Source organism: Achromobacter ruhlandii (assembly GCF_902859695.1).
Lineage (GTDB): Bacteria > Pseudomonadota > Gammaproteobacteria > Burkholderiales > Burkholderiaceae_B > Achromobacter > Achromobacter ruhlandii.
In genome coordinates this window covers 56935-112468 of the sequence record NZ_CADIJL010000008.1, presented here as the reverse complement: position 1 = coordinate 112468, position 55534 = coordinate 56935, and the positions used below count along the sequence as shown (strand labels likewise).

At 65.1% G+C, this 55534-nt stretch carries 55 protein-coding genes and 6 pseudogenes (2 of these 61 running past the window's edge); 18 read left to right on the top strand and 43 right to left on the bottom strand.

Going from position 1 to position 55534, the window contains the following annotated elements; translation table 11 throughout:
* The 5 genes in view from HV742_RS12520 to HV742_RS12500 are tightly spaced (at most 39 nt apart) and all read right to left on the bottom strand, a layout consistent with a single transcriptional unit that may run on beyond the window.
* Positions 1 to 920: the 5' portion of a hypothetical protein gene (locus HV742_RS12520; RefSeq protein ID WP_175145335.1), read on the bottom strand. Its footprint begins 445 nt before the window's first position; the window shows 920 of its 1365 coding nt (coding positions 1-920); its start codon is at positions 918 to 920; its stop codon lies off the left edge, out of view.
* On the bottom strand, positions 898 to 1566 hold the full coding sequence (locus HV742_RS12515) for a DUF6084 family protein (protein ID WP_175145333.1): 669 nt from the start codon (positions 1564 to 1566) through the stop codon (positions 898 to 900). The genes HV742_RS12520 and HV742_RS12515 overlap by 23 nt, the downstream gene beginning before the upstream one ends.
* Entirely contained in the window at positions 1559 to 2002 is a 444-nt protein-coding gene (locus HV742_RS12510; RefSeq protein WP_175145331.1) for a NifU-related iron-sulfur-binding protein, read from the bottom strand. The genes HV742_RS12515 and HV742_RS12510 overlap by 8 nt, the downstream gene beginning before the upstream one ends.
* Before the next feature lie 9 nt (positions 2003 to 2011).
* On the bottom strand, positions 2012 to 3814 hold the full coding sequence (locus HV742_RS12505; protein ID WP_175145329.1) for a nickel-dependent hydrogenase large subunit: 1803 nt from the start codon (positions 3812 to 3814) through the stop codon (positions 2012 to 2014).
* Positions 3815 to 3853: 39 nt separating this feature from the next.
* The gene (locus HV742_RS12500; RefSeq protein WP_175145327.1) at positions 3854 to 4915 is read right to left on the bottom strand and encodes an NADH-quinone oxidoreductase subunit B family protein; all 1062 of its coding nucleotides are present in this window, start codon (positions 4913 to 4915) and stop codon (positions 3854 to 3856) included.
* A gap of 257 nt (positions 4916 to 5172) precedes the next feature.
* Here HV742_RS12500 and HV742_RS12495 point away from each other — a divergent pair, with 257 nt between their 5' ends.
* Together HV742_RS12495 and HV742_RS12490 are read left to right on the top strand one after the other, a co-directional pair.
* A complete protein-coding gene (locus HV742_RS12495) occupies positions 5173 to 5613 on the top strand; it encodes a transposase (protein ID WP_175145503.1) in 441 nt (146 codons plus the stop codon).
* Positions 5546 to 5785: pseudogene (locus HV742_RS12490) on the top strand (transposase); the annotation flags it as partial. The gene HV742_RS12495 and the pseudogene HV742_RS12490, both read left to right, overlap by 68 nt.
* Here HV742_RS12490 and HV742_RS12485 read toward each other — a convergent pair.
* Positions 5781 to 6410, bottom strand: a pseudogene (locus tag HV742_RS12485) (IS110 family RNA-guided transposase); the annotation flags it as partial. The pseudogenes HV742_RS12490 and HV742_RS12485 overlap by 5 nt on opposite strands.
* A gap of 14 nt (positions 6411 to 6424) precedes the next feature.
* On the opposite strand from HV742_RS12485, the pseudogene HV742_RS12480 reads away from it, so the two are divergent.
* Positions 6425 to 7488, top strand: a pseudogene (locus HV742_RS12480) (IS1595 family transposase).
* Between the two features lie 48 nt (positions 7489 to 7536).
* On the opposite strand, the gene HV742_RS12475 reads toward HV742_RS12480, so the two are convergent.
* The gene (locus tag HV742_RS12475; protein WP_011516248.1) at positions 7537 to 8418 is read right to left on the bottom strand and encodes a LysR family transcriptional regulator; all 882 of its coding nucleotides are present in this window, start codon (positions 8416 to 8418) and stop codon (positions 7537 to 7539) included.
* A gap of 124 nt (positions 8419 to 8542) precedes the next feature.
* Here HV742_RS12475 and HV742_RS12470 point away from each other — a divergent pair, with 124 nt between their 5' ends.
* From HV742_RS12470 to HV742_RS12430, 10 genes are all read left to right on the top strand, one after another.
* Complete coding sequence (locus tag HV742_RS12470) at positions 8543 to 9964, top strand: form I ribulose bisphosphate carboxylase large subunit (protein WP_011516247.1); 1422 nt, start codon at positions 8543 to 8545, stop codon at positions 9962 to 9964.
* Between the two features lie 77 nt (positions 9965 to 10041).
* Positions 10042 to 10398: a ribulose bisphosphate carboxylase small subunit gene (locus HV742_RS12465; protein ID WP_011516246.1), complete on the top strand. Its 357-nt coding sequence runs from the start codon at positions 10042 to 10044 to the stop codon at positions 10396 to 10398.
* A 149-nt stretch (positions 10399 to 10547) separates the two neighbouring features.
* The gene (locus HV742_RS12460) at positions 10548 to 11351 is read left to right on the top strand and encodes a CbbQ/NirQ/NorQ/GpvN family protein (protein WP_011516245.1); all 804 of its coding nucleotides are present in this window, start codon (positions 10548 to 10550) and stop codon (positions 11349 to 11351) included.
* Between the two features lie 12 nt (positions 11352 to 11363).
* Positions 11364 to 13721 (top strand): nitric oxide reductase activation protein NorD, encoded by a 2358-nt coding sequence (locus HV742_RS12455; RefSeq protein WP_011516244.1) that lies wholly within the window; start codon positions 11364 to 11366, stop codon positions 13719 to 13721.
* A gap of 8 nt (positions 13722 to 13729) precedes the next feature.
* Positions 13730 to 14026 carry a hypothetical protein gene (locus HV742_RS12450; RefSeq protein ID WP_011516243.1) on the top strand — a complete coding sequence of 99 codons (297 nt, stop codon included), beginning with the start codon at positions 13730 to 13732 and terminating at the stop codon, positions 14024 to 14026.
* A gap of 15 nt (positions 14027 to 14041) precedes the next feature.
* Positions 14042 to 14416, top strand: coding sequence for a hypothetical protein (locus HV742_RS12445; protein WP_011516242.1), 375 nt, complete (start codon positions 14042 to 14044; stop codon positions 14414 to 14416).
* Positions 14417 to 14461: 45 nt separating this feature from the next.
* Positions 14462 to 14665, top strand: a complete 204-nt coding sequence (locus tag HV742_RS32080; protein WP_049799704.1) for an HAD hydrolase-like protein — start codon at positions 14462 to 14464, stop codon at positions 14663 to 14665.
* A gap of 12 nt (positions 14666 to 14677) precedes the next feature.
* Positions 14678 to 14881, top strand: coding sequence for an HAD family hydrolase (locus HV742_RS32075; RefSeq protein WP_049799700.1), 204 nt, complete (start codon positions 14678 to 14680; stop codon positions 14879 to 14881).
* A 178-nt stretch (positions 14882 to 15059) separates the two neighbouring features.
* Positions 15060 to 15233 (top strand): hypothetical protein, encoded by a 174-nt coding sequence (locus tag HV742_RS12435; protein WP_156358871.1) that lies wholly within the window; start codon positions 15060 to 15062, stop codon positions 15231 to 15233.
* A 93-nt stretch (positions 15234 to 15326) separates the two neighbouring features.
* Entirely contained in the window at positions 15327 to 16565 is a 1239-nt protein-coding gene (locus tag HV742_RS12430) for a ketose-bisphosphate aldolase (protein WP_175145325.1), read from the top strand.
* Here HV742_RS12430 and HV742_RS32515 read toward each other — a convergent pair.
* The 36 genes and pseudogenes from HV742_RS32515 to HV742_RS12250 form a co-directional block, all read right to left on the bottom strand.
* Positions 16555 to 17484, bottom strand: a complete 930-nt coding sequence (locus HV742_RS32515; RefSeq protein ID WP_011516282.1) for a response regulator — start codon at positions 17482 to 17484, stop codon at positions 16555 to 16557. The two genes, HV742_RS12430 and HV742_RS32515, sit on opposite strands and share 11 nt — an antisense overlap.
* Complete coding sequence (locus HV742_RS12420; protein ID WP_011516281.1) at positions 17481 to 19220, bottom strand: hydrogenase maturation protein; 1740 nt, start codon at positions 19218 to 19220, stop codon at positions 17481 to 17483. The genes HV742_RS32515 and HV742_RS12420 overlap by 4 nt, the downstream gene beginning before the upstream one ends.
* Positions 19221 to 19318: 98 nt before the next feature.
* The gene (hypE, locus tag HV742_RS12415) at positions 19319 to 20368 is read right to left on the bottom strand and encodes a hydrogenase expression/formation protein HypE (RefSeq protein WP_011516280.1); all 1050 of its coding nucleotides are present in this window, start codon (positions 20366 to 20368) and stop codon (positions 19319 to 19321) included.
* A 73-nt stretch (positions 20369 to 20441) separates the two neighbouring features.
* Complete coding sequence (gene hypD / locus HV742_RS12410) at positions 20442 to 21584, bottom strand: hydrogenase formation protein HypD (RefSeq protein WP_055401277.1); 1143 nt, start codon at positions 21582 to 21584, stop codon at positions 20442 to 20444.
* Positions 21581 to 21817: a HypC/HybG/HupF family hydrogenase formation chaperone gene (locus tag HV742_RS12405; RefSeq protein WP_041240127.1), complete on the bottom strand. Its 237-nt coding sequence runs from the start codon at positions 21815 to 21817 to the stop codon at positions 21581 to 21583. The genes hypD and HV742_RS12405 overlap by 4 nt, the downstream gene beginning before the upstream one ends.
* 4 nt (positions 21818 to 21821) lie before the next feature.
* Positions 21822 to 24179 (bottom strand): carbamoyltransferase HypF, encoded by a 2358-nt coding sequence (gene hypF, locus HV742_RS12400; RefSeq protein ID WP_011516277.1) that lies wholly within the window; start codon positions 24177 to 24179, stop codon positions 21822 to 21824.
* A 13-nt stretch (positions 24180 to 24192) separates the two neighbouring features.
* The gene (hypB, locus tag HV742_RS12395; protein ID WP_011516276.1) at positions 24193 to 25173 is read right to left on the bottom strand and encodes a hydrogenase nickel incorporation protein HypB; all 981 of its coding nucleotides are present in this window, start codon (positions 25171 to 25173) and stop codon (positions 24193 to 24195) included.
* A gap of 33 nt (positions 25174 to 25206) precedes the next feature.
* The gene (gene hypA, locus HV742_RS12390; RefSeq protein ID WP_011516275.1) at positions 25207 to 25548 is read right to left on the bottom strand and encodes a hydrogenase maturation nickel metallochaperone HypA; all 342 of its coding nucleotides are present in this window, start codon (positions 25546 to 25548) and stop codon (positions 25207 to 25209) included.
* The gene (locus HV742_RS12385) at positions 25541 to 25909 is read right to left on the bottom strand and encodes a hypothetical protein (RefSeq protein ID WP_146209070.1); all 369 of its coding nucleotides are present in this window, start codon (positions 25907 to 25909) and stop codon (positions 25541 to 25543) included. Before HV742_RS12385 ends, hypA begins: the two co-directional genes overlap by 8 nt.
* A complete protein-coding gene (locus HV742_RS12380; protein ID WP_175145324.1) occupies positions 25900 to 26052 on the bottom strand; it encodes a hypothetical protein in 153 nt (50 codons plus the stop codon). Before HV742_RS12380 ends, HV742_RS12385 begins: the two co-directional genes overlap by 10 nt.
* A 187-nt stretch (positions 26053 to 26239) precedes the next feature.
* A complete protein-coding gene (locus HV742_RS12375) occupies positions 26240 to 27562 on the bottom strand; it encodes an IS110 family RNA-guided transposase (RefSeq protein WP_175145323.1) in 1323 nt (440 codons plus the stop codon).
* Positions 27563 to 27917: 355 nt separating this feature from the next.
* Positions 27918 to 28754 (bottom strand): HoxN/HupN/NixA family nickel/cobalt transporter, encoded by an 837-nt coding sequence (locus tag HV742_RS12370; RefSeq protein ID WP_011516273.1) that lies wholly within the window; start codon positions 28752 to 28754, stop codon positions 27918 to 27920.
* A 61-nt stretch (positions 28755 to 28815) separates the two neighbouring features.
* Positions 28816 to 30189 (bottom strand): NAD(P)(+) transhydrogenase (Re/Si-specific) subunit beta, encoded by a 1374-nt coding sequence (locus tag HV742_RS12365; RefSeq protein ID WP_175145321.1) that lies wholly within the window; start codon positions 30187 to 30189, stop codon positions 28816 to 28818.
* The gene (locus HV742_RS12360; protein WP_041240119.1) at positions 30186 to 30491 is read right to left on the bottom strand and encodes an NAD(P) transhydrogenase subunit alpha part 2; all 306 of its coding nucleotides are present in this window, start codon (positions 30489 to 30491) and stop codon (positions 30186 to 30188) included. Before HV742_RS12360 ends, HV742_RS12365 begins: the two co-directional genes overlap by 4 nt.
* Complete coding sequence (locus HV742_RS12355) at positions 30492 to 31637, bottom strand: NAD(P) transhydrogenase subunit alpha (protein ID WP_055399957.1); 1146 nt, start codon at positions 31635 to 31637, stop codon at positions 30492 to 30494.
* 195 nt (positions 31638 to 31832) lie between these two features.
* Positions 31833 to 31964, bottom strand: a pseudogene (locus HV742_RS12350) (3-oxoadipyl-CoA thiolase); the annotation flags it as partial.
* Between the two features lie 9 nt (positions 31965 to 31973).
* Positions 31974 to 32477: a Crp/Fnr family transcriptional regulator gene (locus HV742_RS12345; protein WP_175145319.1), complete on the bottom strand. Its 504-nt coding sequence runs from the start codon at positions 32475 to 32477 to the stop codon at positions 31974 to 31976.
* A gap of 12 nt (positions 32478 to 32489) precedes the next feature.
* The gene (locus tag HV742_RS12340; RefSeq protein WP_011516269.1) at positions 32490 to 32996 is read right to left on the bottom strand and encodes a hydrogenase maturation protease; all 507 of its coding nucleotides are present in this window, start codon (positions 32994 to 32996) and stop codon (positions 32490 to 32492) included.
* Entirely contained in the window at positions 32980 to 34446 is a 1467-nt protein-coding gene (locus HV742_RS12335) for a Ni/Fe hydrogenase subunit alpha (protein WP_011516268.1), read from the bottom strand. The genes HV742_RS12340 and HV742_RS12335 overlap by 17 nt, the downstream gene beginning before the upstream one ends.
* Positions 34447 to 34463: 17 nt before the next feature.
* Entirely contained in the window at positions 34464 to 35093 is a 630-nt protein-coding gene (locus tag HV742_RS12330) for an NADH-quinone oxidoreductase subunit B family protein (RefSeq protein ID WP_011516267.1), read from the bottom strand.
* Positions 35090 to 35800, bottom strand: coding sequence for a 2Fe-2S iron-sulfur cluster-binding protein (locus HV742_RS12325; protein ID WP_011516266.1), 711 nt, complete (start codon positions 35798 to 35800; stop codon positions 35090 to 35092). Before HV742_RS12325 ends, HV742_RS12330 begins: the two co-directional genes overlap by 4 nt.
* Positions 35797 to 37605 carry an NAD(P)H-dependent oxidoreductase subunit E gene (locus HV742_RS12320; protein WP_175145317.1) on the bottom strand — a complete coding sequence of 603 codons (1809 nt, stop codon included), beginning with the start codon at positions 37603 to 37605 and terminating at the stop codon, positions 35797 to 35799. Before HV742_RS12320 ends, HV742_RS12325 begins: the two co-directional genes overlap by 4 nt.
* A gap of 125 nt (positions 37606 to 37730) precedes the next feature.
* The gene (rpiA, locus tag HV742_RS12315) at positions 37731 to 38390 is read right to left on the bottom strand and encodes a ribose-5-phosphate isomerase RpiA (protein ID WP_011516264.1); all 660 of its coding nucleotides are present in this window, start codon (positions 38388 to 38390) and stop codon (positions 37731 to 37733) included.
* Positions 38390 to 39208 carry a triose-phosphate isomerase gene (gene tpiA, locus HV742_RS12310; protein WP_011516263.1) on the bottom strand — a complete coding sequence of 273 codons (819 nt, stop codon included), beginning with the start codon at positions 39206 to 39208 and terminating at the stop codon, positions 38390 to 38392. The genes rpiA and tpiA overlap by 1 nt, the downstream gene beginning before the upstream one ends.
* Positions 39209 to 39243: 35 nt before the next feature.
* Positions 39244 to 40662 (bottom strand): pyruvate kinase, encoded by a 1419-nt coding sequence (gene pyk / locus HV742_RS12305; RefSeq protein ID WP_011516262.1) that lies wholly within the window; start codon positions 40660 to 40662, stop codon positions 39244 to 39246.
* Positions 40663 to 40676: 14 nt separating this feature from the next.
* Positions 40677 to 41714, bottom strand: coding sequence for a class II fructose-bisphosphate aldolase (gene fba / locus HV742_RS12300; protein WP_011516261.1), 1038 nt, complete (start codon positions 41712 to 41714; stop codon positions 40677 to 40679).
* A 59-nt stretch (positions 41715 to 41773) separates the two neighbouring features.
* Positions 41774 to 42592 (bottom strand): HAD-IA family hydrolase, encoded by an 819-nt coding sequence (locus tag HV742_RS12295; protein ID WP_011516260.1) that lies wholly within the window; start codon positions 42590 to 42592, stop codon positions 41774 to 41776.
* Positions 42589 to 43779 carry a phosphoglycerate kinase gene (locus HV742_RS12290; RefSeq protein ID WP_011516259.1) on the bottom strand — a complete coding sequence of 397 codons (1191 nt, stop codon included), beginning with the start codon at positions 43777 to 43779 and terminating at the stop codon, positions 42589 to 42591. The genes HV742_RS12295 and HV742_RS12290 overlap by 4 nt, the downstream gene beginning before the upstream one ends.
* Positions 43776 to 44783 carry a type I glyceraldehyde-3-phosphate dehydrogenase gene (gap, locus tag HV742_RS12285; protein ID WP_011516258.1) on the bottom strand — a complete coding sequence of 336 codons (1008 nt, stop codon included), beginning with the start codon at positions 44781 to 44783 and terminating at the stop codon, positions 43776 to 43778. Before gap ends, HV742_RS12290 begins: the two co-directional genes overlap by 4 nt.
* The gene (locus tag HV742_RS12280) at positions 44780 to 45511 is read right to left on the bottom strand and encodes an HAD-IA family hydrolase (protein ID WP_011516257.1); all 732 of its coding nucleotides are present in this window, start codon (positions 45509 to 45511) and stop codon (positions 44780 to 44782) included. The genes gap and HV742_RS12280 overlap by 4 nt, the downstream gene beginning before the upstream one ends.
* A 1-nt stretch (position 45512) precedes the next feature.
* Positions 45513 to 47567: a transketolase gene (gene tkt, locus HV742_RS12275; protein ID WP_011516256.1), complete on the bottom strand. Its 2055-nt coding sequence runs from the start codon at positions 47565 to 47567 to the stop codon at positions 45513 to 45515.
* Complete coding sequence (locus HV742_RS12270) at positions 47567 to 48451, bottom strand: phosphoribulokinase (RefSeq protein ID WP_011516255.1); 885 nt, start codon at positions 48449 to 48451, stop codon at positions 47567 to 47569. Before HV742_RS12270 ends, tkt begins: the two co-directional genes overlap by 1 nt.
* Before the next feature lie 32 nt (positions 48452 to 48483).
* Positions 48484 to 49581, bottom strand: a complete 1098-nt coding sequence (locus HV742_RS12265) for a class 1 fructose-bisphosphatase (RefSeq protein WP_011516254.1) — start codon at positions 49579 to 49581, stop codon at positions 48484 to 48486.
* A 26-nt stretch (positions 49582 to 49607) separates the two neighbouring features.
* Positions 49608 to 49751, bottom strand: a complete 144-nt coding sequence (locus tag HV742_RS12260) for a hypothetical protein (RefSeq protein WP_155877856.1) — start codon at positions 49749 to 49751, stop codon at positions 49608 to 49610.
* A gap of 9 nt (positions 49752 to 49760) precedes the next feature.
* Positions 49761 to 50459 (bottom strand): ribulose-phosphate 3-epimerase, encoded by a 699-nt coding sequence (rpe, locus tag HV742_RS12255; protein ID WP_011516253.1) that lies wholly within the window; start codon positions 50457 to 50459, stop codon positions 49761 to 49763.
* Positions 50460 to 50476: 17 nt separating this feature from the next.
* Positions 50477 to 50641, bottom strand: coding sequence for a hypothetical protein (locus HV742_RS12250; protein ID WP_155877857.1), 165 nt, complete (start codon positions 50639 to 50641; stop codon positions 50477 to 50479).
* A gap of 105 nt (positions 50642 to 50746) precedes the next feature.
* On the opposite strand from HV742_RS12250, the gene HV742_RS12245 reads away from it, so the two are divergent.
* The 5 genes and pseudogenes from HV742_RS12245 to ppc form a co-directional block, all read left to right on the top strand.
* Positions 50747 to 51670, top strand: coding sequence for a LysR family transcriptional regulator (locus HV742_RS12245; RefSeq protein ID WP_175145314.1), 924 nt, complete (start codon positions 50747 to 50749; stop codon positions 51668 to 51670).
* A gap of 143 nt (positions 51671 to 51813) precedes the next feature.
* Positions 51814 to 51948 (top strand): annotated as a pseudogene (locus HV742_RS12240) (IS5/IS1182 family transposase); the annotation flags it as partial.
* Between the two features lie 365 nt (positions 51949 to 52313).
* Positions 52314 to 53413: pseudogene (locus HV742_RS12235) on the top strand (class 1 fructose-bisphosphatase).
* Positions 53414 to 53437: 24 nt separating this feature from the next.
* Positions 53438 to 54313 (top strand): phosphoribulokinase, encoded by an 876-nt coding sequence (locus HV742_RS12230; protein WP_175145312.1) that lies wholly within the window; start codon positions 53438 to 53440, stop codon positions 54311 to 54313.
* Positions 54310 to 55534, top strand: the start of a protein-coding gene (gene ppc / locus HV742_RS12225; RefSeq protein ID WP_217482378.1) for a phosphoenolpyruvate carboxylase. 3782 nt of this gene lie beyond the right edge of the window; the window shows 1225 of its 5007 coding nt (coding positions 1-1225); the start codon lies at positions 54310 to 54312; the stop codon falls past the right edge of the window. Before HV742_RS12230 ends, ppc begins: the two co-directional genes overlap by 4 nt.

Sequence of the window (55534 nt, the reverse complement as noted above, 5' to 3'; positions counted from 1 at the left end):
TGTTCAGTCAGGGTCAGGATGCGCAGTGTAAGCAGTTCGTCGATCTCCGTGCCGTCGAAGAGGCTGCCCGGGCTCTCGGAGGCGATCCGGGGATAGTCATAGAGGATGATAGGGGAGGAGAGCAGGGTGTCGGTCTCCCCTGGCTCGCCGACCAATACTGGCCAGGTGCCAATATTGTCGCAGCGGGCCGCCGCCTCGCGCAGCGAGGCTGGAGGATCCAACAAGGAGATGAACGCGCCTTGCTCCAGACCAAGAATGGTATGGGTCGACACCAGGGCATGCCGCAAGGCCTGCTCCCGGACAGGAGCCCCGCCCACCTGGGTGAGGTTGGCAACCCGCACCGTGATCCGGAACACAGCGTCTACGACCGGCTCCGCCGTCAGCTCGACATGACCGGCCAGCGCCTGCCAGGTTCGCACCAGCAGAGCCGTCACCGCGCCCGTGGCATCGCGTACGGGCTCTACCTCGCGCCCACCGGCAACGGCGAAGGGAAGCCGCCGAGGGGCGTCGAGCAGTTCATCAAGGCCCAGCTTGGCCACATCCAGAGGCTGCTCCCGGGCTTCCTGCCAGCGATAGTAGCGTCGGTCACCGATCTCGAGCAGGTCGACCCTGCGCATCGGGGGCTCGACTCCTGCCGACAGCTCCGGCAGCGGCTGCGCTAGAGCACCGACCTCGCGATTGATGAGGTGCAGGAAGCGCACCAGCACGTGCAGCACCGTCTGCGGTGTTCCCTGCAGCAGGCACTGGGTCTGCAGACTCCAAGGCTCGGTATCGCCCTGGGCTTGGCTGTAGGCTCGGGGGTAGACTCCGCCGAAGCTCCAGCGCTGTTGGTTCTTCACCGCCGACGGCCGATAAGGGTAGAGGATATAGCCCTCATAGAGGACGGCCTCCACGATTTTATTCACCTCGGTGAGATCCATGATCAGGCAGCTCCTCCGCAGGGCCCAGCAGGCGTTCCAAGGTCTGCTCCCAGGTGGCGAGCCCTTGGTGTCGCTTGTACTGGTAGAGTCGGTCGAACACATCCTGGCGCAGCACCAGCCAGACGCTGTTGGGGTAATAATGCGCCATCATCGCCCGCCACACTCCCACGGGAAGGCGAAAGGAGACCTCCTTGTCCCAGGGGATACGGTCGATCTGCAGCCCGTCCTCCGGATCCTGGTAGAAGATCGAGCCGCTGAACAGGAGGCCCAGCGGGATTTCATCCGTCTCCAGGGCATAGAAGTACTTGGTCGCCGCCACGTTGAAGTCGTAGCTGCAGGAAACTGGTAGATCGACCATGCAGTTACCCTGAAACCGCGGTACCAGCGCGCTGATCGAGGTCCAGGGCAGGCTGTGCAGGGTCTGGCTCCAACGCTCGGGAGCACCAAACAGCTCGAGCAGCCGCTCCTGCTCCCGGGGCTGGTAACGCCGCTGCATGGCCTCGATCCGGACCTGGCACTGGAGCATGACATGGTGGATGGGCGTCTCGGTATCGGCTGCGGTTAGCTGCAGCTTGAAAACAAGCTGCGGTGATGCCGCGTAACGGGCCACCTCTGCGCCCAGCACCTGGAAGTCGAGCTCAGGCATCGGAGCGCACCTCCACCACCGGATGCGCACCCGCCTTGAGTCGGGTGAAGAAATCACGAATGACCGCCTCGAACTCTGGTCCTCCGGACAGGCCCTGCATCAGCGCTACGCCGATACCTTGGATACGCAGATGGGACGCCACGCTGTCCAGTGCCTGCCGGACCCGAACCTCTGCATCGTCCGGGGGTAGCCCGTGCAAGAGCAGCAGGCCTCGAACCTGATCGTCCTTGGCCATGGCATCGAGGAGCGTCTGGCCTGCTGTCCCGGTTTCGGAGACCAGCTTCAAGATCCTGGCGAGCCCTTTACCGTGCAGGTCCAGCACGACCTGCAGCAGTTCCTTCGCTGCCTCCCGGGCCGTCGGGTCGGGCAGGCCCTCCAACACCTGGATCAGCGCCTCGATCCGCCGCACCTCCTGCTCGAACGCCGCGCTTTCCATCGTGCCGCCTCAGGATCCGAATGCCCGGCCGAAGGTGGGCGAGTGGATAGTCTCGAGCGTCCTCCCCTTGCCCAGGTACATATGGACCCCACAGGGCAAACAGGGATCAAAACTGCGCACGGTGCGCATGATGTCGATGCCTTTGAATTTGCCCGGTTCGTTTTCTTCGAAGATCGGTGTGTTCTGCACCGCATCCTCATAGGGGCCCGGTGTGCCATAGATATCCCGCGGGCTGGCGTTCCAACAGGTAGGTGGGTAGGGATGGTAGTTGGCGATCTTCCCATCGCGGATCACCATGTGGTGGGACAGCACGCCGCGCACCGCCTCGTGAAAGCCACAGCCAATGGCCTCCTGCGGGACCTTGAACGCGGTCCAGGTCTCGGTCCGGCCTGCGCGGACCTCCTCCAAGGCCTGCTCGACGAAATAAAGTGCCGCCGCCGCCGCATATGCCTGAAAATAGGTGCGCGCGCGATCGCGCTCGAGGGCGTTGCTCCACTGTGGGATCTTCCACTCGAGTTCGACCTCTGGCAGCAACGCGGTCTTCGGCAGATAGATCTTTACGCTTTGGCCGGTCGCTTTGATGTACCCGATATCCACCAGCCCGGCCAGGGCCGTCACCCACAGCCGGGCGATGGCCCCCCCGCCGGTATCCAGCGCCAGGTGATCACCGCTGCGCTTGTCGAGCCAGCGCGGCGACATGACCCAGGTGTACTTGTCGTTGAAATCGCGCTTCTGTGGTCGTGGAAGGGTAGTCTGATTCCAGGGATGGAGCTGATCCACCGGGTTACCCAGAGGGTCGGTCTTAACGAAGACCTTCCCGCCATCCCAATCGTCATAGAAGGAGCTGCCCAGCAGGATGCGAATCTGCAGGTTGATCTCCACCAGGTCGGTGCTGATCAGTTCGCCGTCGACCACCACCCCCGGGGTGACGAACATGGAGCGCCCCCATTGGCTCATCGTCTTGTAGTCGTAGTCACAGACCACAGGGTTCTGGAACGCCCCCCAGCAACCGAGCAGTATCCGCCGCTTACCCACCTCTTCGTAGCCTGGCAGGGCTTGGTAGAAAAAGTCGAACAAGTCATCGTGTAGGGGCACCACCTTCTTCATGAACTCCACGTACTTCATCAGCCGCGTCAGATAATCAGTGAACACTTGGACCGTGGCCACCGTCCCCACGCCACCAGGATAGAGCGTCGAGGGGTGGACGTGGCGCCCTTCCATCAGGCAGAACATCTCCCGGGTCAGACGACTCATCTGCAGGGATTCGCGGTAGAAGTCGCCGCTGAAGGGATTGAGGGCCTGCATGATGTCGGCGATGGTACGATAGCCGTGCAGATGCGCATGGGGTGCCTCGGTCTGCTCGGCTTGGATCAGCAGGCCCGGGTTGGTTTCCTTGACCATCTGCGCGCAGAAGTCGACTCCCACCAGGTTGTCCTGATAGAGGCAGTGATCGAACATGTACTCGGCGGCCTCGCCGAGGTTGATGATCCACTCGGCCAGAGGCGGCGGCTTCACCCCGAAGGCCATGTTCTGGGTATACACCGCGCAGGTGGCGTGATTGTCGCCGCAGATGCCGCAGATGCGGCTGGTGATGAAGTGGGCATCCCGCGGGTCCTTGTTGCGCATGAAGACGCTGTAGCCGCGAAAGATGGATGAGGTGCTGTGGCACTCCGCAACGCGGCGATTCTGGAAGTCGATCTTGGTGTAGATGCCCAGGCTCCCCACGATCCGTGTGATCGGATCCCAGCTCATCTCCACCAGCTTGTTCGGGGTGATGGTCCTGGTCGGTCCGGTTTGCGGCTCAGTGGACATGGTCTTTCTCCCAGGCTTGGCCAAGGCTGCTGCAGCTCGTTATTTCGTCTTGTACCCGGTGGTCAGCTCCGGACGCTTGTGGCGCCACTTGGGCTCCTTGTTGAGGGTGGAGTTGGTGAGCCTGCGCAGCGCCCGGATCAGCCGGCCGTAAGGTTGGATCAGGTTCGAGGACAGGGCGGCCCCGGGGGGCGGGTCCATGAAGGGCATGAACTTGTCCGGAAACCCGGGCATCGTACAACCAATGCAGATGCCGCCCACGTTGGGGCAGCCGCCGATGCCATCCATCCAGCCTCGCCTCGGGACGTTGCACTGCACCACGGGCCCCCAGCACCCCAGTTTGACAATGCACTTGGGCGAGCCGTACTCCCTGGCGAAGTTCGCCTCCTCGTAGTAGCCACCTCGAGGGCAGTTGTCGTGCACGCTCCTGCCGAACAACCACTTGGGCCTCAGGGCTTGGTCCAGCGGGATCATGGGGGCGCGCCCGGCGAGCTGATAGAGCAGATACAGGAGCGTTTCCATGAAGTTGTCCGGCTGGACCGGGCAGCCGGGGACATTGACGATGGGGATACCGATCTTCGACTTCCAGTCCCAACCCAGGTAATCGGCCAGGCCCATGCAGCCAGTGGGATTACCGGCCATGGCGTGAATCCCACCGTAGGTGGCACAGGTGCCAGCACCCACTACGGCCAGGGCCTTGGGGGCCAGACGATCCAGCCACTCTGCGGTGGTGATGGGCTGCCCGGTCTTTTCGTCCACGCCCATGGCGGCCCAGTAACCCTCGGACTTGATCCGTTCATTGGGGATGGAGCCTTCGACCACCAGGATGAAGTTCTCGATCTCGCCCCGGTCGGCCTTGTGCCAGTAGGCCATCAACTCGTCGCCGTTCTCATAGGCGAGGACCGGGTTATGCAAGTGGACCTTCGGGAGTCCGGGGATCGCTCCCAGGACAATGTCCTCGATACTGGGCTGGGTGGCAGCGGTGATGGAGATGGTATCGCCGTCGCAGCCGAGCCCCGCCGTGATCCACAGGATGTGGACTTCTGCCACGGCGGGTGGGGGTTGGGTTTTGCGCCCACAGGGGCTGGAGGATACCTCTGCCATGGCGCGCCCTCCTCTGAGATCATGTGGCGTCGGGGCCTACCGCCACGGCGGTGCGGCTGAGCAATGTTTAGGCAAAACTCCAACGCTTAGATCAAGACTAGTGTAACAATGAAAAAATACAAGATCCCGTTGGGAGAGGATGTGCTTGAAGGTAATGGCGCCGGCGGTTGAGCAATTGCCGGGCCTGGTGGAGGTGACCCTGGCCGGGATGCCGCCGGTGGGGTTGACGTCAACAGAATGGACGCCGGAACCGGGCGATACGCTTCGCCTACACCGTCTTTGACGCCGGCTACGGCCATCTGCCCTGGATGCTGCGCGCCCTTGCTGAGGAACGGGAAACCTTTCTGGCAGAAGTGCATTCCGATCAGACCGTCTATCTCGCCGACCCGGCGCCGGCCGTGCCGGAACGCCGCTCGTTGCGGGGCAAGGCGCCGAGCCGCCCGCAGGCACGGACGGCGCCCCTGACAGTGGCCGCGTGGGCGGCAGCCCAGCCCGCCTCCCGCTGGCGCCGCCTTTCGGTGCGCGAAGGTGAGCAGGGCGAGGTCGTCGCCGGCTATCTCAAGCAGCGGGTGTGGCTCTGGGATGGCGAGGAATCGCGGGCGCATTGCTGGCATCTCCCGATGCGCCGGGAAAGTCCCCGAGCCGAGCGCCGCGATCACCACCCGCAGCACGCCCCAAAGCGGGCAAACGGGTTTTGATGCGGGCAAGAAGGTCAAGGGACGCAAGCGCCACCTCGTGGTCGATACGCTGGGGCTGTTGCTGGCCGTCACGATCACCGCCGCCAGCGTGCAGGACCGAGATGCCGCTGCGCCGGTCGTGGCGCAGGCCTGCGCCAAGATTCCTGGCCTGAAGAAGCTCTATGCCGAAGCGCGCGCACGATGTCATGCTCGCTGGCCTTGACCCGACCGTGACGGTGCCGTGCCAAGAGCGCGGGGTCGCGCTGCCCGGCAACGATGTCGCGGATGATGGCCTGGCCCGTCATCCCCATTACATCGGTCAGGACTTCGCCGAGTTGGATGTTCATCTGCACCAGGGCCTTTTGCATGCGAAGCACCCACGAGGCTTGCTCGGCGAGCAGCACTTCGCGCTGACGCACCACCGCACGCGCCACGCACACCTCATTGCCCGGCCGGAACGCCGCGCGCAGCAGCCCCAGGCTCATCAACTTCTGCAGCTACTGGCAGTCCTGCACGTCGCTCTTGCGCCCCGGCACGTACTTCATCTGCCGGGCGTCGACCAGCCACACCTTCAGACCGCGCTGCTCCAGGACCTCGTACAGTGGAATCCAGTACACGCCAGTGGATTCCAGCGCCACCGTGTCGACGCCGCACGCCAGCAGCCAGTCGGCCAGTGCGCTCAGATCGTCGGTCATCGTGCCGAACTCCCGCACAGGCTCGCTCGCCGAATGCCGCGGCACGGCCACCCAATGACTCGACGCGCCCACATCGATACCCGCCGCATTGGGGAAGCGGGGTATCCGGATGAGTGCGGCGATGCTAGCACGCCCCGATGGCGACGACTGGATCGCGGCCGAGGCCGCAAGCGGGAAAGGACTACCCAAAGGACTACGCTGATTTTCTCGGCTGGTTCCCTGATGATGCTGCCTGCCTCGATTATCTGGACTGGTTGCGTTGGCCGGACGGTTTTTCCTGCCCGGGCTGTTCTGGAGATGCGGGATGGCGCATGAGTGATGGCCGTTGGTGGTGTAAAGCGTGCCGTCGCAGGATTTCGGCAACGGCGGGCACAATCTTCCATCGCACGAAAACGCCCCTCACCATATGGTTCGCCGCCGCTTGGCACATGACAGCAGCGAAAAACGGGGGTTCGGCCAAAACGCTCCATCGCCTTATGGGGTTTGGATCCTACGAAACTGCTTGGGCGATGCTGCACCGATTTCGTGGTGCCATTGGGCACGCTGAACGCACGCGACTTTCCGGCGATGTGGAGGTGGATGAAACGATGATTGGCGGTGCTCGCCCCCAAAAACGCGGGAGAGGCGCTGCCGGCAAGGTTCTCGTTGCTGTGGCCGTGGAGCAGATCCCGCCAAAAGGATTCGGTCGCTGTCGCATTCAAGTCATTCCCAACGCGGAGGCTGATACGCTGCGATCCTTTCTCCTTACTCATATCATATAGAGCCCGGCGCCAAGATTCTCACCGACGGACTGGCCTCCTACCCGCTGGCAGCGGGGAGTGACTATGTTCATCGAAGCACATCCATCAAGGGCTCTGGCATGGACGCGCACGAAATTCTCCCCGGAGTCCACCGCGTGGCGTCTCTCGTGAAAAGGTGGCTGCTCGGCACCCACCAAGGTTCTTTCAGTGCGGATCATATGCAAGCCTACTTGGACGAGTTTACCTTCCGATTTAACCCCAGAGGTTCGCGCGCCAGGGGAATGCTCTTCTACCGACTCCTTGAGCAGTCGGTCGCTATGCATCCCATCTCCTGTCGAGACCTCGTGGCAAACCCGGGACCCAGAAAAGCAGGGGAAGATAGTCCTGCGCCTCCGTGCTCCGCAAAAAGCGCACCATCATCTCTCCACCTGGAAATTCCTCGCAGCCCATGGCGCCGCTAAGCAACCGCACTCATCCGGATACCCCGCTTTCAGAAAGGCTCCTGACCTCTACTTGCCCAGCAAATGGCCAAGAAACGCCTCGGCCACCGCCGATAAGTGCTTGCCCTTCGGATAGGCGACGTACCATTTGCGCATCAAAGGAAACCCCTGCACGTCGAGAGGTTGCACCAAGCCGCTGAGTCCTTCCAGCGCCAACGTGTAGCCGGAGAGCACGGACACGCCCAAGCCGCCGGCGATGGCCTGCTTGATCGCCTCGTTGCTGCCCAGTTCCAGGCGGACCTTGAGCTTGTGGCCGTGCTCGGCAAAATGCCGTTCAGTGGCGAGACGTGTCCCGGACCCGGGTTCGCGAAAAACGAACGGTTCCTCGGCGATACGTGCCATTGGAATTGCCTTCTCCCCGGCCAGGGGGTGATCGTTTCTCGCGATGACGACCAAGGGATTGTCGGCGATGGGAATGGCCGCCACGTCCATGCCCTCGGGCGGAGCACCGAGGATGGTCAGGTCATCCTCGTTGTTGGCGATGCGGGCCAGCAATTGCTCCCGGTTGCTGACGATCAGTTTCGCCTCGATTCCGGGGTAGTGGGCGCAGAACTCCCCGAGGAGACGTGGCAGCAGGTATTCGGCGGTGGTTACCATGGCGAGGCGAAGCCGCCCGCGCTTCAGCCCTTGCATGTCAGCCAGGCGCATCTCCAGGCAATCCAGCCCCTTGATCGTTTCCCGGCAGGTGGCGAGCACCTCGCGGCCAGCATCGGTGAGGTAAATCTGCTTGCCGATGCGCTCCAGAAGGGGGTGCCCGACGCCTTCCTCAAGTTGCTTGGCCTGGGTAAATACCGCCGGCTGGGTCAGGCGCAACTCTTCCGCCGCCCGCGTGTAGGAGCGGTGCCGAGCGACGGCTTCGAAGATACGGATCTGTCTCAGACTCAAGTGCATTAATTCATAATAGTGAATGATAAAGATAAAATCAATTAAGTTTTAATTAGTGCGCAACTTGCTCATACTTGCACCAGCCCGAATTTCATCGGGCGAGATTTCCGACAACATAGAGGAGAAACGAATGGCCGCAAAGACATACAACGCTGGCGTGAAGGAGTATCGCCAAACCTACTGGACCCCGGAATACACTCCGAAGGACACTGACCTTCTCGCCTGCTTCAAGGTCACCCCGCAGCCGGGCGTGGCCCGCGAGGAAGTCGCCGCCGCCGTGGCCGCCGAGTCGTCGACCGGCACCTGGACCACGGTGTGGACCGACCTGCTGACCGACCTCGACTACTACAAGGGCCGTGCCTACCGGATCGAGGACGTGCCGGGAGATGACACCTGCTTCTACGCCTTCGTGGCCTATCCGATCGACCTGTTCGAAGAGGGTTCCATCGTCAACGTGCTGACCTCCCTGGTTGGCAACGTCTTCGGCTTCAAGGCCCTGCGTGCCCTGCGCCTCGAGGACGTGCGCTTCCCCATCGCCTACGTCATGACCTGCGGCGGCCCGCCGCACGGTATCCAGGTCGAGCGCGACATCATGAACAAATACGGCCGGCCGCTGCTGGGCTGCACCATCAAGCCGAAGCTCGGCCTGTCGGCCAAGAACTACGGCCGCGCCGTCTATGAGTGCCTGCGTGGCGGCCTCGACTTCACCAAGGACGACGAGAACGTCAACAGCCAGCCCTTCATGCGCTGGAAGCAGCGTTTCGACTTCGTCCAGGAAGCGACCGAGAAGGCGCAGCGCGAAACCGGCGAACGCAAGGGCCACTACCTGAACGTCACCGCGCCGACGCCGGAAGAGATGTACAAGCGCGCCGAGTACGCCAAGGAAATCGGCGCGCCGATCATCATGCACGACTACCTGACCGGCGGCTTCTGCGCCAATACCGGCCTGGCCAACTGGTGCCGCGACAACGGCATGCTGCTGCACATCCACCGCGCCATGCACGCCGTGCTCGACCGCAACCCGCACCACGGCATTCACTTCCGCGTGCTGACCAAGTGCCTGCGCCTGTCCGGCGGCGACCACCTGCACTCGGGCACCGTCGTCGGCAAGCTGGAAGGCGACCGCGACGCGACGCTCGGCTGGATCGACATCATGCGCGACGACTTCATCAAGGAAGACCGCAGCCGCGGCATCATGTTCGACCAGGACTTCGGCTCCATGCCCGGCGTCATGCCGGTCGCCTCCGGCGGCATCCACGTCTGGCACATGCCTGCCTTGGTCACCATCTTCGGCGACGACTCGGTGCTGCAGTTCGGTGGCGGTACGCTCGGCCACCCCTGGGGCAACGCCGCCGGCGCCGCCGCCAACCGCGTCGCGCTGGAAGCCTGCGTCGAGGCGCGCAACAAGGGCGTCGCCGTCGAGAAGGAGGGCAAGAGCATCCTGACCGAGGCTGCCACGCACTCGCCCGAACTGAAGATCGCCATGGAAACGTGGAAAGAGATCAAGTTCGAGTTCGACACCGTCGACAAGCTGGACGTCGCCCACAAGTAATTCTTGCGCCGAGCGCATGACACCCCGGAGCCGCAATTGGCGACCCGGGATCAGGACCCAATTTGAAAGGAAATGAAATGTCTGACGTAATGGATTACAACTCCCGCCTTTCCGACCCCGCCAGCCGGAAGTTCGAAACTTTTTCCTACCTGCCCGCGATGGACGCGGCCAGCATCAAGAGGCAGGTCGAGTATCTGGTGAAGAAGGGCTGGAACCCGGCTATCGAGCATATCGAGCCTGAGTACCTGATGGACTCCTACTGGTACATGTGGAAGTTGCCGATGTTCGGTGAAACCGACGTCGATCGCGTTCTGGCCGAGGCCAAAGCCTGCCACAAGGCCAACCCCAACAACCACGTGCGCCTGGTCGGCTACGACAACTTCAAGCAGTCGCAAGGCGCGGCCATGGTGGTTTACCGCGGCAAGACGGTTTAAGTCGCTCGGCGGTTGGCAGTATCTGGCCCCCGCTGCGCGGCAAGCGCAATCGGGGGCTTTTTGTTTTCCAGGAGTTTGCCAACGAATGGTGCGCCGTCGAGTTCGCGTCATTCGTGGATAAATCCGCGTTCTCATCAAGGAGCCCCCGCATGAGCAATATCGTCGATCAATACCGCATCACCAAGGAACCCTACTATCGCGCCGTCGCCGACGAGGTCGAGTTGTTCGAAGCCGCCTACTCCGTGCGCATGCCGATGATGCTCAAGGGACCGACCGGCTGCGGCAAGACGCGCTTTGTCGAATACATGGCACACAAGCTGAACAAGCCGCTGATTACCGTCGCCTGCAACGAGGACATGACCGCCTCTGACCTGGTCGGCCGCTTCCTGCTCTCAGCCCAGGGCACCGAGTGGCAGGATGGCCCGCTGGCCATCGCCGCACGGCATGGTGCGATCTGCTACCTCGACGAAGTGGTCGAGGCGCGCCAGGACACCACCGTGGTGATCCACCCGCTGACCGACAACCGTCGAGTGCTGCCGCTGGAAAAGAAGGGCGAACTGGTCAATGCCCATCCCGATTTCCAGATCGTGATTTCCTACAACCCTGGCTACCAGTCCCTGATGAAGGATCTGAAGCAGTCGACCAAGCAGCGTTTCGGCGGTCTCGACTTCACCTATCCCGAGCACGCCATCGAAACCGAGGTCGTGGCGCATGAATCGGGGGCCAACGCCGACATCGCCGGCAAGCTGGTTTCGATTGCCGAACGCTCGCGCAACCTCAAGGGGCACGGCCTCGACGAAGGCCTGTCCACCCGCATGCTGATCTACGCCGGCTCGCTTATTGCCAAGGGTGTCAACCCGCAGGCCGCCTGCCGCGTCGCGCTGGTCCGCCCGATCACCGACGATCCCGACATGCGCGATGCGCTCGATGCTGCGGTAACCACCTTCTTCTAAAGGCAGCCTGCCATGTCATTCAATCTTGCTGATTATGCCGAATTGCTGGAGGACTTGTCGCCGCACAGCCAGAATGCGTTGCAGGCCAATTGGCACGAAGCGACCAAGGTGTTCTCGCCGCGTGGTCTGGACAACTACCTGAAGGGTGCGGCCGCCATTCGCGGACTCGGCAAGGGTGATTCGCTGGTGGAAACCTGGATCGAGAAAGCGCCGATGGTCGCCAAGGAGGTCGGCGAGGACGTTGTCGGCGACCTGGCTACTGCCTCCCTCGAACTGGCCTCGCGAACCTCGGGGACGGTGATCGAGCTGCTGCTCGCCACTTCGGCCATCGCCGCCAATCGGCTGGGTGATGCCGAACTTTTCATCAAGTACCTGCAGTTCATCAATACCCTGATCGCGCAAGCGCCGCGTGGCGTGCGGCCGATGCTGGACAAGCTGGAAGTCCTGTTCCAGCACCTCACCCTCGGTGGCCTGCGCCGTTGGGCGCTCTGGGGCGCCCATGCACACCGCACCAACTACGAAGAACAGATCCGCTATTTCAGCCTTGATTCCAAGGAGTCGATGGCGATGCTGCAGAAGGAGCGCAAGGGCACCCTGCTGGTAGATGTGCAGCGCCGCATCAACATGTATCTGCGCGCACTGTGGGCCCGCGACTTCTTCATGCGCCCCACGTCAGGCGACTTCGAGACCCGCGAAGGCTACCGCCCTTACATCGAGGACTACCTGCTGCACGTGCCGGATGCGTTCGACGATTTCACGGTCGAAGGTCAGGAGCCAGTGTCCGGTCTGGAGCTATATCGCGCCACGGCCGCCCATTGCGCCGCCCACGTGGTCGAGACGAAGCTGCCTATTTCCGCCGAGGCGCTCAATCCCATGCAGATCGCGGTGATCAGCGTCATCGAGGATGCGCGCGTGGAGACTCTCTCCATCCGGCGCTTTCCCGGCCTCAAGCAACTCTGGAGCAAGCTGCACACGGCCACGCCCGAGATGAATGGCAGCATGGGCGATTATCTCAACCGTCTTGCACGCGCCCTGCTTGATGAGTCATACAAGGACAAGGACCCGTGGATCGTCGAGGCCCGTGCGCTGTTCGCGCTCGCGCAGGAGAAGCTCGATAGCAACCTGACTTCATGGGATATTGGCGTCCAGCTTGCGCACAGCTTCGGCCAGAAACGGATTCCGTTCAATCCACGTACCGATTTGCTCACCGCCCCCTACCGCGACGACAACCGCTACTTCTGGGAGTTCGAGGAATTCGATTTCAACAAGGCAGCCAGTGCCGGCTACGAGTCCATCAAACAGGTGCGCAAGTACGTCAGCGTGATGGAAATGGCCAACGAGATCGATGTCGAGACGGCCGGCGACGATGCCGAGGAAATCTGGGTGCTCGGCACCGAGTTGTTCCCGTATGAAAACATCGGTGACGAGAGTGGCGGCAAGAGCTTCAACGAACTTGAAGGCAAGGAGCCGGTCTCCGACCCCTTCCATTATTCCGAATGGGATTACCAGATCCAGTTGGAGCGCCCGGCCTGGGCAACCGTGCTGGAAAAGCGTGCCAAGGCCGGCGACCTGCAGATCATCGAGGCGATTACCGCACAGTACAAGCGCGAAATCCATCGCATGAAATTCCTGCTCGACGCCATGCAGCCGCAGGGTGTGCAGCGCATCCGCCGCCTCGAGGACGGCGACGAGATCGACATCAACGCAGCGATCTCCAGCCTTACCGACATCCGCCTCGGCAACCAGCCCGATCCACGCATCATGATGCGTAGTGTGCGCAAGACCCGCGACTTTTCGATCCTGGTGTTGCTCGATCTGTCGGAATCGACCAACGAAAAAGTGCAGGACCAGGAATATTCGGTGCGCGAGCTCACCCAGCAGGCCTGCGTGCTGCTGGCCGACGCCATAAACAAGGTCGGCGACCCCTTTGCCATCCACGGCTTTTGTTCGGACGGACGCCACGATGTCGAGTACTACCGGTTCAAGGACTTCGACCAGCATTGGGACGAGACACCCAAGTCCCGGCTCGCCGGGATGACCGGGCAGCTGTCTACCCGGATGGGTGCAGCGATTCGACATGCCGGCCATCATTTGCAACTGCAGCGTTCGGCCAAGAAACTCCTGATCGTCATTACCGACGGCGAACCCGCCGACGTGGATGTGCGCGACCCGCAATACTTGCGCTACGACACCAAGAAGGCTGTGGAGGAGGTGGCAAAACTTGGTGTCACCACCTACTGCATGAGCCTGGACCCACGCGCTGATAATTACGTCTCACGAATTTTTGGCCAGAAGAACTACATGGTGGTGGATCATGTCCAGCGCCTGCCCGAGAAACTGCCGCTGCTGTATGCCGGCCTTACCCGATAGGAAAGACCATGGAAAACACATACCCCGGTTTATACAGCGACAAGCACGGCCTCACCCAACTCGGCCGCATCGTCCTCGACGGCTGGTTGTTCGGCCTGATACCGGAGACGGAGGATTGCTCCGGCTGGCAGGGCGGCCGCATGCAGGCCCTGATGGAACAGGTGCAGGTGGAATGGGACAAGTACAGCAACCTGCCCAGCCGCCTGCCGCCGGAGTTGCTCAAGCGGCATGTCGAAATTTATGACCGGGCCATTCAGACTGCCCGCGCCAAGGGCTGGGACCCGGAACTGGGCGAGGATGAGTGAGGAGAGCGGCCGACAATGTACGAGCGTCTGCGCGACTGTCCCGCTCTGAATGAATACTCCTCAAGCATCCCGGCACCAGTATGGAACGTTTGGCGGCGCTACTGGATGCGCGAGCCGGTGAAGACCTGCTTCGGTCTGGAAGATTTTCCGCCCATGTCCATGCTGCTCGACGACGGGGAGTGGGTGCTGGTTGATTCCAGCCTGTACGACATGCCTGTCATCTCCTGGACGGATTTTCAGGACAAAGGCCGTACCGCCTTGCATGAGCCGGTGGTTTGCACCGTGCGTGATTACCACCAAGGCGCAGCCAAGGTTCGCAACAAGGCACTGCTGCTGATGGCCGAGGAACTGGAAGCACGGTTGCGCAATGCGGTGCGCAAGACCCTGTGACGAGGGCTCTGGACACCTGCCGCAGATTGACGCCGGACTGACGCGATGACGCTCCAGGCGGTGATCTTCGATGTCGATGGCACGCTCGCGGATACCGAGGAGGTCCATCGTCAGGCGTTCAACGCGACGTTTCGCGAATTTGTCTTGCTTTCCACCACGCTGGCCGATTTGCCGCCTGACACCTTCGAGGTCATCGGCGCCGGCGAACAGGCGCTCGAAAAAAAACCCGCCCCGGACATCTACACTTGAGGAATGACGCAAATGCAACTGCCTGCGGCAAGCTGCCTCGCCGTCGAGGATTCGAAGAACGGCGTGCGTGCGGCACGTGGTGCCGGACTGCCAGTGCTGGTAACCGTCAATGCCTGGACGCGCGGGGAGGACTTCACCGGTGCAGTAGCCGTGCTGGAAGATCTCCGCGCGACCAACGTGTCTGCCTTGCGCTTGTGGCATGGAGGCGGCGCCTGATGCCGCTCGTGCGCATCAAGGACGGGCGTGATGCGAGTCCCGAACGGACCGTCCGCCGATCAGGGTCGAACTTGATTTCCGGAAACTGCCAGTCTGGCCAGATCATCCAGCGACGTATTGCCGAGGTCTTCGAGTACCGCACAGGCGCCGGAGAGCGAAACCTGCGCCGGCTCGGGGCTTGGCCGCTTGCAAAACCCTGGCCGAGCGGGTCAGTGCCCGCTGGGACGCCTCGGGCGGCTTGCCCAGCCAGCTGCCGGACGACCTGCGCGCCCGCCACCAACGCATCTACGCCGAAGCCTTGGCGCGTGCCCGTGCCGCCGGCTGGTGGCCCCCCGAGGACGAGGACGGTTAAGAGCGCCCCCAGGAAACGGCTTGGCCGTTTCCGCCCCCCGAGGGGGACAAAAAAACTCGGGGCGGCCCTTCGTTTTTTTGGGAGGAAAACGCCATGCCCCTGGTCAACATGAAGGACATGCTCGACCATGCCCATGCCCACGGTTACGCGGTGGGGGCCTTCGATCTGGTTGGCCTGGATTTCCTGGAGGCCATCGTCGTCGGCGCGGAACGCGCCCGCGCACCGGTGATCCTGAGCCTGGCCGAATCGCATTTCAGCCACTTCGATCTCGAGCTGGCCATGCCCGCCGTGGAAGCGGCGGCGCGGCGCGCCCAGGTGCCGGTGGCCATCCATCTCGACCACGGCGCGAGCCTCGATTCGGCCATCCGGGCCATTCGTCTCGGGGCCAACGGAGTGATGGTGGATGCCTCGCACCTGGATATCGGCGACAACATCGACGCGACCCGGGCCGTGACCGCGATGGCCCACGCCTGCGGCGTCTGCGTCGAGGGCGAGCTGGGCTACGTGCCGGGTGTCGAGGGCGAAGATGCCGAGCGCCATCCCGGCCCGGTCCAATACACCACCGTGGCGGAAGCCAAGGCCTTCGTGGAACGCACCGGCGTTGATTGCCTGGCCGTCTCCGTCGGCACCGTGCATGGCCGCATGAAGGACAAACCCGGGCTGGACTGGGGCCGGCTCAAGGACATCCACGCCGCGCTGGGGCTGCCCCTCGTCATCCATGGCGGCACCGGCCTGTCCGATGACCAGTTCCGCAAGCTCATCACCTTCGGCGTGGCCAAGATCAATTACTACACCGCGCTGGCCGACGCCGCCGGGGACGCCATCCGCGCCGCCGCTCGCGCCGGGGCGAGGAGCTACACGGCCCTGCTCGCCGGGGTGCGCGAGCCCATCGCCGCCGAGGTAGAACGCTGCCTGCGGGTCTTCGGCGCCGCCGGACGGGCGGCGGAGGTGCTGGATCGTTGCCGCCCCTGGATCAACGTGGAGCACGTGGTGCTCTACAACGCCCCCAACCACGACGAGGTCCGGCTGCGCGCCCTGATGGCGGAAGGGCAGCGGGTGTTGTCGGAAATCCCCGGGGTGCGCGAAGTCACCGTCGGCAGCGTCGCCGACCAGAGCGCGCGGTACCGTCACTGCTGGCTGATCCGCTTCGCCGCGCCAGAGGTCATCGAGAGCTACAAGCAACACCCTACCCACGTCGCCTTCGCCGACCATCTGTTCCGCCCGGCGGCGGCGGACCGCCTGACCAGCGATTTCCGCGTCGCCGACCGGGTCACCGGCGCCTCGACGCTGCCGCTGTCGTGCGCTCCGGTCACCGAAGGCGTCACGTCATGACGCTCAAGGCGCTGCTTTTTGACGTGGACGGCACCCTCGCCGAAACCGAGCAGCTACACCGCCAGGCGTTCAATGCCACCTTCGCCGCGATGGGCCCGGCAAGTCGTTCGCCGGACCGTCCCAAGAACGACCTGGCCCCCTCGTGGAACGGCTCGGGTGGGATTCCCGAGCCGGGGGCTGTGCAAACCTGGGGCACTGGAGCCTGGAGCGTTATCGCGTTCTGCTCAAGGTCTCCGGCGGCAAGGAGCGCATCCGGCGTTTCCTGGCCGAGGACCACCCGGACCTGCTCGCCGCACGCGACGTGGACGGGTTCGTCGCTGCCCTGCACAAGGACAAGACGCGCCGCTACACCGAGGCCGTGATCGCCGGCCTCGTGGAGATTCGTCCCGGCGTGGCGCGCCAGCTGGGCGAAGCGAAGGCCGCCGGCCTGAAAACGGCCATTGTCACCACCACCAGCCGCGCCAACGTGGACGCGCTTCTTCAGCACCGGCTCGCTGGTGCGCAGCTCCAGCGCCAGGCGCTGGTTCTCGCTCTGCAGCCGGTAAAGCTCGGCGGCGTTGTGCAGGGTGAGCAGTAGCTGCTCCGGCTGCCACGGCTTGAGGATGTACTGGTAGATGCCAGCGTCATTGATGCCGGCAATGATGTCTTTGGAGTCCGTGTAGCCGGAGATGATCATCCGCACCACGTCCGGCCACTGGCTGCGCACCTGCTTGAGGAACTCCACGCCGGACATGCCGGGCATGCGCTGGTCGCAGAGCAGCAGCTGCACGAAGTCGCGCTCCATGATGCCTCGCGCCTCCCCCGCGCCGGAGGCGGTGAGCACCTCGAATTCCTCCTCCAGCGTGCGGCGCAGCGCCTCTTGGGAGCGCACCTCGTCATCCACCACCAGCACGGTGGGCAACCTGGTTTTTGTCGTCATGGCTTCACGGCCTTCAGGCGGCCTGTCCCCCAATCGATGTCGCGGTGTGCGGCCAGATGCCGCGGCGTCCACGAGTGCGGCGTGCGGCGCACGAAATGATAGCGCGCCACGTGATAGCTGGGATCGAAGCCGTAGAAGTTGCGCCGCATGTGTTCCAGCTCTTCGTCGCGATAGGCGGCCAGCGGCTTCACGGCCTCGTCGCGCACGCGCCGCGCGCGCTTCTCCTCGAGCCGCTGTGCCAGGTCCACCGCAGCGGCCAGCGCTTCGGCACGGGCCACCACCTGCACGGTGAAGGCCGCCACGTCGCCGGACAGGCAGGCATCCACCACGCCTTCCCGCGCCGCTTCCGCGGCGCCGAGGGGCAGGCGGTTCTGCATGATGGCGCGGGCGCGCGCCATGCCCACCCGCCTGGGCAGCAGGTAGGTCCAGTACTCGGAGCCGTAGAGGTTACCCATGTTCTTGTAGTGGGGGTTGAGGATCGCCGCCTCGCGCGCCCACACTTCGTCCGCCGCCAGCGCCAGGAAGGCGCCGCCGGCGCCGGCGTTGCCGCGCAGCGCGGCGACGGTGAGCTGGCCGCCGGTCTCGATGACGGCGCGGGCCACGTCGTCGATGGCGTTGATGTTGCGCCAGGACTCATCGGCGGCGCTGTCCGCCGCCTCGATGAGATTGAGGTGGATCCCGTTGGACCAGAAGTCCGCACCGCCCAGGAGCACGATGACCTTCGTGGACCGGCTGCGCGCGAACTCGTAGGCGGCGAGCAGGCGCTGGCATTGCGTCGTGCCCATGGCGCCGTTGTAGAAATCGAAATGCAGGTAGCCGACGCCGCCGGCCTCATGGTAGCGCAGCGGGCTCCAGTCTCCCTCCTCTTCGCGCCACAGGGGCACGGTGTACTCGGGCAGATCCTTCGTCTCCTCGGCGAAGGCCAGGGTGGCAGGCAGCTTCAGCGCATCATCGCGGTCGGCGCGCTTCGCATGGCCGATCCACACCGCGCCATCCACCGTGGCGCGCAGCACTGCACCCTCACGCCGCCCCAGCAGCGCGCCCGGCTCGCCCCGCAGGCGGTACTCCGCATGGGCGTCGAAGAGATGACAGGGCACGCCGAACAGTTCGTCGCGCACGCCGGGGAAACCGTCCGCCGCGTGGAGCTTGCGCAACACCTGCTCGGTGCTCTCGCGCTGCCAGTCGATGCTACGGTCTTCCTGCTTCATGAGCGGACGCAGCCGGCCGCGCACGTTTGGATCCGCATAGTCCAGCGGCCGCGGGCGGAATGCGCCGGAACGATACACGGCGTAGCGCCCGACCGCCGCCAGCACCGCGCGGGTCGCCGCCGCCGTCACCTCGTTGCGGTAGAGGCTGCTCTTCTTCGCCAGGCACATGGGAAAGGTCTCGGTGGCCCAGATGTCGCCGGCATCCATCTCGCCGTTGGCCTGCAGCACCGTGACGCCCCACTCATCCACACCCTCCTGGATCGTCCAGTCCAGCGCCGAGGGACCGCGATCGCCGACGATGCCCGGATGCACCACCAGGCAAACGTGCTGGCGCCAGATGGACTCGGGTATCGCCCGGCGCAGATAGGGCGCCACGATGAGATCCGGCCGGAACAGCGCGACGGCCTCCTCGGCCACGCTGTCGGCGATGTCGAACTCGATGGACACCTCGTGCCCGCGCCCGGTGAGTTCCACGTAGAGGCGCTGGGTGAGGTTGTTGAAGCTGTGGGTGAGGAAGAGTATTCGCATGAATCACGCTGCATTAAACGCCGAGGCGCCGAGGCGCCGAGAAAACCTGTTCTGAATTCCTCCGCGTCTCGGCGTCTCTGCGTTTCAAAATCAACCTCTCAACATATTCTCGGCAACTGCTCACCGGAGAGCCAATCGACGATGCGCCGTCCGCCGAAGGCGGTCTTCATCTGCACGAAGTGATGAGGATCTTCGGTGACTTCGCCGATGACGGCGGCGCGGGCCCCCAGGGGATGGGCACGCATCACTTCCAGCAGTCGATCTGCATCGCCCGCCGCGCAGATGGCGACGAGCTTGCCCTCGTTGGCGACGTAAAGCGGATCCAGGCCAAGGAATTCGCAGGCGGCCGCCACCTGCGGATTCACCGGAATCGCCGCCTCGTCCAGCATCATGCCCACGCCGGCCTGCCGGGCGATCTCGTTCAGCGTGGTGGCGACGCCGCCGCGGGTGGGATCGCGCAGCACGTGGATGTCGGGCACCGCCATCACCATCGCCGTCACCAGGCCGTGCAGGGCCGCGGTGTCGGAGACGATCTCGGTGTCGAAGCGCAGGTTCTCCCGCTGCGACATGATGGCCATGCCGTGGTCGCCGATGGCACCGGAGACGATGATGCGGTCGCCCGGCCGGGCCCGCTCGCCGCTGATACTCACGCCCTCGGGCACGACGCCGACGCCGGTCGTAGTGATGAAAACACCGTCGCCCTTGCCCTGCTCGACGACCTTGGTATCACCGGTGATGATGGGCACCCGCGCTTCCTGCGACGCCTGGGCCATGGAGTCCACGATGCGCCGCAGGTCCGCCAGCGGAAAACCCTCCTCGATGACGAAGCTGGCGGCGAGGTAGAGCGGCCGGGCGCCGGCCATGGCCACGTCGTTGATGGTGCCATGCACCGACAGGCCGCCGATGTCGCCGCCGGGGAAGAACAGCGGCGACACCACGTGGGCATCAGTGGCCATCACCATGCGCCCCGTGGTGACGGCGAAACAGGCCTGATCGTTCAACTGGCGCAGCCACTCATTGTCGAAAGCGCGCAGGAACAGCTCGTCGATCAACTGCGCCATGGCGCGCCCGCCGCCGCCGTGGCTCATGTCAATGCGGCCGTGCTTGAAATCCAGCGGCCGGATATAGCCTTTCTTCACTTCGCTCATCGTCGATCCTCACCGCAGAGGCGCCGAGACACGGAGAAAACTCTGCGCCTCTGCGTCTCTGCGGTTAAATTCATCAAGCTGCCACCACCACTTCGATGTCCTTGAACCGCCCGTAGCTGTAATGCGCCGCGCACGCCCCTTCGCTCGACACCATGCAGGAGCCCATCGGATTCTCCGGCGTGCACACGGTGGCGAAGAGCTTGCAGTCGGTGGGCTTCTTCACGCCGCGCAGGATGGCGCCGCATTCGCAGGCCTTGTTGTCGGGCACCGGCCGGTAGGCGAGGCCGAAGCGGGCCTCGGCGTCGAACAGGCGGTAGCTGGCGCGGATGCGCAGGGCGCTGTAGGGCACCTCGCCCAGGCCGCGCCATTCGAAGGAGCAGCGCAGCTCGAAGACTTCCGACACCAAGGCCTGGGCCTTCTGGTTGCCGTCTCGGGTGACGGCGCGAGTGAATTCATTCTCCACCTCGGCTCTGCCCTCGTTGACCTGCGTCACCAGCATGAGGATGGCCTGCATCACGTCCAGCGGCTCGAAGCCGGCGATCACCACCGGCTTGCGGTACTCCTCGGCGAAGAATTCGTAGGGCCGACTGCCGATCACGGTGCTGACATGGGCGGGGCCGACGAAGCCGTCCAGCGGCACGGTACCCAGCTTGCGCACCTCCGGCGACTCGAGGATGGTGATGATGGCCGAAGGCGTCAGCACGTGGTTGCACAGCACACTGAAGTTGGTGACGCGGGCCGCCTCGGCCTGCTTGATCACCAGCGCGGTGGGCGGCGTGGTGGTCTCGAAGCCGATGGCGAAAAACACCACTTCGCGCTGGGGATTCTGCTGGGCGATGGCCAGCGCGTCGGCCGCCGAGTAGACCATGCGGATGTCCGCACCGCGGGCCTTGGCCTTGAGCAGCGACAGGCTCTCGGAGGCGGGGATGCGCAGCGTGTCGCCATAGGAGCAGAGGATCACACCACGCTCCAACGCGAGCTTGATGGCGAGATCGATGCGGCCGATGGGCAGCACGCACACCGGGCAGCCGGGGCCGTGGATCATGCGCACGTTGGCGGGCAACAGATCGCTGACACCGTAGCGGGAGATGGCGTGGGTGTGGCCGCCGCAGAACTCCATGAAACTGTAGCTGCGCCCGGAGTCGGCGTCGCGGGCGATCTTCGCCGCCAGGGTACGGGCCAGCTCGCCGTCCCGGAATTCGTCCACGTATTTCATGACGCACCCTCCGTCTGCACCATGCCGGCTTCGGCGAACAGCTTCAGGGTGCGTTCCGCCTCTTCGGGATCCAGCTTCGTCAGTGCGTAGCCCACGTGCACGATGACGTAGTCGCCCACGGCGACGTCATCCACCAGCGCCAGCGAGATCTCCTTGCGCACGCCGCCCAGGTCGATGAGGGCCATGTCGTTGTCGAGTTTCTCCGCGATGCGTGCGGGTATAGCAAGGCACATGTTTCTACTCTTCCATAAGTTGAGGCGCCCACCGCAGCGCCACCCAGGCCTGACCGAGGGCGATGCCGCCGTCATTGGACGGCAGCTGCTGCGCCGTCAGCACGGTCAGGCCGCGTGCCGCCAGGCGTCGACCCAGGTTGCGGACGAGGATGTGGTTGAGGAAGCAGCCGCCGCCGAAGGCGACGGTGCGCACGCCGGTGTCCTGGACCGCCGCGACGGCCCAAGCTTCCAGCGCCGCCACCAGCGTAGCATGGAATTGCGCCGCACCGCGCGCCGGGTTTGCTTCGGCGGACAGCGCCTCCAGCAGCGGCAGCAGATCCAGGACGTTGTCCGCGCCGATGCGCCAGGCATCGCGCAGCGCCAGCCCCTCGCCCCAGCGCTCGGCCAGCCCTTCCAGCAGCATCGCCGCCTGGCCCTCGTAGGCCATGGTCTCGCGCGTGCCCAGCAGGCCGGCGGCGGCGTCGAACCAGCGGCCCATGCTGGAAGTGAGCGGCGCGTTCAACCGCTGGGCCAGCATGCGGTTCACCATCTTCGCCCCCGGCTGCTGCGGAAAGCGCTCTGCGATCTCCTCGCCACGCCCCATCAGGTGCAGCGCGGCGGCAGCCATGCGCCAAGGCTCGCGCGCCGCGCGGTCGCCGCCGGGCAGCGGCAGCCGGCGCAAGTGACCGAGGCGTTTGCAGGAGCCGCCGTCCACCAGCAGCAGTTCGCCACCCCACGCTTGGCCATCATTGCCCAGGCCGACGCCGTCCAGCGCCAAGCCGATGGCGGGCCCGTCCGAGCGGTGCTCGGCCAGCACCGCAGCGATGTGGGCGTGATGGTGCTGCACGGCGACGGCGGGCACGGCCCATTCCGCCGCCAGTTCCGCCCCGTGGCGCGTGCTGAAGAATTCCGGATGCAGGTCGTGGGCGACGAGCCGCGGCTGGATGTCCAGCACCTGCCGCAGATGGGCCACCGCCTCGATCATCGCCTCACAGGTGGCGGCGTTGTCGAGATCGCCCACATGCTGGGAAACGAAGGCTTCGTCACCGCGGGTCAGGCACACGGTGTTCTTGAAGTAGCCGCCCAGCGCCAGCACCGACGGACCGCTGCGGGCGAGCTTGATGGCACGCGGTATGTAACCCCGAGCACGACGAATGAATTGCTGCGATGGGTGATCGGTGGGTTCGGCTCTCACCACAGAATCATCACAGCGCACCAGGATCTCGCGGTCGTGAAGGAGGAAGGCATCGGCGATGCCGGCGAGGCGTTGCAGCGCCACATGGTTTCGGATGACCAGCGGCTCGCCGCCGGGGTTGGCGCTGGTCATCACCAGCACCAGCGGCTGCGGCTGCGTGAGCCAGGCGAGCCCGTCGGGCCGGCCGGCCGCCTCGTGGAACAGCAGGTACTGCAGCGGCGTATGGGGCAACATCACGCCCAGCCAGGCGAGTCCCGGCGCCACGCCGTGCAGCTGCTCGTCGACGATGCGCTGCTTGCGCAGCAGCACGATGGGGCGCTCCGGCGCCGCGAGCAGGATCTCTGCGCCGCTGCAGACATCGCCCCACTGCGCCGCCGTCACCGGGTTGGCGACCATCACCGCGAAGGGCTTCTCCTCGCGCTGCTTGCGGTCGCGCAGCCGCGCCACCGCCTCGGCATTACGCGCGTCACAGGCGAGATGGAAGCCGCCCAGGCCCTTGATGGCGACGATCTCGCCGCGCAGCACGCGCGCCACCGTTCCGGCAATCGGGTCTACGCCCGGCACCGGCATGCCCTGCGCATCGAGCAGCATCAAGCTGGGGCCGCAATCCGGACAGGCGTTGGGCTCGGCGTGGAAGCGGCGATGCTCCGGCGCTTGGTACTCGCCCAGACAGGGCGGGCACTGCGGGAACGGCGCCATGCTGGTGGTGGCGCGGTCGTAGGGCAGCGCGCGCGTCAGCGTGTAGCGCGGGCCGCACTGGGTGCAGTTGATGAAGGCGTAACGGTAGCGCCGGTCCGCGGGGTCGAAAAGCTCCGCCAGGCAGTCGGCGCACACCGCCGTGTCGTGGCCGATGGCGGTGTGCACGGCGGCATCGGAACGGTTGCTCTCGAGGATGGCAAAGCCGTCGGCGTCGGCTTGTACCGCGCAGCGTTCCTCGCCGATCTCATCCACTCGCGCCAGGGGCGGCGCGTCGCGGCGCAGCCGCTCGCGCAGCTCGGCGATGGCCGCGGCGCTCCCCTGGACCTCGATGTCCACGCCGGCGCCGTCGTTGCGCACCCAGCCGGCGACGCCCAGTTCCTGCGCCAGGCGATAAACGAAGGGCCGGAAGCCCACGCCCTGCACCACGCCGCGCACGCGGATGCGGATGCGGACGGGCCGGGGCTGGCGCTGGGTTCGCGGCATCAGCATGCGGGCTCGGCGATCAGCGCTTGAGCACCGCCAGCTCCGCTTCCAGCTCGGCGACGCGGGCGCGCAGCAGGTCCACGTTCTGGCTGCGCTTGGCGCGCTGGCCGACCAGTCCTTCAGTGATCCACGCCAGCCACTCGGCGAAGCCTTCACCGGTGGTGGACGAGGTGCGGATCACGTGCAGCGCGGGATTCACGCGCCGGGCATACTCGATGGTCCGCTCCACGTCGAAGGACAGGTGCGGCAGCAAATCGCACTTGTTGAGCAACATCAGGCTGGCAGCCCGGAACATGTCCGGATACTTGAGGGGCTTGTCTTCCCCCTCGGTGACGGAGAGGATCACCACCTTGTGGGCTTCGCCCAGGTCGAAGGCGGAAGGACACACCAGGTTGCCCACGTTCTCGATCAGCAGCACGCTCTCGTCCTGCGGCCGCAGCTGCTCCAGGGCGTGACCTACCATGTAGGCGTCCAGGTGGCAGCCCTTGCCGGTGTTGATCTGCAGGGCGCGCACGCCGGTGGCGCGGATGCGCTCGGCGTCGAAGGAGGTCTGCTGGTCGCCCTCGATGACGGCCAGCCCGCAGGTGGATTGCAGCGCCTCGATGGTGCGCACCAGCAGCGTGGTCTTGCCGGAGCCGGGGCTGGAGACGAAGTTCAGCGCGAACACGCCGTGCTCATCGAACCAGCGGCGGTTCTGCGCCGCGTAGGCGTTGTTCTTGCCGAGGATGTCCTGCTCGATTTTCACCATCCGCGCCTGGCTCATGCCTGGGGCATGGGCACCAGCGGGTCCGTGACCGTAGTGCAGATGGTCGGTGCCGCGCACGGCGCGGTGGGCATGAGCGTGGTCGTGGTCATGATCCGCGTAATGGTGATCCTGTTCGTGAGGAGGGTGGGCATGGGCATGGACGGTGCCGTCGGCATGCACGTGCTCGTGCGTATGCTCCAGTTCCTGGCCTTCGATGCGGGTTTCGCCGGCGCCGCAGCCGCAGATGGTACACATGATTCGATTCTGTCTCCTTGTCCTGACGTGAGGTCACGCCACTTCCAGATCCCTGACGCGCATTTCCGTGCCGCCAGTGGGCTGCACCTGGCTGCTGCCGCAGCGCGGGCAGGAGTCGTACAGCGCATTGACCGGCACCGTCTCACTGCACTGCAGGCACCAGCCCGTGCCGGGGATATCCACGATCTCCAGACGCGCCCCTTCCGCCAGGCTGCCGCGCACCACCACGTCGAAGCAGAAGCGCAGCGCCTCCGGCTCGACGCTGGACAGCCGGCCGATCTCCAGCCTCACCGCGGTCACTTGGGAGAAGCCTTGGCTCCGTGCCGCGTCCTCGACGATCTGCAGCACGCCCTCGGCCAGCGACATCTCATGCATCGTGCAGCCTGACCTCGTCAGCGACGCAGGGATCGAGCGTCAGCGCCAAGGCGTCCAGATAGGTTTTCAATGTCTCGTCGTCGGTCGCGCGCTTGCCGAGGGCCTCGATGCGAAAGGCACCCTGCGGATGAAAATCCCACTCAGTGGAGGCAACGATCGCGGAGCGCCGGACGTGCGCACCGCTCGCCTGCAGGCAGTGTAGCAACATGTCACGCGCCGTGTCCACCCGCGAGCAGCCTGTCGGAGTGCGCCGTGCAAAGGCGCTGTCTTTCAGCGGGTGCGAATCCCGCCCAGCCACTTTCGCTCCGGCCGGTAGCAATCGGGGCAGACGTGGAGCAACCGTGTTCAAAATCAAGCGCATTTCGCTATCCACGGCGTCTGGGTTTTGAGGATGGCATTCATGATAGTCAGCAGTTTGCGCAGCAGGCAACGACCACGACCTTGTCCGGCTTGCCGGGGGGTGACCAGCGCCTCGGCGACGGTATCCATTTGCTGGGCGATCATCAGTAGTCCACGGGCGATCCGAAGCGAGGTACCGTGCGCCATTCGTTGGTCGGCGCAGTGCTGCCGAAATTGCTCTCGGGCGTCCGCCAACGGCCCTTGACGATGGCGCGCCGAGGCAGAGGGATATTTGAACAATCGCTCAAACATGATCGGATCTCTCAAGAAACAGAACTGACGGCAGCGGTTTTCATGCGGCCACCGCGGTCGGTTGAAGTTGAAACCCGAGGGCAGCGGCGCGGCGTTTGAGGGCGGTGATGCTACGTTGCCGCTGCTGTTCCTCGTAACGTTGTTGCCCCTGATCGACGAATTGTTCGCCGCGCGTGAGCATGAAGTAGACCAGGCGGGCCAGTTTGTGGGCGACAGCGGTATTGGCGCGGGGTTTGTCCATGCGTGCGCACAGCCGGTGGTAGAAGGCGCCGAGGGCTGAGTTGCTGTGCGAGAGCGTCATGGCCGCCATCTTCAGCGCATGCCGCGCCCGATTGGCTGAGCGCTTGGTGCTGGACGCGAGCACCTTGCCGCCGCTGATCTTGGTGCCCGGACAAAGCCCGAGCCAGGAGCAGAAGTGCTTGACGCTGGCAAAGCGACTCAGATCCGGCCCGATCTCCGACAGGAGCTTCATGACAACGGTGACGCCCAGGCCATTGATGCGCGTCAGATCGACGCCGGCCCAGTTAGCCAAGGCTTGACGAAGGCCGAATGCCGTCGCCAGTTTGCTGCCGCTGCGCGGCGCTTGGCCGAGATCAAGCTGGGTTTGACCGCGTTCGGCCAGCAGCGTCTGCAGCTTGGCATCGCACTCGGTGAGGCGACGCGCAATGTCGTCGTACATCGCCAGCGCTTGGCCGAGCACGAACAGATGTTCCTCGCGCCAGTTGCCGGTCAGTGCCTTGACCACGTCCTCGGAGCTGGCCTTGACCCGACGATGGCGAAGCCGAGCCAGCACCTGCGGATCGCGCTCGCCGGCGACAATGGCGCGGATGATCGCCTCCCCGGTCATGCCCATGATGTCGCTGAGCACTTCAGTCAGCTGGAGGTTCATCTGCACGAGCGCCTTCTGCATGCGCTGCACCCAGCGCGCCTGCTCGGTCAGGAGGACCTCGCGTTGGCGCACGATCGCGCGCACGACGCATACCTCGCCCGCCGGACGCCAGGCGGCGCGCAGCAACCCGAGGCTCATGAGTTTCTGCAGCCACTGGCAATCCTGCACGTCGCTCTTGCGGCCGGGCACGTATTTCAACTGCCGCGCATCGACCAGCCAGACCTTCAGCCCGCGCTGTTCCAGCACCTCATGCACCGGAATCCAGTACACCCCGGTCGATTCCAGCGCCACGGTATCGACACCACAGGCCAGCAGCCAGTCGGCCATCCCGTTCAAGTCGTCGGTCATCGCCCCGAATTCGCGCACCGAATCCTCGGCCACATGCGGCGGCACCGCCACCCAGTGACTCGATGCGCCGACATCAATCCCCGCCGCATTGGGAAAGACTTCCTCGTTTCGCTTGCGCATCGCCATGGTCTGCCTCACGATTGTTGATGAACGGCAGCGCCAGGGGAAGCGTCGAATTCGACTCGATCTCTCAAACGGGATGCGGCTCTCACCGCTCACCACTGTCACCGACGATTCCCGGACCATGCTCAGTAACGGGCTCGCACAACGGCGTCGGCTAACGCCGTGTACTCGCACCAGTGACGGGTCGGTCATCTCGGCGCTGCCGTTCACTTTGTAGCCCATCGTCGTTTCTTCGCGAACACCGGGCACGGTCACGGGCTTGGGATGCTCAGTAGTGTCCGGTTAAAAATCTGCGCAGCTTAAACGCTACGTTGCCAGCCGGGTAGACGAATGCGGCGCGTGGCCGGATGCGGCCCGGCTATTCGACGAACCGCATGGGCCGCGCCGCTGCCACCGCCGGCACCCGGGTCAGGCGCAGCGCAAGAAAAAAGCTACCAGCGATGACGCACACCACGGACAGCCCGAAGGCCAGCTCCTTGCCGTCGCTCCAGGCGTCCACGGCGGGCAGCAGTTGCCTCATGACGCCGAAGGCCGCCACCAGCAGGCTGGTGCCTGACACCGCCAGGCTCATGACGCGGGAGGCGACGAGGGCCATCTGGTCGGTGCGGCGGATGAGGCGGGAGATCCACAGCCCGTTGATGCCATCCATCACCAGCATGCCGAGGGTGAACAGCAGCCCGAGCGCCAGGGCGTGGCCCCATCCGCCATACTGCGCGCCGGCGGCGGCGAACAGGGCGGCCTGGCTGACGGTGTCGAAGGACAGGGCGAACAGCGCGCCGACGGCGGCGACGGCCAGGGGATGGGAGGCATGCTGCAGCCGACCGAGCCAGCGGCCCTTCAGACCCACGGGCTGCACCACCTCGTCGTGCCGCGTGGTGAGCACGGCGCGCAGGTTGATGACGCCGAGCGCGACGAGGAAGCCGATGGAAATCCAGGCACCGCTGGCCTCCAGCCAGCCGGGCACCTGCCAGCGGCGGGCCAGGGTGCTGACGGCCAGGGCGATGGCGATGACCACCGTGCCGTGCCCCAGCGAGAACAGGATGCCGCAGGCACGGGCGACGGGGGCGCCATGGCGCAGGTTGAAACGGGTCAGGCCATCGATGGTGGCGAGATGATCGGCATCGAAGCCGTGCTTGACGCCCAGCATGAAGACCAGCGCGGCCAGGGCCACCCAATCGTTCGGCAGTGCTTCCATTCCGCTCCCCTGGACTAGGTTATGAAGAAATTCTACTTCCTCTTAATTTGACTGTATCAAATTAGACCTCCAGCGCCTTCACATGGGTGATGACTTCGCCGATGATCTGCTGCGCACTGCCGTACAGCATGCGGCAGTTGTCCTTGAAGAACAGCGCATTCTCGATGCCCGAGTAGCCCGCGCCCTGCCCGCGTTTCACGACGATGACGTTCTGCGCCATGTCGACGTTGAGGATCGGCATGCCGTAGATCGGGCTCGACTTGTCGGTGCGCGCGACCGGGTTCACGACGTCATTCGCGCCGATCACGAGCGCCACATCCGCCTGCGGGAAGTCGGCGTTGATCTCCTCGAGGTCGAAGATCTTGTCGTAGGGCACGCCGGCCTCCGCGAGCAGCACGTTCATGTGACCCGGCATGCGGCCCGCGACCGGATGGATCGCGAACACGACCTCGACGCCACCTTCTTCCAGCAACTGCGCCATCTCCCACACCTTGTGCTGCGCACCGGCGACCGCCATGCCGTAGCCCGGCACGATGATGACCTTGGACGCGTAGCGCATCACCGAAGCGCCGTCCAGTGCGGAGAGCTCCTTCATCGAGCCCCCGATCGCCTCGCCACCACCCGCCGCCGCGCCGGTGATCGGCGTGAAGATGATGTTCTTGATCGGGCGGTTCATCGCCTTCGCCATCAACTGCGTCAGCAGCGTACCGGACGCACCGACGACGATGCCCGCGACGATCAGCGCCGGGTTGCCGAGCACGTAACCCTCGAAACCGACCGCGAGGCCTGTGAATGCGTTCAGGAGCGAAATCACAACCGGCATGTCGGCGCCGCCGATCGGGCTGGTGAGGATTGCGCCGAGGGCAAGCGCAACCACGAAAAATGCGATCACCATTTCTGACGCCGGAGTGCTGCCAAAGATGATCGCGCCGCCGAGCACCAGGGCAATCCCGGCGAGCGCAACATTCACCACGTTCTGCGCCGGCAGCCGCCACGCCTTGGTCATGATGCCCTGCAGCTTTGCGAAGGCGATGCATGACCCCGAGAACGCCACCGAGCCGATCAGCGCACCAAGCACCGCAAGCGTCGCAGCGAAGCCGCCATGCATGCTGCCGCGCGCGAACTCGAGCGCTGCGATCGCCGCTGCCGCGCCGCCGCCCATGCCGTTGTAGATCGCGACCATCTGCGGCATGTCAGTCATCTTGACGACCTTGCCGGACCACCACGCGACGGCACCGCCGAGCACAATGGCGGTGATCATCAGGCCGTAATTTTCCATGCCCGGTTTAAGCAGTGTGATAAGGGTGGCCGCGACCATCGCGTAGCCGGCCCACACGATGCCCTTGCGGGCGGAGACCGGCGAGCTCATCGCCTTCAGGCCGAGAATGAAGACCACGGCCACTGCGAAGTACGCCAACTGGATGACGTCGCTCATTGCGCACCTCCCGCCTTGTTGGCGCCCGGCTTGAACATCGCGAGCATGCGCTCGGTCACGACGTAACCGCCGGCAGCGTTCGCCGCGCCGAGGAACACTGCGACGAAGCCGATCGCGAGTTGCACCGAATCGGCCGGATCGGCGTCGCCGAGCACCACCATCGCACCGACGAGCACGACGCCGTGCACGAAGTTCGAGCCCGACATCAGCGGGGTATGCAGGATCACCGGCACGCGCGCGATCACCTCGTAACCGGTGAACGCGGCCAGCATGAAGATATACAACGCGGCAATGCCTTCCATTCAAGCCACCTCCATTTCGGCCATGAGTCCCAGCGCCTTCCGCACGCCCACGTGTTTGAGCACCCCCGCGTGGGTGAGGCAGGTACCGGCGATCACTTCGTCTTCCCAGTCGAGCGCGAGTGTGCCCTCCTTGATGAATGGCGAGAGGAAGTTGAAGAGGTTCCTGGCGTACATCTCGGACGCGTGCACGGGCATGCGGCTGGCGATGTGGGCCGGGCCGATGACGAGGACGTCGTTGATCCAGGTCTTCTTGCCCGCAACCGTGCCCTCGACATTGCCGCCGGATTCGGCCGCCATATCGACGACGACCGCACCCGGCTTCATCCGCGCGATCATGTCGGCGGTGATGATGCGCGGGGCGCGCTTACCGGGGACGGCGGCGGTCGTGATCAACGCGTCGCACTGCGCAACGGCCTTCGCGAGGCGCTCCGCCTGCTTCGCCTTTTCCTCGTCCGTGAGCTCGCGCGCGTAGCCGCCCGTGCCCTCTGCCGACACGCCGGTGTCGACGAATTTCGCGCCGAGCGACTCGATCTGCTCGCGCGTCTCGGCACGCACGTCATAGGCTTCCACCATCGCGCCGATCCGCCGCGCCGTGGCGATCGCCTGCAGCCCCGCGACGCCCGCCCCGATCACGAGCACCTTCGCCGGACGGATCGTGCCCGCGGCGTAGGTCAGCATAGGGAAAAACTTTGGGCAGTGATCGGCCGCGATCAGCGCGCACTCGTAGCCCGCAACCGCGGCCTGGCTCGACAGCGCGTCCATGCTCTGCGAGCGGGTGATCCGCGGCAGCAGCTCCAGCGCAAACGAAGTGATCTGCTTGTCCATCAGCTGCTGCGCGCGTGTCGCATCCGACCACGGCTGCAGCATGCCGAGCAGCACGCTGCCCGGCTTCATCGTTGCGATCAGTTCTACCGACGGCGGTTGCACGCACAGTACGACATCTGCGGTTGAATACACTTCTTCCGACTTTGCGGCAAAGCGAACGTCCCCGAACATCTCGTCGCGCAGATGCGCGGGCTGGCCGGCACCGGACTGTATCAGCAGTTGCGCGCCGAGCCCGAGATATCTTTTGACCACGTCCGGCACGACACACAGGCGACGCTCGCCATGCACAGTTTCAGTCGGCACTCCAATTGTCAAAGGCATGGTTTTCATCCTCTTGTGCTGATCGCTGCGCGCCCGGCTACAGACGGGACCGAGCAAGTTCAAGGGGGTCATATCGCTAGCGAACATTAGGAAGACTCAGCCGGATCACCGAGCCGTTCAATGATCCGGCCAAAGCCCGGCGGCGGGGAGGAAGCAAACGCCACCAGGAGACGACGCATACAAATCAGGACGATTTCAGACACGCTCCAACACGGCTGCGATGCCTTGGCCGATCCCGATGCACATGGTGCAGATCACATCCAGGCCACCGGCGACGTGCAGTTGATTCACCGCCGTGGTAACGAGGCATGCGCCGGATGCGCCCAGCGTTGGCGTTTAACTCCGTCCCTTGCCCCCCGTCGAGATGTACTGTTGCAACTCCATCTCGTGCTCTCCGACGGTGGCAACCACGTGGTGGACGCGCTTGATGATGGCGCGCATGAAATTGTAGATGAGCAACGGCTGTTCCGTGATCAGCGGCTCGATGCCGTCCGCGTTGAAGCAGAGAAGAGATGCTTCGCCCAGCGCGCGAACCGATAACGTATGCGGGGTTTGGTCGACAAAGCTCAACTCACCGACCAGATCGCCCTCTTCGTACACGTGCACGATGCGCTCCTTGCCCACGGCGCTTCGCGCCTTGACAAGGGCCAAACGCCCTTCGGTCACGATATAGAAGCTGCTCGCGCTCTCTCCTTGTCGGTAGAGAAACTCACCATCCTTGAGGCGGCACTCACTGGCGGCATGTTCTGCAAGGATGCCGGCGCCATCTCGGCCGATATACTCGCCCAATGGGGCTTCATAGATCATCGTGGCGATCCTGTCGATTTCCAGTTCTTTCATTACGTTCTCCGTCTAACTAAATTCACGAGACTCGACACTCCGCCGCATCGCGAGATAAGCGGTCGCATCGTCCAGGTTTTGCCTTGCCCTCTGGGTCAACCCCATTTTGAGTTCCCATTCATACCCCCTGATCGCGAGCACATACACTTCGGGCAAGCGCTGAAAACACTGTTGACAGGTCGCCATGATCGATGGAATCGAGATCGCGTGCGAGGTAAAGCTGAAGTCCATTTTCGGTTCTGCGCGCTCCAACGTGAATGATTCCACCGAGGCGTCCTTCGTGGCATCGATAAACAACACCCGCCTCTTGCGGCTGATGAGGTCGGCATCCTCGAGATGCAGTTGATAGTGCCTCTGGATTTCCGCTTTCGGGCACAGCGACTCCGCTTCCAGCCAGTCGATCAAGGCCCAGCCCAGTCCGTCGTCCTGCCGACCGACGTTGCCGATGCCATAAATCAGGCTCGACGGATCGTCGAAATCCTCAAGGGTCACGAGGGGAAACTCAGCGGGTGCGTTCATCGATCAGCCCCCCCGCCGCGTCATAGACCGAAACCACCAGCGGCATCTGCCCCAGGGCGTGGGTGGCGCAGCTCAGGCAAGGATCGTATGCGCGTATGCCCACCTCGATGGCGTTCATCATGCCCTCGGTAATCTCGCCGTGCCCGCCCAGGTAGTCCTCGGCGACGCTGCGCACCGTGCGATTCATGACCTGGTTGTTTTGAGTGGTGGCGACGACCAGGTTGGCGAAGGTGATATTGCCGCGCTCGTCGGCACGGTAATGGTGGAGCAAGGTTCCACGTGGCGCTTCGACCACACCGACCCCTTCGCCGGTCCACGCGCCGGCGGGCGGCGTCAACACCAGCTGATCCTTCTGCAGGTCCGGGTCGTGCAGCAATTCCCTGATGACCTCCGCGGCGTGGAGGATTTCTATGGCCCGTGCCCAGTTGGTGTGCAGGGTCATGTTGTTCGCCCGCCCCTTCGTGTAGGCATGGAAGCGTTCCAGCGCCTCCTGGGCGAGCGGCGTCGAGAGCGTCTTCGTCACGTTCATGCGGCCCAGCGGCCCGACGCGCACCGAACCCTTTTCCCTTCCCAGGTCTTTGAGGTAAGGGAACTTCATGTAGCTCCACTCCTCGACCGCTTCGCTGAAGTGATCCAGGTAGTCGTGATAATCGAGTTCGCGGACGATGTTCTTGTCGTCGTCGACGATACGCAGCTTGCCGTGGTAGTAGTCCACATTGCCGTCGGCATCGACCAGGGACATGTTGAGTGCGGGTACGTCGGCGAAACTGTCCACCTGCGCCCGGTGCTTTTCATGGAAGTCGTAGAACAGGCGCAGTCCATCCTGTGCGAAGTCGATGACCTGATCCATCGCCAGAAGGCCTTCTTCCCCGTTCAGCAAACGGTCGCGCTCGGCAATGCTCAGATTCTTGTTGACGCCACCGGGCACCGAGTTGATGCCGTGCATTTTTTTGCCGAACACCACCTTGATGACTTCCTGGCCCCATTTGCGCAGCATCACGACTCTTTTCACCAGCTCGGGATCGGCCTCAATCAGGCCGAGCACGTTGCGCTGCTCAGGCGGCGCGTCCATCCCGAACAGCATCTCCGGCACGATCAGATAGAAATAGGCCGTCGTATGGGATTGGAGCATCTGCGCGTAGTGGCCGAGGCGGCGCATTTTCTCCGCGGCCGGTGTGACATCGATGCCGGATTTCAGGCCGACACCGACCATGTCGTCCAGCGCCTTGGCCCCGCACAGGTGGTGGCTGACAAAGCAGATGCCGCAGATACGCTGCAGAAACATCGGCGCCTCCCAGTAGGGATGGCCCTGGATGAACTTTTCGAAACCCCGGAATTCCACGACGTGCAGCTTGGCGTCGATGACGTTATTGTCGTCATCCAGGTGCACCGTGACCTTGCCGTGACCCTCGATACGGGTCACGGGATCGATAACCAGTTTTCTGCTCATGACATTACCTCCGTTTATCAATCGTAGCGATTGATCGAGCTCGGCAAATCGAATGGACGCCCGTTGACCAGATCGTCCAGGACCTTGAAGATGGCGTCTCCATCCGGAGGACACCCCGGGATGAAATAATCCATCTTGACCACCTCATGACAGGGGTAAACCTTGGTGGTGATCCTGGGAATATCCGGATGGAACGGGATGACGGCCTTGGCGCCCGCCACGGCGGTCGCCGAGTTGACGTAGGCCTCCGCCAGGCAGTCCTTCAGCTCGACGACGTTGCGCATCGCGGGCACACCGCCCCACACCGCGCACGCCCCGACCGAGATCAGGATGTCGCAGTTCTCGCGGAAGTGCTCCAGCGTTTCGATGTTCTCCTCGTTCGCAACGCCGCCTTCGACGAATCCGATCGCACAGCGCTCGGGGATTCGTTTGATATCGGTCAGCGACGAGCGCAGGATGGTGATTTTCTCCAACAGCGGCAGGAGCCGCTCGTCCATGTCGAGAAAGGACAAGGTGCAGCCCCAGCAACCGCACAGACCGATCATGGACACCTTGATCTTGCCCTCGCGGTTTGCGGCCAGCGCCGGATCCATCGGCGTCGCAGGCAACTCGTGCGACGCAAGCTCGTTCTTTGCGGCGGTGCTCATTTGTCCACTCCTTCCAGGCCCAGCGCGCGTGCGCGCACCGACTGGATTTCGTACTTGCGTTGTCCGATGGGGTCGTCGTAGCCGACCCGTTTCTCGAGAATGGTGCCAACCGGGCAGATCGCAACCGCTTCCTTGACTTGCTCCGGCGGCATGGCGTTCGCGAGTTCGACATCGATTTCGATGCGCGACTCGGAACCGCGCTGGCTGATGCTGAAGATCTTCCTGCCGGTCGCCTTGTCGCGGATGAACTCGACACAGCGCTGGCAGAAGATGCAGCGATCCCGCTCCAGCCAGATCTTCTCCGAAGCCTGGTCCTGTACGCGAACCGGGAAACGGTACGGGAAGCGCGAGACCATCATGTCCACCTCGTAGCCGACCGCCTGCAGCTGGCAACGGCCACTCTTTTCGCAGCTCGGGCAGTTGTGGTTTCCCTCCGCGAACAGGAATTCGACCAGCGCCTTGCGCATATCGACCATTTCAGGGCTATTGACCTCGACATTCAAGCCCTTGGAGACCCGCACCGTACACGCCGCGTTCACGTTGCCATTCACTTTTACCGAACACACCCGGCAGGTGCCAAGACAGGGCTTGTCCTTGAGGTAGCACAGCGTCGGGATATACACGCCGTTTTCTGCGGCGACGTCCACCAGCGTTCGCCCTTCCTCCGTCGTGACCGTGATGCCGTCGATCGTGATCTGAATGCTCATTTTTTTGCCTCCTCCAGTTCCTTCAGCGCCTTCTCATGCCCGCCCAAGGCGGTATCGAGGTCGAACGACGGCAGCAGCGGGCCCTCGTGCCTCACCAGCTTGTCCTGATAGATCTCGGGAAACTTCTCCAGCGTCGTCAGGATGGGTTTGGGAGAGGTGGCGCCAAGACCACATCGACTGGTCTTGCGCACCAGCGCTCCCCAACTGACCATGTCGTCCAGATCCTTCTGGCACGCCTTGCCGGCGATCACCCATTCGACCTTCCTGTGCAGGTCGACGTTGCCGGCCCGGCACGGCACGCAAATGCCGCAGGACTCATCGACGAAGAACTGCATGTAGTCCTTGACGATGTCCAGCAGGTCACGGTTCCGGTTGAAGATCGTGAACGCACCATTGCAGGAAAGATCCTCGTACGCGAGCCTGCGTTCGCCATCCTTCTCCACCGACACGCACTCACCCGAGGGCCCGCTGATCTGAACGGCCCGCGCCTCCTTCGCTCCGACCATCGCCAGTACCTCGTTGAGCGTCACGCCCCATTCCACCTCGTAGATCCCCGGCTTGCTGCAATCGCCGGCAACACTCAGCAGTCGGGTGCCGGCGGAGTCCGGCGTTCCCATCGCACTGAACCAGTCGGCGCCTTCCTCCATGATTCGGGAGACGGCGGCAAAGGTCTCGACGTTGTTGACGCAGGTGGGTTTTCCCAGATACCCCTGCTGCACCGGAAAGGGAGGTTTCACCCGTGGCGTGCCGCGTTTTCCCTCGCAGGACTCGATGAGGGCCGACTCGTCACCGCAGATATAAGCGCCGGCCCCCATCTGAATACGGATATCGAAATCAAAGTCCCGCCGGACGCCAATAGCGCGTCCCAGCAACCCGTCATCCCTGAGCTGCTGAAGCTGTCGTTCCAGATAATCCTTGAGATAAAAGTACTCCGCGCGGAGGTAAACGATGCCATGGCGGCAGCCGATGGCATGGGCGGCGATCGCCATTCCGATGAATACCTCCTTGGGCGAGCGTGTCAGCAGGGCCCTGTCCTTGAAGGTCCCGGGCTCGCCTTCGTCGGCATTGCAGATGACGTACTTCGTGTCGCTCAAAGCACGCCGGCAAAGCTGCCACTTCAGCCCGGTCGAGAACCCGGCGCCCCCGCGTCCGCGCAGCTTGGATTCGATGATCTCGTCGATCACCTGTTCGGGCCTGAGCGTCAGGCAGTGGTCGAGCACGGCCTTGAAATCCGTCCTGCCACGGAAGAATACCGGCCCCTTCGTGCGCACATTGGATTCCACCAGGGCATCGACATAGGCGATATCGTCGCTGGGCAACCCGGCCGGGTTCGCGATCTCGGCCGGGGACCGCCCCTGTTTCAGCTGGGCGATGATGTCTGCGATCTTTCCGGGCCTCAGGCGGGTGAATACCACCTTGTCGATCAGCATCGCCGGCTCCTGATCGCTGAGTCCGATACAGGGCGTTTCGAACAGGCCGAACATTCCATTCGGGTCGGTTTCGCCGAAACGGACTCCAGTCTCGCGCTCGAGGGCATCGTGCACCGCCTGATAGCCGTTCATCTTGGCAATCACGGAATTGCACAGGTAAATCCGATGCTTTCCCGACGGTTTGTCATGGAAAAGATGGTAGAACGACGCTGTTTCCCGAATGTCGAGTGGGGACAGGTTCAACTCGGCCGCTAGTTGCGGCAGCACCTCATCGGGAATGTGCCCGTACAGATGCTGAACATCCCAAAGTATGTCCATCAGACGGGCTCTGTCTGAGCGGTAACGCTCAAGTATTGTCCGGATGTCTTTGCTCATGTGTCTCCTCCTTGGTGGTCGAAGCGATTCAGGGTCTGGCGCCCGCTGCTAGCATTGTCGCCCCTTTTTCGCTGATCTTGAAATGAGCGAATCGTGAGCATTACGATCGCATATCTCTAACGCAGTCAGAACTGCAGCGTGAGCACACCCTCGGGGGTGCCCAGCAGGCACGCATGGGCGCGGTGGCGCGCGAACAGTCCGACCGTCACCACGCCGGGCCACTGGTTGATCTCGGCCTCCAACGCCGGCGGGTCGGCGATGGCAAGGCCGTGCACGTCGAGGATCGGGTGGCCGTTGTCGGTGACGACACCCTTGCGCAGAACGGCACGGCCGCCGATCGCCGCGAAGCGGCGGGCGATGCGCGTGGCGGCGACGTCGATCACCTCGACGGGTAGCGGGAACCGTCCCAGCACCTCGACTTTCTTGGATGCGTCGGCGATGCACAGGAAGCGCTGCGCCAAGTCGGCCACGATCTTCTCGCGCGTGAGCGCCGCACCGCCACCCTTGATCATGTGACCGTGCGGGTCGATCTCGTCGGCGCCATCCACGTACAGAGCCAGTTGTTCGACTTCGCCGGCCTCGAGGACTCGAATGCCATGCCCGCGCAGCCTGGCCGTGGTCGCATTGCTGCTCGACACCGCGCCGGCGATGCCCTCGCGAAGCGAGGACAGCGCGTCGATGAAGTGGTTCACCGTCGATCCGGTACCCACGCCGATGATGCTGCCGGGCAGCACGTGCGGCAGCGCCGCACGGGCGACCATGGCCTTGATCTCGTCCTGCGTCATTAAGTGTTCTCCTGCGCGAGCCGCTGGGCCGTGATGGCCACGGCCATGAACTCGTCGACGTTCAGCGACGCCCCGCCCAACAGGCCGCCATCGATGTCGGGCATGGCGAGCAGCTCGCGTGCGTTCGCTCGCTTCATGCTGCCGCCGTAAAGGACGTGCAGCGACGCTGCGATGGCCGGGTCCGCCTCGGCCAGTCGGCCACGGATGAAGGCGTGAACGTCCTGCGCCTGGGCGGGTGTGGCCGTTTTGCCCGTGCCGATCGCCCACACGGGCTCGTAGGCCACGACCGCATCGGCAAACGCACTCGCCCCGGCCAGATCAAGCACCGCCTGGAGCTGGCGCGCCACCACATCCTCGGTCGCACCTTGCTCGCGCTCCGGCAGCGACTCGCCGACGCACAGCACCGGCGTCATTCCGGCTTGGCGGACCGCAAGGAACTTGCGCGCCACGACGGCGTCGTTCTCGCCGAACAGCGTGCGCCGCTCGGAGTGGCCGACCAGCACACAGGCGCAGCCGAACTCCCGCAACATCTGGGCCGATACTTCGCCGGTGAAGGCACCGTCTTCATGCCCCGAGACGTTCTGTGCGCCCCAGGCCATGCCGCTGGCGCCCAGGCGGCGCTGCGCCTCGGGCAGGTAGGTAAAGGGTGGGAACAGTACCAGTTGCACACGGTCCAGGCGTGCCACGGCACCGTCGGCGATCGCCGCCGCCAGCGCCTGTACGCCGGCCAGACTGCCGTTCATCTTCCAGTTGCCGGCCACCAGCAGTCGTCGGCGTTGGCCGCGAACTGGGTGCGGCGGGAGGGGGGTCGGGTCCATCGGGGGGCTCTTTGGTCTGTTAAGAGGGACTGGATTCACACCGTCGCGATGCGCATGAGATTCGTCGTGCCGGGCGTGCCGAACGGCACGCCGGCAATGACGACGAGGGTCTGCCCGCCCTGGGCGAATCCTTCCTGGCAGGCGACCGCGCAGGCTTTCGCGGTCATCTGATCGACATCGGCCACGTCCTCGATGTGCACCGAGTGGATGCCCCAGGCGAGCGCCATGCGGCGCGCGACGCGCAAATGCGGCGTCAGGCTCAGTACCGGCGCCTCGGGACGCTCACGGGCGACACGCAGGCTGGTGTGGCCCGAGCTCGTGTAGCAGACGATGGCGCTCGCATGCATCAGCGCGACGGCATGGCGCACGGCGCAGCACACGGCGTCGGCGGCACCCGCGCCAGCCGGCGCGCTCGGGCGCGACGCGTTCATCAGCTGCAGGTACTGCGGATCGCCCTCCACTTCGGTGATCAGGCGGCTCATCATGTCCACCGCCTCGACCGGATAGCGGCCGGCAGCGGATTCGGCGGACAACATGACCGCGTCGGCGCCGTCGTAGATCGCAGTGGCCACGTCCGAGGCCTCGGCGCGCGTAGGCACCGGGCTCGTCACCATCGATTCAAGCATCTGCGTGGCCACGATCACCGGCCGTCCGAGCCGGCGGCAGGTGCGGAGGATGCGTTTCTGTATCCCGGGCACGCGCTCGGCCGGCAACTCCACGCCCAGGTCACCGCGCGCCACCATCACGGCGTCGGCGCATTCGGCGATGGCTTCCAGTTGTTCGACCGCCGACGGCTTCTCGAGCTTCGCAACGATGGCCGCGCGTTCGCCGATCAGCTTTCGCGCCTCGACGACGTCTTCGGGCCGCTGCACGAACGACAGGGCGATCCAGTCCGCACCGAGGTCCAGCGCCAGCGCCAGATCGCGCCGGTCCTTGGCGGTCAGTGCGCTGATGGGTAGCAGCACGCCGGGCACGTTGACGCCCTTGCGATCGGACAGCTTGCCGCCGGCCACCACGCGCGTATCGGCGAAGTCGGCGCCGCAGCGTTCGACGATCAGCCGCAGCTTGCCGTCGTCGAGCAGCAGTTCGGCGCCCGGCGCCAGCGCCGCGAAGATCTCCGGATGCGGCAGGCCGACGCGGCGCGCGTCACCCGGCGCCGTGTCGAGCTCGAGGCGGAACGGCTGCGATTCGTCCAGCATCACCGAACCCGCGGCGAAAGTGCCCACGCGCAGCTTCGGACCCTGCAGGTCGGCCAGGATGCCAATCGGGCGGCCGGCCTCGCGCTCGAGTTCACGCAGGATGGCGAAGCTGGCCCGATGCGCCGCCTCGTCGCCGTGACTGAAGTTCAGGCGAAAGACATCGACACCGGCGGCGAACAGCCGGCGGATGGTGTCCTTGTCGGAACTGGACGGGCCGAGCGTGGCGACGATCTTGGCGTTGCGGTTGCGGCGCATGGTGTGGCGGGCCTTCACGCGTAGCGTGCCGCCATGACTTCGAGCGGGAGCGGCTTGATGCGGGCCCCCTGCCCGGCGCAGCCGAAGGCCTCGAAGCGCGCCTTGACCACGCTGCGCGCGGCCTTAGTGGCCGCCTGCAGCGCCTTGCGCGGGTCGAACTCGCTGGGCTGCTCGGCGAACACTTGGCGCATCGCCGCGGTCATCGCCAAGCGGATGTCGGTATCGATGTTGATCTTGCGCACACCGCTCTTGATCCCGCGCTGGATCTCCTCGACCGGCACGCCGTAGGTCTCCTTGATGTCGCCGCCGTACTTGCGGATGATCGCCAGCCACTCCTGCGGCACACTGGAGGAGCCGTGCATCACCAGGTGCGTGTTCGGCACCGCGGCGTGGATCTGCGCGATGCGCTCGATGGCCAGGATGTCGCCGGTGGGCTTGCGGGTGAACTTGTAGGCGCCGTGGCTGGTGCCGATGGCAATAGCCAGCGCATCCACGCCAGTGCGGGCCACGAAGTCCTTGGCCTCCTCGGGATTGGTGAGCATCATGTCGTGCGTGAGCTTGCCCACGGCACCGACGCCGTCTTCTTCGCCGGCCTCGCCCGTTTCGAGCGAACCCAGGCAGCCCAGTTCACCCTCGACCGAGACGCCGATTGAATGCGCCATTTCGCAGACCTTGCGCGTGACGTCGACGTTGTAATCGTAGCTCGCGGGCGTCTTCGCGTCTTCGAGCAGGGAGCCGTCCATCATCACGCTGGTGAAGCCCGAGCGGATCGACTGCTGGCACACCGCCGGCGAGGCGCCGTGGTCCTGGTGCAGCACGACCGGGATGTCGGGGTGCATCTCCACGGCCGCCAGCACCAGGTGGCGCAGGTAGGGCTCGCCGGCATACTTGCGGGCGCCGGCCGAGGCTTGCAAAATCACCGGCGACTGCGTTTCCTGCGCCGCCTCCATGATGGCGTGGACCTGCTCCAGGTTGTTGACATTGAAAGCGGGCACGCCGTAGCCGTATTCGGCAGCGTGATCGAGCACTTGGCGCAGTGAGATGAGGGCCATGAAGGATTCTCCGTAAGTCGTTGAAGGTTCAGGAAGTCGTTGGATCGAGTGCAAGTGCGCTACGGGTAGTCGCAGATCGTGTCCCGTTGCGCAAACCAGTCGGCGATGTCGGCGAGGCCGACGCGCTGCCCCTGCGACTGCGGCGGCTTCACCCGCGCGGCCAGCGCCGGGCGCCAGCCCTCGCGGGCGTGCAGGCCGGGGCCGACGGCGATGGCACCCTCGATCGGTGCCTTGGCGAAGTAGAAGCTGCGGGTGACCACCACCGGGCAATCGGCGGCGCGCGCCGCCGCCACGCCGCCGGGCGAGTCTTCGATGGCGACGGCCTGGTGTGGGCCGACGCCCAGCGCCCGCAAGGCCTTGACGAAGACCTCGGGATCGGGCTTCTTGCGCTCCACGTCCTCGCCGCACACGATGGCACCGAACCAGCCGGCCCACCGGTTGCCCATGTGCTTGCGCAACAAGGCTTCGAGGTTGGAGCGGCTGGTGGTCGTGGCGACGGCCATGCGCACGCCGTGGTCGCGGCACTCGCGCATCAGTTCCAGAACGCCGTCGCGCAGCGGAATGCCGGCATCGGCAACCAGTTCAGCATACAAGGTGTTCTTCTTCGCGTGCAGCGCGCGCGCCAGCGCATCGCGCTCGCTCGCCATGGGCGGTGCGTCGGGCCGGCTGTCCATGTCGTGCATCAGGCGCTCGCGCCCGCCGGTCACGCGCAGGAGCTCGCCATAGCGCGCATCGTCCCAACGCCAAGGCAGGCCGAAGGCCTCGAAGGCGAGGTTGAACGCGACCCGATGCCCGTCGCGCTCGGTCTCGGCGAGGGTGCCGTCGACGTCCCACAGCAGCGCCTCGAGCTTGGGTCTTGCCGCCGTTCCGGTGGTCATTGCGCGCGCCTGGCCAGGATCTCGAAGGCCGGCAGCGTCTTGCCCTCGAGCACCTCAAGGAAGGCGCCACCGCCGGTGGAGATGTAGCCCACGTCCTTGTCGATGCCATACTTGGCGATCGCCGCGAGCGTGTCGCCGCCGCCGGCGATGCTGAAGGCGTCGCTGGCCGCGATCGCGCGCGCGATGGTCTTGGTGCCGTTGGCGAACGCGTCGAACTCGAATACGCCCACCGGTCCGTTCCAGACGATGGTGCCGGCGGCCGCGAGCTTGTGCGCGAGCAGCGTGGCGGTCTGCGGGCCGATGTCGAGGATCAGGTCGTCGTCGTCCACCTCGGCCACGGCCTTGACGGTGGCCGGCGCGTCGGCCTTGAACGCCTTGGCGCAGACCACGTCCACCGGGATCGGCACCTCGGCGCCGCGGGCCTTCATCGCGTCGATCACCGCCCTAGCCTCATCCACCAAGTCCGGCTCGGCGAGGCTCTTGCCGATCGGCAGGCCCTGCGCGAGCAGGAAGGTGTTGGCGATGCCGCCGCCGACGATCAGGCCATCGACGTTCTTGGCCAGGCTTTGCAGGATCGTGAGCTTGGTGCTGACCTTGCTGCCGGCGACGATGGCGACCAGCGGGCGCTTCGGGGCAGCCAGCGCCTTGCCGATCGCGTCGATTTCCGCCGCGAGCAGAGGGCCGGCACAAGCCACCGGCGCGAACTGCGCGATGCCGTAGGTGGAGGCTTCGGCGCGGTGCGCGGTGCCGAAGGCGTCGTGCACGAAGATGTCGGTCAGCGCCGCCATCTGGCGCGCCAGCGCCTCGCTGTTCTTCTTCTCGCCCTTGTTGAGGCGACAGTTCTCGAGCAACACCACCTCGCCGGGCTGCACGTCCACGCCACCCACCCAGTTCGACTTCAGCGGCACCGGCCGCCCGAGCAGCGCGGCGAGCCGTGCGGCCACCGGCGCGAGCGAGTCCTCGGGCTTGAACTCGCCTTCGGTCGGGCGGCCGAGGTGCGAGGTGACCATGACCGCCGCGCCGGCGTCCAGCGCCATGCGGATGCAGAGCACCGAGGCGCGGATGCGCGTGTCTTCGGTGATGTTCCCCGCATCGTCCTGCGGCACGTTGAGGTCGGCGCGGATGAAGACGCGCTGGCCGCACACGCGGCCCTGGGCGACGAGGTCGGCGAAGCGCAACACGTTCACCGCGACGCTCCCATCACGCGCACCATCTCGAGCACCTTGCTCGAGTAGCCCCATTCGTTGTCGTACCAGGCCACCACCTTGACGAAGGTCGAGTCGAGCATGATGCCGGCCTCGGCGTCGAACACCGCGGTGCAGGCCTCGCCGCGGAAGTCGGTCGAAACCACCTTGTCCTGCGTGTACCCGAGCACGCCTTTCATGGCGCCCTGGCTCGCCGCCTTCATCGCCGCGCAGATCTTTTCGTAGCTCGTCTCCTGGGCGAGTTCGACGGTCAGGTCGACCACCGACACATCGCTGGTCGGCACGCGAAGCGCCATGCCGGTGAGCTTGTTGTTCAGCGCCGGGATCACCCGGCCCATCGCCTTGGCGGCGCCGGTGGACGAGGGGATGATGTTCTCGAGGATGCCGCGGCCGCCGCGCCAGTCCTTGTTGCTCGGGCCGTCCACGGTCTTCTGCGTGGCGGTGGCGGCGTGCACGGTGGTCATCATGCCGCGCTTGATGCCGAAACTGTCGTTGAGCACCTTGGCCACCGGCGCCAGGCAGTTCGTGGTGCAGCTCGCGTTGCTGACGATCTTCTCACCGGCGTACTGGGTGTGGTTGACGCCATAGACGAACATCGGCGTGTCGTCCTTGCTGGGTGCGCTCTGGATCACCTTCCTGGCGCCAGCGTCGAGGTGCTTCTGGCAGGTGTCGTGCGTCAGGAACAGGCCCGTCGACTCGACGACCACGTCGACGCCGACATCGCCCCAGGCGAGCGCGGCGGGATCCTTTACCGCGGTGAGCCGGATCTTGCGGCCGTTGACGACCAGCGTGCCGCCATCGACGACCACTTCGCCCTTGAAGCGGCCGTGCACGCTGTCGTACCGCAGCATGTACGCGAGATAGTCGGGTTCGAGCAGGTCGTTGATCGCGACCACCTCGATGTCGTTCTTGAAGTCCTGCACGGCGGCGCGAAACACCATGCGGCCGATGCGACCGAAGCCGTTGATTCCGATGCGAATAGTCATGATGAGATAGTGGGTTGGGTTGAAGTGAGCGAAACGCAAGGTGCGCCGGACCGGCCGGCGAGTACATGCTGCGCAAGATCAGCGAGACTCGGGAACAGGCGCTCGGGATACGCATCTTCGATCGGCTGCCCGGCGTTGTAGCCGTAGGGGACGGCCCATGCGGTCACTCCCGCATTGCGGGCTGCCTCGACGTCGACGCGCGAGTCGCCGACGTGTCCGGTTCGGTCCGTACTACCACCGAGTCGTTCGACGACATGACGCAGCACGCCCGGATCGGGCTTCTTCACGCGCAGGGAGTCGCCGCCGACCACCAGGTCGAAATAGGCGTCGAGCCGGTGCACGCGCAGCACGCGCTCGGCATGCCGGAATTCCTTGTTGGTGACGCAGGCCAGCTTGATGCCGGCCGCCTTGAGCGCACTCAGGGCCTCGAGCGCGCCCGGGTACGGCACGCTGGAGGTGCCGGTGGTCACCGCATAGTGTTCGTCCATGCTGGCGAGCACCTGGTCCGGGTGCACGCGGTCGGCGAGATGGGGCTGCTCGATCATGACGCGGGCCAACAGCTTGAGCATGAGCTCGCGCGTGCCGGCGCCGATCAGCACGGTCACTTCCGACACAGGGCGCCGCGCGATCCCATGCGACTCGAGCGCGCGATTGGCGGCCTCGGCAATCTCGGCGGCCGTGTCCACCAGCGTGCCGTCGAGATCGAAACTGACGATGTCGTAGCGCATGTCAGCTCCTGGACCGGACGAACCGCACTTCGCGCGCCAGCACTTCGCGTGCCAGGTCGGCCAGCGCCTTGGCGTCGAGGCCGAAGTGCTCGTACACCTGCGGGCCGGGCGCCGACTCGCCGAAGCTGTTCACCCCCAGCGCGGCGACGCAGTGGTACTGGCCCCACCACGAGGTGACGCCCGCTTCGACGCCGATGCGCGGGATTCCCCGGCCGAGCACCTGCTCGTGCCAGGCGGCCTCCTGCCGATCGAAGAGGGTGCTGCAGGGCAACGAGACCACCCGCGCCGCGATGCCCACCGCATCGAGAAGGCGCTGCGCCTCCATCGCGATGGACACCTCGGAGCCGGTGCCGATCAGCACCACCTGCGGCTCGGGTCGGTCGGAGAGCACGTAACCGCCGCGACGGATCTGCGCGACCTGCTCCGCAGTGCGCGCCTGCGGCGGCAGGTTCTGCCGCGACAGCAGCAACGCGCTGGGGCGCGTGCGTTGCTCGAGCGCGAACGCCCAGGCCACCGCGGTCTCGGCGGCGTCGCAGGGCCGCCAGACATCGAGATTGGGGATCAGGCGCAAGCTCGCGGCATGCTCGACGGCCTGGTGCGTCGGGCCGTCCTCGCCCAGGCCGATCGAGTCGTGCGTGAAGACATGAACCACGCGCAGCTTCATCAGCGCGGCCATGCGAATTCCGTTGCGGCTGTAGTCGCTGAAGGTGAGGAAGGTGCCGCCGTACGGAATGAAGCCGCCGTGCAGCGCCAGCCCGTTCATGATCGCCGCCATGCCGAACTCGCGCACGCCGTAGTTGACGTGGCGCCCGCCGGGCTGGCCGGCCCGCACGGCACCGCAGCCCGGGAAGTCGGTCAGGTTAGAGCCCGTGAGGTCGGCACTGCCGCCGAGCATCTCGGGGATCTTGGGCGCCAGCATCGCCAGCGCTTGCTGCGAAGCCTTGCGTGAGGCGACCGGCGTGGTGGCCTGACCGAGTTCGATCATCGCTGCCGACGCGGCTTCATGAAACGACGACGGCAGGTCGCCGGCAATCCGGCGCTCGAACTCCGCGGCCAGTGCGGGATATTCGCTCCGGTAGGCCTCGAAGCCCAAGCGCCACTGAGCTTCGCGCCTGGCGCCCAGATCGCGCGCGCTCCAGCGCGCACGCACGGTATCCGGAATTTCGAACGGAGCCTCGTGCCACCCGATGGCGGCGCGCGTGGCGGCAATCTCGTCGGCCCCGAGCGGTTCGCCATGGGCCTTGGCCGTACCGGCGCGTCCCGGGGAGCCGCGGCCGATGGTGGTGCGGCACACGATCAACGTGGGCCGGTCGGCAGAGCGCCGCGCGTCGGCGATGGAACGCCCGATCGCCACGACGTCGTGGCCGTCGATCGGGCCGATCACGTTCCAGCCATAGGCTCGAAAGCGTGCCGCGGTGTCGTCGCGAAACCAGGCATCGACCGCACCGTCGATCGAGATGCCGTTGTCGTCGTACAGCGCGATCAGCTTGTTGAGCCTCCACACGCCAGCCAGCGAGCAGACCTCGTGACTGATGCCTTCCATCAGGCAGCCGTCGCCGAGAAAGACGTAGGTGTGGTGGTCGACCACGACATGTCCCGGGCGGTTGAACTCGTCGCCCAGCAACTTCCCGGCCAGCGCCATGCCGACCGCGTTCGCCAAACCTTGGCCCAATGGGCCGGTCGTGGTTTCCACGCCGGGCGTGAGGCCCACCTCGGGGTGGCCCGGGGTCTTGCTGTGCAGTTGCCGGAAGCGCTGCAGTTCCTCGATCGGCAGGTCGTAGCCGCTCAGGTGCAGCAAGGCATACAGCAGCATCGACGCATGCCCGTTGGACAAGACGAACCGGTCGCGGTCGGGCCACCCGGGATTGCCCGGGTTGTGGCGCAGATGACCGCTCCACAGCGCGACGGCCATCTCGGCCATGCCCATCGGCGCGCCGGGGTGGCCGGAGTTGGCCTGCTGAACGGCGTCCATGGCCAGGGCGCGCAGCGCGTTGGCGAGTTCGTCGTAGCGGCCGCTCTCGGGGCGCAGCACGCGGTCGGCAGAGGTACTGGCCATCACAGGACTCCCAGGGCGCGCTTGCGCCGTTCCATCATGCGCCAGATAAACGGCGTAAAAATCAACTGCATCGCCAGCTCCATCTTGCCGCCGGGCACGACGAGCGTGTTGGCGCGGCTCATCCACGAGTTGTGGATCATGTTCAGCAGGTACTGAAAGTCGATGCCTTTGGGGTTGGCGAAGCGGATTACGCACAGGCTCTCGTCGGCACTCGGGACGTCGCGCGCGATGAAGGGGTTGCTCGTATCCACCACCGGTACGCGCTGGAAGTTGACGTGCGTCTGCGAGAACTGCGGCACGATGTACTGGACGTAGTCGGGCATGCGGCGCAGGATGGTGTCGGTCACCGCCTCGGTCGAGTAACCGCGCATCTTCTTGTCGCGGTACAGCTTCTGGATCCACTCGAGGTTGATCACCGGCACCACGCCGACCAGCAAATCGGGGTGCTTGGCGATGTTCACCTCAGGCGTCACCACCGCCCCGTGCAGTCCCTCGTAGAACAACATGTCGGTGTCGGCAGGCAGGTCCTCCCACGGCGTGAAGGTGCCCGGCTCCTGCTTGTACGGCGCGGCCTCGTCGTCGTCGTGCAGGTACTTGCGGCGTTTGCCGGTGCCGCTCTCGCTGTAGCCGCGAAACAGCTGTTCGAGCTCGACGAGCAAGTTGTTCTCCGGCCCGAAGTGGCTGAAGTGCGTGTTGCCGGACTTCTCGGCCTCGGCCTGGTGCAGCTTCATCCCCTTGCGGTCGTAGCGGTGGAAGCTGTCGCCTTCGATGACGGCTGCCTTCACGCCTTCGCGCCGGAAGATGTTCTGGAACGTGCGCGTCACCGAGCTCGTGCCGGCGCCGGAACTGCCCGTGATGGCGATGATGGGGTGTTTTTCTGACATGGTGTGGACTCGCAGGGTGGCTCGTGTTCGGTTCAGTCGCGGAACAGGCTGCGTTCGGCGAACAGCGGTGCGGCGGCCTCGTTGGACGCCGGCTCCTGGTGATAGCGCTCGATGCGCTCGACTTCATCCTTGCTGCCGAAGATCAAGCCGATGCGCTGATGCAGCGCCGTCGGACTGACCCCCAGGATCGGCTCGCGCCCCGTGCTGGCGCGGCCGCCGGCCTGTTCCATCAGCATTGCGACCGGATTCGCCTCGTACAGCAGCCGCAGACGACCGGGCTTGGCGGGATCCTTGGTGTCGCGCGGGTACATGAAGACACCGCCGCGCATGAGGATGCGATGCGCCTCGGCGACCATACTCGCGACCCAGCGCATGTTGAAGTCCTTGCCGCGCGGCCCGGTCTTGCCGGCCAGGCATTCGTCGACGTAGCGCTTGACCGGCGGCTCCCAGAACCGGCTGTTGCTGGAGTTGATTGCGAACTCCTGCGTCTGCTCGGGTACGCGGATGTCGCTGCGCGTCAGCAAGAACTCGCCGAGGTTGGGGTCCAGCGTGAAGGCCGCGACACCATTGCCGACGGTCAGCACCAGTTGCGTCGTCGGCCCGTAGATCGTGTAGCCGGCGGCGACCTGTGCGGCGCCGGGCTGCAGGAAGTCCGCTTCGGTCACGTCGCGGCCGCTGGCTACCACGTCGGCCGGGGCGCGCAGGATCGAGAAGATGCTGCCGATGGAGACGTTGACGTCGATGTTGCTGCTGCCGTCCAGTGGGTCGAACACGAGCAGGTACTTGCCGCGCGGGTAAGAGCTCGGGATCAGGTACGGCTCCTCCATCTCCTCGCTGGCCATGCCGGCGAGTTGCCCGTTCCACTCGTTCATGCGGATGAACATCTCGTTGGACTGCACGTCCAGCGGTTTCTGCACCTCGCCCTGCACGTTGATGCCCCCCCCCGTGGGCGCAGCGGAACCGTCGCTCAACGCGTCGCCGAGTTCTCCGAACGACACGACGCGGGCCAGCGCCTTGCATGCCAGCGCCACATCGAGGATCAGCGCGTTGAGTTCGCCGCTGGCCTCGGGGAAGCGGCGTCGTTCCTCGATCAGGTAGCGGGTCAGGGTCTGGCGGTGGGACAGTGGCATGGGTGAGTCCTCGGAGTGGTTCAGTGTCAGGTTGCCGCGGCGAACACCCGGCTGACCCGGATGTCCGCCGCGGCAAGAGTCGTGAGCGCGACCTGGTCGAGCACGCGGTTACGATCGGCGAACAGGCGGCTGGTCTGGCGCATGCGATACAGAGGTAGGGGTGCGTCCATGCGCCAGCCTCACGCCACCTTGCCCATCGGCGCGGCCAGTTCGGCCCGCATGGCATCAATGACGGCCTTGTAGTTCGATTGGCCGAAGATCGCGCTGCCGGCCACGAAAGTGTCGGCGCCCGCATCGGCGGCACGACGAATGTTGTCGACCTTGATACCGCCGTCGACTTGCAGACGGATGTCGCGGCCGGACTGGTCGATGAGACGCCGGGCGCTCTCGATCTTGCGCAGCGCGCTGTCGATGAAGCTCTGCCCACCGAAACCGGGGTTGACGCTCATGATCAGCACGAGGTCGATCTTGTCGAGGGTCCAGTCCAGCACGTCCAGCGGCGCGGCCGGATTGAAGGCCAGACCGGCCTTGCAGCCGGCCCCGCGAATCAGCTGCAGGGTGCGGTCCACGTGAACGCTGGCATCGGGATGAAAGCTGATGAGGCCGGCCCCGGCTTGCGCGAACTCGGCCGCCAATGTGTCCACCGGGTGCACCATCAGATGCACGTCGAGCGGCGCCGAGCTGCCGTCGGCGCGCCGCGTGTGGGGCTTGAGCGCCTTCGCCACCGCCGGGCCGATCGTCAGGTTCGGGACGTAATGGTTGTCCATCACGTCGAAGTGAATCCAGTCGGCGCCGGCGGCGATCACGCCGCGTACCTCGTCACCGAGGCATGCGAAGTCGGCGCTGAGGATGCTGGGGGCGATGCGGTGCATGGTCATGCTGCGGCAGTCCTCGTTCAGTAGCGCTGCGCTTCGGCGCGGTCGGTCGCGCACGAATGCGCCGTGTAGCGAATGTCGCGGCCCGCGCCCTCCTGGCGCGCGAGGCCGACGCGGGGCTCGTCCGTCGGCTGGTTGATCTGGGTGGCGTCGGCCGCCAAGCGGGAGTCAAGCGGGCTGTTCATTCAACTCTCCTGAGAAGGGATCCGGGGTACGGACGAACATTAATCGCTGTGATGAATAACAGAAAGTTTGATATTCTTTCGTTTTCGTTTACCTTTTGCTAAATCATGCAGATCACCTTCAGGCAACTCAGGGTTGTCAGTGAGGTCGCTCGTTACTCGAGCGTGATCCGTGCCGCCGAGGCTCTACACCTGACGGCGCCAGCCGTTTCGCTGCAAATCAAGGAAGCCGAGCGGCAGGTCGGGCTGACCTTGTTCGATCGCGCGGGCCGGCGCATGACGCTGACCACGACTGGGGAGTACTTCCTCGTCTATGCGCGCCGGCTGTTGGCGACGCTGAAGGACGCCGAGGATATGATGGCCCGTTTCAAGCGCCTGGAGTCCGGCCGACTGACGATCGGGATGGTGGGTGCCGCCAGCTACTTCCTGCCGCAGTTGCTGGCGAAGTTCCACGCCGAGCATCCTACCGTGGACGTGCGCCTGCGCCTGGCTAGTCGGGAAAAGCTTGGCGTGATGATGCAGGGCAACGATGTGGACCTCTGCATCATGGGTCGGCCGCCACAGTATCCCCCCACTCGAGCGGAACCGTTCGCGTCGCACCCGCATGTGCTGGTGGTGTCGCCACAGCATCGCTTCGCGCGCGCCGAAGCTGTGCCCGCGGTGGCGCTCGCCAACGAGCCGTTCATCGTGCGCGAACCCGATTCGGGAACCCGGGAGGCGCTTCAGAAGTACCTGGATGCGCACCGAATTCAGCCCACGTTCGTCATGGAGATGCCTAGCAACGAGGCAATCAAGCAGGCGGTAATGGCCGGCATGGGCGTCAGTCTTCTGTCGCTGCACACGATCGCGCTGGAGTGGTCCAACGGCCTGATCGCCGTACCTCATGTTGAAGGCCTGCCCTTGGAGCGGCGGTGGAACGTGGTGAACATTGCGGCCAAGCAGTTGTCGCCGGCGGCCGAGGCATTCCGCTACTTCGTGCTCGAGCACGGCGAGTCTCATCTTGCTGCGATGATGAGCCACGACGCGTCCTGACGACAGCGACGTCGCCGATCCGACATGACCAACCCTCGCACGTCGCCGCAGCCGCTTCCGCAGAGAGCCCGTGAAAGTACCAGCAATGCCAGTGGTATAATCGAGCCGTTGCAAGTCGGCCGACCAAGGCCATGACGTTACGAGCCCGAGTGCTGTTGCCGAACCGAAACCAGTTGGAGTTTCGCGCGAGCGATCTGGAATCGGTGTTGCCGGAAGGGCACCGGGCGCGACGGGTATGGGCGTACGTGGAGCGGCAGGACCTGAAAGCGTTCTACGCCGACAAGCTGAACCGATTTCGCTAACAAGCTGAAACGCCGACAACCTCCGCCCCTGTGGCCGCCTCCCGCCCCCGACTGCCTTCGGCAACTCGGGGGCTTTGTTTTGGCCCCGTCGATTCCGCCATGGCGCCCGGGCGCCGGGTTGATTAAGACAAACTAAACTGCCGATAAAGTATTTACAAATTGTTTTAAGCATTGCCTCCATCTAAGCTGTCGTCCCGATAGTGCCTTGCACGGTAGTCCCTTGGCCCGGTCTCCCTCGCACTTGCATCGACTCTCCTCGGCAAGTGCCTTCACCCCCTCCGCTGTAGCGGAGGGGGTTTTTCTGGAACTCCGGCCAAGCGGCCACCTTTGCCACACCGACGATCCCCGACGAGGAGAGGGTCATAACCCCCACCGGCATCACCCTGACCCAGTTCATCATCCAGTCCCAGCGCGCCCACCCGGCGGCCACCGGGGAGTTTCCGGACTGCTCAACGTGATCGCCACCGCCTGCAAGGTGATCGCCACCGCGGCCAGCCGCGGCGCCCTGGCGGGCGTGCTCGGCTCGGCGGAGCACGAGAACGTTCAGGGCGAGGTGCAGAAGAAGCTCGACGTGATCAGCAACGCGATCCTCGTCCACGCCACCGAGAGGGGTGGCCACCTAGTCGCCCTCGCCTCCGAGGAGATGGACACGATCTACCCGATCCCCGCGGCCTTCCCGCGAGGCAAGTACCTGCTGGTCTTCGATCCCCTGGACGGCTCTTCCAACATCGACGCCAACATCTCGGTGGGCGCCATCTTCTCGGTGCTGCGCTCGCCCGATCCGGAGGTGCCGCCGACCCTCGAACACTTCCTGCAGGCGGGCGCCGGGCAGGTCTGCGCCGGTTACGCCCTCTACGGGCCGGCGACCATGCTGGTGCTCACCACCGGTCAGGGCACCCACGGCTTCACCCTCGACCGGGATGTCGGCGAGTTCATCCTCACCCATCCAATGCTGCGCATCCCCGCGGCGACCCAGGAGTTCGCCATCAACACCTCCAACACCCGATTCTGGAAGCCGCCGGTGAAGCGCTACGTGGACGAGTGCCTGGCCGGTCGCGGCGGGCCCCGGGGCAAGGACTTCAACATGCGCCGGATCGCCTCCCTGGTGGCGGAGACCCACCGCATCCTGACCCGCGGCGGGGTCTTCCTCTATCCCCGGGATAGCAAGGCCCCCAAAAAGCCCGGGCGGCTCCGGCTCCTCTACGAGGCGAACCCCATCGGCTTCGTCATCGAGCAGGCGGGCGGCGCCTGCAGCACCGGCCGCGGGCGGGTGCTCGAGGTACCGCCTTCCGGGCTGCACCAGCGGGTGCCCCTGATCTTCGGCTCCCGGGAGGAGGTCGACCACATCGAGCGCCTCCACCAGGGGCACGACGCGGGCACCGACCACCCCTTCCGCTCCCCCCTCTTCCACAAACGCGGCCTGTTTTCCCAGTTCGTCTGACGCTCGTTTGCGAGGAACCCCATCATGTCCAGCGCCCATCCCATCATCGCCATCACCGTCTCTTCGGGGGCCGGCACCACCACCGTCAAGAAAACCTTCGAGAACATCTTCCGCCGCGAGGGCGTGAAGCCGGCCATCGTCGAGGGCGACTCCTTCCACCGCTACGACCGGCTGGCGATGCGCGAGGCCATGCAGCGGGCCGCCGCCGCCGGCAACCCCCACTTCAGCCACTTCGGCCCAGACGCCAACCTCTTCGACGAGTTGGCAAAGCTCTTCCAAAACTACGGCGAGTCGGGGCGGGGGAAGGTGCGCAAGTACCTCCACGACGCCGAGGAGGCGGCACCCTCCGGGCAGGAGCCGGGAACCTTCACCCCCTGGGAGGAACTGCCCGCGGAGACCGACCTCCTCTTCTACGAGTGCCTCCACGGGGCGGTGGTCACCGAGACGGAGGACGTGGCGCACCACGCCGACCTTTTGATCGGCGTGGTGCCCACCATCAACCTGGAGTGGATCCAGAAGCTGCACCGGGACAAGGCGACCCGCGGCTACTCCACGGAAGCCGTGGTGGACACCATCCTCCGGCGCATGCCGGACTACGTGAACTACATCGTCCCCCAGTTCGCTCGCACCCATGTGAACTTCCAGCGGGTGCCCATGGTGGATACCTCGAACCCCTTCATCGCCCGGGACATCCCCACCCCCGACGAGTCCTTCCTGGTGATCCGCTTCGCCAACCCGCGGGGGATCGACTTCTCCTACCTCCTCGCGATGCTCCACGACTCGTTCATGTCCCGCGCCAACACCCTGGTGGTGCCGGGGGGGAAGATGCCGCTCGCCGTGCAGTTCATCTTCACGCCGATGATTCTCAACCTGGTGGATCGCAAAAGGAGGACGCAGTGAAAGTCGTTAATGATGGGGTTCTGGAGGGCGCGGAGGCTCACTCCGGCCCGGTGGTGGGGCGGCCGCTGACCGCCGTCCTGCGCGCCCTGGCCATGGACGCCGTGCAGGCGGCGAAGTCGGGGCATCCGGGGATGCCCATGGGCATGGCGGACATCGCCGAGGTCCTCTGGCGGCGGCACTTGAAGCACAACCCGGGCAACCCCGCGTGGGTCGACCGCGACCGCTTCGTGCTGAGTAACGGCCACGGCTCGATGCTCCTCTACGCGCTGCTGCATCTGACCGGCTACGCGATCTCCATCGACGACTTGAAGGCCTTCCGCCAGCTCGACTCGAAGACCCCGGGGCACCCCGAGGTGGGCCACACGCCGGGGGTGGAGACCACCACCGGGCCCCTGGGCCAGGGGCTCGCCAACGCGGTGGGCATGGCCATCGCCGAGAAGGTTCTGGCGGCGACCTACAACCGCCCGGGACACGCCATCGTCGACCACTACACCTACGTCTTCGTCGGGGACGGCTGCCTGATGGAAGGGGTCTCCCACGAGGCCTGCTCCCTCGCAGGCACCCTGGGGCTTTCCAAGCTGATCGCCTTCTACGACGACAACGGGATCTCCATCGACGGGAAGGTGCAAGGGTGGTTCACCGACGACACCCCGAAGCGCTTCGAAGCCTACGGCTGGCACGTGATCCCGGACGTCGATGGCCACGACACGGCGGCCATCGAAGAGGCGCTGCTGGCCGCCCAGGCCCAGGCGCGGCGTGCCGACGGGCGGCCGACCCTGATCTGCTGCAAGACGGTGATCGGCCAGGGCTCGCCTGCCAAGGCGGGGACCGCCGATGTGCACGGCGCGCCCCTCGGGGAGGCGGAAATCGCCGCGAGCCGCGCGGCCCTCGCCTGGCACCACGCCCCCTTCGAAGTGCCCGATGAGGTGCGCGCGGCCTGGGACCGGCGCGCCGCCGGCGCCCAGGCAGAGGCCCGCTGGACGACCCGCTTCGCCGCCTACCAGGCGGGCTACCCGGCACTCGCCGCCGAGTTCCTGCGCCGCATGCGGGGCAAGCTCCCGGAATCCTGGCCGGCGGTGGCCGCCGCCTTGCACCGGGAGACCGCCGCCAAGGCGGAGACCGTGGCCTCCCGCAAGGCGAGCCAGAACGCCCTGGCCACCCTGGTGCCCGCGCTCCCCGAGCTGCTGGGCGGTTCCGCCGACCTCGCCCACTCCAACCTGA

What these genes read in the sequence shown, in the direction of transcription:
- HV742_RS12515 (WP_175145333.1), bottom strand. Translation starts at nt 1,566, where the DNA reads ATGCCTGAGCTCGACTTCCAGGTGCTGGGCGCAGAGGTGGCCCGTTAC.
- HV742_RS12510 (WP_175145331.1), bottom strand. Translation starts at nt 2,002, where the DNA reads ATGGAAAGCGCGGCGTTCGAGCAGGAGGTGCGGCGGATCGAGGCGCTG.
- HV742_RS12505 (WP_175145329.1), bottom strand. Translation starts at nt 3,814, where the DNA reads ATGTCCACTGAGCCGCAAACCGGACCGACCAGGACCATCACCCCGAAC.
- HV742_RS12500 (WP_175145327.1), bottom strand. Translation starts at nt 4,915, where the DNA reads ATGGCAGAGGTATCCTCCAGCCCCTGTGGGCGCAAAACCCAACCCCCA.
- HV742_RS12475 (WP_011516248.1), bottom strand. Translation starts at nt 8,418, where the DNA reads ATGCACTTGAGTCTGAGACAGATCCGTATCTTCGAAGCCGTCGCTCGG.
- HV742_RS12470 (WP_011516247.1), top strand. Translation starts at nt 8,543, where the DNA reads ATGGCCGCAAAGACATACAACGCTGGCGTGAAGGAGTATCGCCAAACC.
- HV742_RS12465 (WP_011516246.1), top strand. Translation starts at nt 10,042, where the DNA reads ATGTCTGACGTAATGGATTACAACTCCCGCCTTTCCGACCCCGCCAGC.
- HV742_RS12460 (WP_011516245.1), top strand. Translation starts at nt 10,548, where the DNA reads ATGAGCAATATCGTCGATCAATACCGCATCACCAAGGAACCCTACTAT.
- HV742_RS12455 (WP_011516244.1), top strand. Translation starts at nt 11,364, where the DNA reads ATGTCATTCAATCTTGCTGATTATGCCGAATTGCTGGAGGACTTGTCG.
- HV742_RS12450 (WP_011516243.1), top strand. Translation starts at nt 13,730, where the DNA reads ATGGAAAACACATACCCCGGTTTATACAGCGACAAGCACGGCCTCACC.
- HV742_RS12445 (WP_011516242.1), top strand. Translation starts at nt 14,042, where the DNA reads ATGTACGAGCGTCTGCGCGACTGTCCCGCTCTGAATGAATACTCCTCA.
- HV742_RS32080 (WP_049799704.1), top strand. Translation starts at nt 14,462, where the DNA reads ATGACGCTCCAGGCGGTGATCTTCGATGTCGATGGCACGCTCGCGGAT.
- HV742_RS32075 (WP_049799700.1), top strand. Translation starts at nt 14,678, where the DNA reads ATGCAACTGCCTGCGGCAAGCTGCCTCGCCGTCGAGGATTCGAAGAAC.
- HV742_RS12430 (WP_175145325.1), top strand. Translation starts at nt 15,327, where the DNA reads ATGCCCCTGGTCAACATGAAGGACATGCTCGACCATGCCCATGCCCAC.
- HV742_RS32515 (WP_011516282.1), bottom strand. Translation starts at nt 17,484, where the DNA reads ATGACGACAAAAACCAGGTTGCCCACCGTGCTGGTGGTGGATGACGAG.
- HV742_RS12420 (WP_011516281.1), bottom strand. Translation starts at nt 19,220, where the DNA reads ATGCGAATACTCTTCCTCACCCACAGCTTCAACAACCTCACCCAGCGC.
- hypE (WP_011516280.1), bottom strand. Translation starts at nt 20,368, where the DNA reads ATGAGCGAAGTGAAGAAAGGCTATATCCGGCCGCTGGATTTCAAGCAC.
- hypD (WP_055401277.1), bottom strand. Translation starts at nt 21,584, where the DNA reads ATGAAATACGTGGACGAATTCCGGGACGGCGAGCTGGCCCGTACCCTG.
- HV742_RS12405 (WP_041240127.1), bottom strand. Translation starts at nt 21,817, where the DNA reads ATGTGCCTTGCTATACCCGCACGCATCGCGGAGAAACTCGACAACGAC.
- hypF (WP_011516277.1), bottom strand. Translation starts at nt 24,179, where the DNA reads ATGCTGATGCCGCGAACCCAGCGCCAGCCCCGGCCCGTCCGCATCCGC.
- hypB (WP_011516276.1), bottom strand. Translation starts at nt 25,173, where the DNA reads ATGTGTACCATCTGCGGCTGCGGCGCCGGCGAAACCCGCATCGAAGGC.
- hypA (WP_011516275.1), bottom strand. Translation starts at nt 25,548, where the DNA reads ATGCATGAGATGTCGCTGGCCGAGGGCGTGCTGCAGATCGTCGAGGAC.
- HV742_RS12385 (WP_146209070.1), bottom strand. Translation starts at nt 25,909, where the DNA reads ATGCGCTTGATTTTGAACACGGTTGCTCCACGTCTGCCCCGATTGCTA.
- HV742_RS12380 (WP_175145324.1), bottom strand. Translation starts at nt 26,052, where the DNA reads ATGATCGCCCAGCAAATGGATACCGTCGCCGAGGCGCTGGTCACCCCC.
- HV742_RS12375 (WP_175145323.1), bottom strand. Translation starts at nt 27,562, where the DNA reads ATGGCGATGCGCAAGCGAAACGAGGAAGTCTTTCCCAATGCGGCGGGG.
- HV742_RS12370 (WP_011516273.1), bottom strand. Translation starts at nt 28,754, where the DNA reads ATGGAAGCACTGCCGAACGATTGGGTGGCCCTGGCCGCGCTGGTCTTC.
- HV742_RS12365 (WP_175145321.1), bottom strand. Translation starts at nt 30,189, where the DNA reads ATGAGCGACGTCATCCAGTTGGCGTACTTCGCAGTGGCCGTGGTCTTC.
- HV742_RS12360 (WP_041240119.1), bottom strand. Translation starts at nt 30,491, where the DNA reads ATGGAAGGCATTGCCGCGTTGTATATCTTCATGCTGGCCGCGTTCACC.
- HV742_RS12355 (WP_055399957.1), bottom strand. Translation starts at nt 31,637, where the DNA reads ATGCCTTTGACAATTGGAGTGCCGACTGAAACTGTGCATGGCGAGCGT.
- HV742_RS12345 (WP_175145319.1), bottom strand. Translation starts at nt 32,477, where the DNA reads ATGAAAGAACTGGAAATCGACAGGATCGCCACGATGATCTATGAAGCC.
- HV742_RS12340 (WP_011516269.1), bottom strand. Translation starts at nt 32,996, where the DNA reads ATGAACGCACCCGCTGAGTTTCCCCTCGTGACCCTTGAGGATTTCGAC.
- HV742_RS12335 (WP_011516268.1), bottom strand. Translation starts at nt 34,446, where the DNA reads ATGAGCAGAAAACTGGTTATCGATCCCGTGACCCGTATCGAGGGTCAC.
- HV742_RS12330 (WP_011516267.1), bottom strand. Translation starts at nt 35,093, where the DNA reads ATGAGCACCGCCGCAAAGAACGAGCTTGCGTCGCACGAGTTGCCTGCG.
- HV742_RS12325 (WP_011516266.1), bottom strand. Translation starts at nt 35,800, where the DNA reads ATGAGCATTCAGATCACGATCGACGGCATCACGGTCACGACGGAGGAA.
- HV742_RS12320 (WP_175145317.1), bottom strand. Translation starts at nt 37,605, where the DNA reads ATGAGCAAAGACATCCGGACAATACTTGAGCGTTACCGCTCAGACAGA.
- rpiA (WP_011516264.1), bottom strand. Translation starts at nt 38,390, where the DNA reads ATGACGCAGGACGAGATCAAGGCCATGGTCGCCCGTGCGGCGCTGCCG.
- tpiA (WP_011516263.1), bottom strand. Translation starts at nt 39,208, where the DNA reads ATGGACCCGACCCCCCTCCCGCCGCACCCAGTTCGCGGCCAACGCCGA.
- pyk (WP_011516262.1), bottom strand. Translation starts at nt 40,662, where the DNA reads ATGCGCCGCAACCGCAACGCCAAGATCGTCGCCACGCTCGGCCCGTCC.
- fba (WP_011516261.1), bottom strand. Translation starts at nt 41,714, where the DNA reads ATGGCCCTCATCTCACTGCGCCAAGTGCTCGATCACGCTGCCGAATAC.
- HV742_RS12295 (WP_011516260.1), bottom strand. Translation starts at nt 42,592, where the DNA reads ATGACCACCGGAACGGCGGCAAGACCCAAGCTCGAGGCGCTGCTGTGG.
- gap (WP_011516258.1), bottom strand. Translation starts at nt 44,783, where the DNA reads ATGACTATTCGCATCGGAATCAACGGCTTCGGTCGCATCGGCCGCATG.
- HV742_RS12280 (WP_011516257.1), bottom strand. Translation starts at nt 45,511, where the DNA reads ATGCGCTACGACATCGTCAGTTTCGATCTCGACGGCACGCTGGTGGAC.
- tkt (WP_011516256.1), bottom strand. Translation starts at nt 47,567, where the DNA reads ATGGCCAGTACCTCTGCCGACCGCGTGCTGCGCCCCGAGAGCGGCCGC.
- HV742_RS12270 (WP_011516255.1), bottom strand. Translation starts at nt 48,451, where the DNA reads ATGTCAGAAAAACACCCCATCATCGCCATCACGGGCAGTTCCGGCGCC.
- HV742_RS12265 (WP_011516254.1), bottom strand. Translation starts at nt 49,581, where the DNA reads ATGCCACTGTCCCACCGCCAGACCCTGACCCGCTACCTGATCGAGGAA.
- HV742_RS12260 (WP_155877856.1), bottom strand. Translation starts at nt 49,751, where the DNA reads ATGGACGCACCCCTACCTCTGTATCGCATGCGCCAGACCAGCCGCCTG.
- rpe (WP_011516253.1), bottom strand. Translation starts at nt 50,459, where the DNA reads ATGACCATGCACCGCATCGCCCCCAGCATCCTCAGCGCCGACTTCGCA.
- HV742_RS12250 (WP_155877857.1), bottom strand. Translation starts at nt 50,641, where the DNA reads ATGAACAGCCCGCTTGACTCCCGCTTGGCGGCCGACGCCACCCAGATC.
- HV742_RS12245 (WP_175145314.1), top strand. Translation starts at nt 50,747, where the DNA reads ATGCAGATCACCTTCAGGCAACTCAGGGTTGTCAGTGAGGTCGCTCGT.
- HV742_RS12230 (WP_175145312.1), top strand. Translation starts at nt 53,438, where the DNA reads ATGTCCAGCGCCCATCCCATCATCGCCATCACCGTCTCTTCGGGGGCC.